Source organism: Sphingomonas sp. AAP5 (assembly GCF_004354345.1).
Taxonomy (GTDB): Bacteria; Pseudomonadota; Alphaproteobacteria; order Sphingomonadales; family Sphingomonadaceae; genus Sphingomonas; species Sphingomonas glacialis.
Genome location: NZ_CP037913.1, coordinates 3,400,269 through 3,455,997, shown reverse-complemented (window position 1 = coordinate 3,455,997; position 55,729 = coordinate 3,400,269). Strand labels below are relative to the sequence as shown.

Genomic DNA, 55,729 nt, shown 5'->3' with positions numbered 1-55,729 from the left:
GGCGGAACAGCCGGAAGCGTGCTCACGCCTTGCCGACCTCGCTCACCGTACCGGCGAACTCCTCGAAATCGCGCGCCTCGCGGAAATCCTTATACACGCTGGCGAAGCGGATATAGGCGACCGAATCGAGGCCCTTGAGCCCCTCCATCACCATCTCGCCGATTCGCCCCGAGCGCACTTCGCTTTCGCCCTGTGTCTCGAGCTGGCGCTGGATGCCCGAGACGAGCTTCTCGAGTCGCACCGCCTCGATCGGGCGCTTGCGCGCCGCGATCGAGACCGAACGCAGGAGTTTTTCGCGATCGAACGGCTCGCGCTTGTCCTCGCTCTTGAGCACCGTCAGCTCGCGCAGCTGGATCCGCTCGAACGTGGTGAAACGCGCTGCACACCCCTCGCACTGGCGCCGGCGGCGGATCGCACCGGCATCTTCGGTCGGGCGCGAATCCTTGACCTGGCTGTCTTCATGTCCGCAAAAGGGGCAGCGCATCTCTTATTTGTTCAACTTTCGATAAGCGGCATAGCCGGCGCCGAGCAAAGCGCCCGTCATCAGCGAAAACGGCAGCACGATCGCCGCCAGCGCACCGACGACGGCGCCGCCGACGATCCGGTTGCCTTCCTCGCCGCCGAGCAGCGTGCTAGTCTTGTCGACCGCGCTGTCGAGCACTTCGACGACATCCTCGCCAACGGCGCGGGCCATGTCTTCGAAGGTGGTCTTGGGTTTCTCGTCGCCAGCGGGATCGGTCATGTCAGCTCTCCGGGTAGATCGGGAACCGGTGACATAGTGCAATAACACGCTCTCGTACAGCGGCTTCTACCGCCGGGTCGCCGCCCTCGCCCTTCTGGCGCAGGCCGTCGAGCACGTCGGCGACCATGTTGCCGATCTCGCGGAACTCGGCGGGGCCAAAGCCGCGCGTCGTGCCCGCAGGCGTGCCGACGCGGATGCCGCTGGTCTTGGTCGGCGGGAGCGGGTCGTTCGGGATACCGTTCTTGTTGCAGGTGATGTTCGCACGCTCGAGCGCTTCGTCGGCATCCTTGCCGGTGACGCCGAGCGGGGTCAGGTCGATCAGCGCGAGATGCGTGTCGGTCCCGCCCGAGACGATCTCGGCGCCGCGCTCCTTGAGCGTCGCCGCGAGCACCTTGGCGTTCTCCATCACCGCGGCGATGTAGCTCTTGAAGCCGGGTTCGAGCGCTTCGCCGAACGCGACCGCCTTCGCGGCGATGACGTGCATCAGCGGACCGCCCTGCAGCCCCGGGAACACCGCCGAGTTGAACTTCTTGCCGAGCGCCTCGTCATTGCTGAGGATCATGCCGCCGCGCGGGCCGCGCAGCGTCTTGTGCGTCGTCGTCGTTACGACATGCGCGTGCGGCAGCGGCGAGGGATGCAGGCCGGCCGCGACCAGTCCCGAGAAATGCGCCATGTCGACCAGGAAATAGGCGCCGACCTCATCCGCGATCGCGCGGAACTTGGCGAAATCGATCTGCCGCGGATAGGCCGAGCCACCCGCGATGATCAGCTTGGGGCGATGCTCGCGCGCCAGGCTCGCGACTTCGTCGAAGTCGATCAGGTGGCTGACCGGATCGACGCCGTACTGCACCGCATTGAACCACTTGCCCGACATCGCCGCGCGCGCGCCGTGCGTCAGATGGCCACCGGCATCGAGGCTCATGCCGAGGATCGTCTCGCCGGGCTTCACCAAAGCGAGCATCACCGCCCCATTGGCCTGCGCGCCCGAATGCGGCTGGACGTTGACATAGGCGCAGTCGAACAGCTGCTTGGCACGGTCGATCGCCAGCTGCTCAACTTCGTCCGACGGGTGGCACCCCTGATAATAGCGCTTGCCGGGATAGCCTTCGGCATATTTGTTGGTGAACACCGAGCCCTGCGCCTGCAGCACCGCCTTCGACACGATGTTCTCGGAGGCGATCAGCTCGATCTGCGTCTGCTCGCGCGTCAGTTCGTGCTGGACGCCCGCGAACACCGCCGGATCGGCCTCGGCCAGGCCGCGCGTGAAGAAGCCGTCGGGCTGAACGTCTTGGAGCGTGGTGGGGTTGGTGCTCATGCCGGATCCTTTGCGGGAGCTGGGGCGCCGAGCTTGTCGACGCGGGTTTGATGGCGGCCACCGGCGAAATCGGTGGTCAGGAAAGCGGTAATGCAGGCCTTGGCCATGTCCTCGCCGATCAGCCGCGCGCCGAGCGCGATGACGTTGGCGTCGTTATGCTCGCGTGCAAGCGCGGCGGACAGCGGTTCCGAGACGAGCGCGCAGCGCACCGCCGGGTTGCGGTTGACCGCGATCGAAATGCCGATCCCCGACCCGCACAGCGCGATACCGCGCTCGGCCGATCCCGCCGCGATCGCTTCGGCCAGCTTGAACCCGAAATCGGGATAATCGACGCGCGCATCGCTGTCGGGACCGAGATCGACGACGTCATGCCCCTGCCCGGCGAGCCAGGCGGCAAGTATGCCCTTTAGCGCAAAGGCGGCGTGGTCGGAGGCAATGGCGATGCGCAAGGCGAAGGCGCTCCCAATTCGATTGAGCGGATCGGCAGCGCTTTAGCCAAGCATCCGCGCAATTGCCACACTCAAGCCGGCAGAATTGCCGTGCGGCGATTGCGATACCCGCAACAGCTGGCTAGGGTGTTGATCTGTGATAGATTCGACGCCTCGCGCTTCCGTCAACTCCGCCGCCGGGACACCCGAAGCGGCGCGTCTTCGGCTCGTCGAGACGCTGGTCCGTACCGGCGAGGAAGACCGCGCGGCCTTTCGCGATCTCTATTCGCTGACCTCGGCGAAGCTATTCGGCATCTGCTACCGTATCTGCGGCGAAAGGCAGGCTGCGGAAGACGTGTTGCACGACGTATATCTCACAATCTGGAAACGCGCCGGCGCCTACGAACCCGCGCGCGCAAGCCCGATCACCTGGCTCGCGACGATCGCGCGCAACCGCGCGATCGATTGGCAGCGTGCGCAGACCGTGCGCCGCGCATCGCCGATCGAAGATGCGCCCCCGATCCTCGATACCGCGCCACTTGCCAGCGACGTGCTGCTCGAGGCCGAATCGACGCACCAGCTGCACGCCTGTCTCGACAGCCTCGAGGAACGCCAGCGTGCCGCGATTCGCACGGCGTTTTTCGACGGCGTGACCTATGCCGAGCTCGCCGAGCGCGAGGCGGTGCCGCTTGGCACGATGAAGAGCTGGGTGCGGCGCGGCCTCGCGCGGCTCAAAGCGTGTCTCGAGGGATGAGCGACGTGCTGCCCCCCGACGTCCGCGACGACGATCTGCCCGACACGATGGCGGGCGAATTCGCGCTTGGCCTGCTCGACGGCGACGCGCGCGCCGCCGCGACCCGGCGTGTGCTCGCCGAGCCCGGCTTTGCGCGCGAGGTCGAGGCGTGGCGCACGCACCTCGCGCAATTGTTCGACCTGTGGCCCGAAATGCCCGCGCCCGATCTGTTCGCACGGATCGAGCGTTCGCTATATGGTGCCCCCGCGCCAAGCGTCGTCGCACTGCCGGCGCGCGCGCCGAGCAAATTCTGGCCGAGCTTGGCTGCGTTTTCGAGCGTTGCCGCCGCGGGTTTGCTCGTCGTGCTGTTCACCCGCCCGCTGCCCGTGCCGCAACCCCCGGTCGCGCCCCGCGTCGTGGTCGAGACCGGTCCGACGCTGGTCGCCTCGATCACCCCGACCGCCAAGGGCACCCCGGTCACCGTGGTGTACGACGCGCGCGCCGGATCGCTGCGGCTGACCGAGGCGAGCCTAGCCGACGCGAAGCGCACCGCCGAACTGTGGGTCATTCCAGCGGGCGGGACGCCGCATTCGCTCGGCTTGCTCCAGACGCATGGCGGCACGGCGTTGACGCTCGATGCGGCCAATCGCGCGCGGCTTGCCGCGGGCGCAACGCTTGCCGTTTCGCTCGAGCCGATCGGCGGATCGCCGACGGGACTGCCGACCGGGCCGGTGGTCGCGACGGGTGCGCTGTCGCGCGTCTAGGCGTCGGGTAAAGCGTCGGCACATTTCCAATAGGTCCGGTTGCATCCATACCCGGGTTTCGAGCGTATATCCGGCACGTCCGGACCACCGGACGATCCGTTGGAGAGAACGCACATGACTCGCACCTTCCGCACCTCGATCGTCGCTGCAGCGATTGCGCTCAGCGGTGCCTCGCTCGCTTATGCCCAGACCAATCCGATGGTCGGCGGCGCCGCCATGTACCCGACGAAGAACATCGTCGAGAACGCCGTCAATTCGAAGGACCACACCACGCTCGTCGCCGCAGTCAAGGCTGCCGGCTTGGTCGAGACGCTGAGCGGCCCTGGCCCCTTCACCGTCTTCGCGCCGACCAACGCGGCCTTCGCCAAGCTGCCCAAGGGCACGGTGACCACGCTGCTCAAGCCCGAGAACAAGGACACGCTGACCTCGGTCCTCACCTATCACGTCGTCCCCGGCACGATCACCGCGCAGGACATCGCCGCCAAGGCGAAGGCCAACATGGGCAAGGCGACCTATGCCACCGTCCAGGGCGGCACGCTGACCTTCATGAAGTCGGGCAACGGCTGGGGCATCATGGATGCCAAGGGCCACAAGGGTAAGGTCACGATCGCCAACGTGATGCAGTCGAACGGCGTGATCCACGTCATCGACACCGTGATGATGCCGTAAAAAATTGTCGAAGCGGGGTGCATCCAGCGATGCAACCCCCGCGTAGCTACCGTGTCGCTGCCCCAAGCAGCGGCGTGTAACACCGTCGTCGGATCCCCTCCTTTGCGACGAACGGTGGCGTAAACGGACCTGTCGGCCCCCCTTTAGCCGGCAGGTCCTTTTCATTTAGACGCTATCCCGTCATGGAAGCGTCACCGGATCGTCGTAGTGCGTGCGCGCCACCGCGCGCCGCATCCCTGGCGTGATCGTCCGGCGGGAGAGTTCATCATGGCCAATGCCCTCCGATCGCTCAAGGACCGCGTCGTCCACCGCCCCGGCACTCGCGCGGTCAAGAACCGCGCAGTGCGCAACGCGGTGCTCCAGCACAAGCATATGTCAAAGCAGGGTTTGCTCGAGCGCGCCTTCACTTTCGCGTTCCGCGGGCTCGTCTATGCGCAGATCTGGGAAGATCCCGCGGTCGACATGGAAGCGCTCGCGATCATGCCCGACAGCCATGTCGTCACGATCGCCTCGGGCGGGTGCAACATGATGTCGTACCTTACCGCCAACCCGCGCGCGATCACCGCGGTCGATCTCAACCCAGCGCATATCGCGCTCAACAAATTGAAGCTCGTCGCGGCACGGCATCTGCCCGATTACGACGCCTTCCACCGCTTCTTCGCGCAGGCCAACAGCCGCCAGAACGTGCTCGCCTATCGAACCTATATCCGCCCGCATCTCGACGCGACGACGCTCGCCTATTGGGAAGGCCGCGACATGGTCGGGCGCCGGCGGATCGGCGGGTTCGCCAAGAACGTCTACAAGCGCGGGCTGCTCGGCAATTTCATCGGCGTCGCGCATCTGCTGGCACGGCTCAACGGGGTGAACCCCAAGATCCTGCTCACCGCGAAATCGATCGAGGAACAGCGCGAGATCTTCGACCGCGAATTCGCGCCGTTCTTCGACAAGGGCTTCGTCAAGTGGATCACCGACCAGCCCGCATCGCTGTTCGGGCTCGGCATCCCGCCCGCGCAGTACGAGGCGCTCGCCGGTGACGAGAAGATGGCGGTGGTGCTGCGCGAGCGGCTCGAGAAGCTTGCTTGCGATTTCGACATCAAGGACAATTATTTCGCCTGGCAGGCGTTCGGCCGTGGCTATGGCAAGGATGCCGCCGCCCCGCTGCCACCCTATCTCCAGCGCGACCATTATGACGAGATCGTCGCGCGCGCGTCGCGGATCGAAGTCTGCCACGTCAATTTCGCCGAATATCTGCGCGAGCAAGGCGACGCCTCGCTCGATCGCTACATCCTGCTCGATGCGCAGGACTGGATGACCGACGCGCAGCTGAGCGACCTGTGGAGCGAGATCACGCGCACCGCCAAGCCCGGCGCGCGCGTGCTGTTCCGCACCGCGGGCGAGCCGACCATCCTGCCCGGCCGCGTGCCCGATGCGGTCCTCGGCAAATGGCAGTATCGCGCCGAGGATTCGCTCGATTACACCAAGCGCGACCGCTCCTCGATCTACGGCGGCGTCCACCTCTACGTGCTCGGATGAACGACGCGGCAGCGGTCGAGGCGGCATCGGGGCATGCCGGGCAGATGGATGCGATCTACCGCTCGCAGCGCCACATCTATGACCTGACGCGCAAATACTATCTGCTCGGGCGCGATGCGCTGATCGCCGGGATCGCCCCGCCCGCTGGCGGCAGCGTGCTCGAGATCGGCTGCGGCACCGGACGCAACCTGATCGCGGCCGCGCGGGCGTGGCCCGACGCGCGCTTCTTCGGCATCGATATTTCGGAAGCGATGCTCGAGACTGCGCGTGCGAAGGTCGCCGCGGCGGGCCTCTCGGATAAGATCGTGCTCGCGCAAGGCGATGCGACCGCGTTCGATTCGACGGCCCTGTTCGGTGTGAGCACGTTCGACCGGATCTTCCAGAGCTACACGCTCTCGATGATCCCCGACTGGCGCGGCGCGATCCGCGAGGGTGCCGACAAGCTCGCGCCGGCCGGCCGGCTCGATGTGGTCGATTTCGGTCAGCAGGAGCGCTTGCCGCGGGCTTTCCGCATCGCGCTGTTTGCGTGGCTCGACAAGTTCGACGTCTCGCCGCGCGCGACGCTCCAGCCTGCGCTGATCGAGGCCGCCAGCGAGACCGGTGGCACCGCGCGCTTCACCCCGCTGTATCGCGGCTATGCCTGGTCGGGCAGCATCCGGCGGCCGGCAGCATGAACCCGCCACAGCTTCCGCGCTGGCTCGGCCTTGCCGGCCTGCTACCGCAGATCGCGGCGGTAGCGGTGGTGTTGAGCGGCGACGGCGCGTTGCGCTTTTCCGCACTGTCGATGGGCTACGCCTATGCCGCGTTGATCCTCAGCTTCCTCGGCGGGCTGTGGTGGGGCGTCGCGGCGAGCCATGAGCGCCCGCCCGAATGGCTGTGGGTCGCCGCGATCGTGCCGTCGCTCTTTGCCTTGGCGAGCGCAGTCCCCTGGGCGGTCGGTGAACCGTGGCCGGGGCCGTCGCTGATCCTGCTGGGTGTCGCGCTGATCGCCGCGCTCGGCGTCGACCATTTGCTCGCCAGGCGCGGGCTCGTCCCGGCATGGTGGATGCGGTTGCGGATCCCGCTCTCGCTCGGCCTCGGGCTGCTGACGCTGCTGCTCGGGATCGCCTGACCGATCAGTGCCCGAAGAGCAGCCACAGCAGCAGGATGACGGGGATCGGCACGCCGATCAGCCACAAGATACACCCTTTGCCCATCGCGCAATCTCCTGATTTCAAGGGGAAACGGGCCGGGCGCTCGCTGGTTCCGTGGCGCTCGCGTGCGCGGCGCGGGCATGATATCCTTGCGGGCATGAACAAGCCGGTCCGCCTCGCCGTCGAGTCCGTCCCAGAGACGCTGTTCACCGCGCGCGAGTATCTGCGGATGCACGACGCTGGCGCCTTCACCGACATGAACGTCGAGCTCGTCCGGGGGGAATTGCGCAAGATGATGTCCGGGGGCTTCTCGCATGGTGCGCTGAACGCCAGGCTGATCGCGAAACTGATCACCGCCTATTCCGCAACCGACCGTTGCTTGGCAGTCGATCTGATGATCGGTATCGGTCCGCTAACGATCCGCGGTGCGGACATCGCGGTCGTGATGCCCGACGTACCGTCGAGTGGCCCAGTCCCTCCGGATCGCGTCGTGCAGATCGTCGAGGTCTCCGTGACCACACTCGGCACCGATCTCGGCGAAAAGCAGGCTGAATATGCGACCGTCGGCGTGCCGGACTATTGGGTCGCCGATGTCGATGCGCGCGTCATGCACGTGATGCGGTCGCCCGAAGGGGAACGCTACGCCGAACACTCCGTCGTCCCGTTCGACCAGCCGCTCGCGGTGCCGGGCACGGCCGAGACGATCGTCGTCGCCTAGGCCGCCTTGCGCAGCTCCAACCGGCCCCAGATCTCGACCAGGGCATCGGTCAGTTCGCGCATCATTGCCTCGTCATGCGCCGGGCCAGGCGTGAAGCGCAGCCGCTCGGTGCCGCGCGGCACCGTCGGGTAGTTGATCGGCTGGACGTAGACGCCGTATTCGGCGAGCAGGATGTCGCTGATCTTCTTCGCCTTGACCGGATCGCCGACCATCAGCGGAACGATATGCGTCGTCGAATCCATCACAGGGAGCCCGGCCCCGGCAAACAGCGTCTTGAGCATCGTGGCGGCAGCCTGTTGCCCGTCGCGCTCGACGCTCGACGCCTTGAGGTGGCGCACTGCGGCAAGCGCCCCCGCGACCAGCACCGGCGACAGCGAGGTCGTGAAGATGAACCCCGGCGCATACGAGCGGATCACGTCGATGATCGTCTGGTCGGCGCTGATATAGCCGCCCATCACACCGATCGCCTTGCCGAGCGTGCCTTCGATGATCGTCAGCCGATGCGCGACGCCGTCTCGCTCCGAAATGCCGCCGCCGCGCGCGCCGTACATGCCGACGGCATGGACTTCGTCGAGATAGGTCAGTGCATTGTAGCGGTCAGCCAGATCGCAAATCTCGGCGATCGGCGCGACATCGCCATCCATCGAATAGACGCTCTCGAACGCGATCAGCTTGGGCACGGTCGGATCGGCAGCGGCAAGCAGTTCCTCGAGATGCGCGACGTCGTTGTGGCGGAAGACGTGCTTCTCGCACCCCGAATTGCGGATCCCCGCGATCATCGAGGCGTGGTTTAGCTCGTCCGAGAAGATCACGCAGCCCGGCAGCACCTTGGCGAGCGTCGCGAGCGTCGCCTCGTTCGAGACATAGCCGCTGGTGAACAGCAGCGCGCCTTCCTTGCCGTGCAGATCGGCAAGCTCGCCCTCGAGATCGACATGGTAATGCGTGTTGCCGCCGATGTTGCGCGTTCCGCCCGAGCCCGCGCCGACGTCGTGGAGCGCATGTTCCATCGCCGCGATCACTTCCGGGTGCTGGCCCATCGCCAGATAATCGTTCGAGCACCACACCGTAATCGGCTTGGGGCCGTTATGCCCGGCAAAGCAGCGCGCGTTGGGGAACGCACCCTTGTTGCGCAGGATATCGATGAAGACGCGGTAGCGCCCCTCGACATGCAGGCGATCGATCGCTTGCGTGAAGATTCGGGAGTAATCGACTCCGCGAGGCGGTGTGTCCACGTCCATCGCCGCGATCTAGCCCTTCATCGCCCGGAATTCCAGCGCGTTTACGCGATCAGCGTGATCGAACGGGTGGTCATAATGTCTCACGTCGCGCGAGACCGAAGCGCGCGAGCGCCGGCGCCAGCGCATCGGTCGACGCATCGCTCGCAGTGAACACCGCGCGCCCGTCGCCCGGCGCATCGGGCCAAGCCTGTCCGCCGGTGAGGAACGCGATCCGGCGCGCGATCCCGGCGCTGCCATCGACGAAGGTCACCGGGTGCCGCGCGGCGGCGGCGAGCTCGTCGGCGACGAGCGGGAAATGCGTGCAGGCGTTGACGATCGTGTCGATCCGTTCGCCGCCCGGCTGGCCAAACAGGCCGTCGAGGATCGCGGCATAGCGCGCCGGGTCGGTCGCATGGCCGTGGAGCTTGGCCTCGGCGAGTTCGACGAGTTCGGCCGAGCCGTGGCGCAGCACCGTGCAGTCGCTCGCGAAGCGCGCCGCGAGATCGTCGACATAGGGCTGGCGGACCGTCGCATTGGTGCCGAGCACGCCGATCACGCGCGTTGTGCTGACCAAGGCGGCGGGCCTGATCGCCGGGACGGTTCCCACGACAGGCACGTCGAGCGCCTCGCGCACCGCCGCGAGCGCGATCGTCGACGCCGTATTGCACGCGATCACGATCAGCCGCGGACGATAGCGTTCGGCGAGTCGCCCCAGCAGCGCGGGGACGCGCGCGGCGATCTCGGCCTCGCTCTTGGTGCCGTACGGGAAGCCCGCCGAATCGGCGACATACACCACCGGCATCCGCGGCAGCAGCGCGCGCGCCGCGCCAAGCACCGACAGCCCGCCAATCCCAGAGTCGAAAAACAGTACGGGCCGTGCATCCATCGGGGCGCAATACCGTGTTGGCCGCATTTGACAAAGGACCGGGTAGCGCGAGAGTGTTCCCGCAGCACGCCCGGGCATGCTATGCTCGGTTCGCTTGGGGGCTGAAACCGTGTCGATGGAAACTTTCTGGATGGCACCTGCCGCCGCGCTGGTGCTTGGCTATCTGCTGGGCTCGATCCCGTTCGGCGTGGTGCTGACGCGGATGGCGGGCGCGGGCGATCTGCGCACGATCGGGTCGGGCAATATCGGCGCGACCAACGTCCTGCGCACTGGACGCAAGGGCCTCGCCGCGGCGACGCTGCTGCTCGATGCGTTCAAGGGTTTTGCGGCGGTGTGGATCGCCGAACGCTATCTCGGCGGCGCTGGCGTAATCGCCGCCGCCGCGGCGTTCCTCGGGCATTGCTACCCGGTCTGGCTCGGCTTCAAGGGCGGCAAGGGCGTCGCGACCTTGCTCGGCATCGTGCTCGCGCTGCATTGGCCGATCGGGCTGGTCTATGCGGTGGTGTGGATCGCCTTGCTCGCGATCTTCCGCATCTCGTCGCTCGCCGGCATGCTCGCCGCGATCAGCGCGCCGCTGAGCGCCGCCTCTTTCTCGCGGTTCGACCTCGTGCTGCTGCTGCTCGCGCTCGCGCTGATCGTGGTGTGGAAGCACCGTGCGAACATCGAACGGCTGGTCGGCGGGGTCGAGCCGCGCGTCGGCAGCAAACATGGCTGATACCGGGCGGGAGACCGACGCGATCGCCCGCCTCCGCCTGATTCGCACGCCGCAGATCGGCCCGGTCAGCTACGCGCAGTTGCTCGCACGCTACGGCACTGCCGCGGCAGCCCTCGACGCGCTCCCACACCTCGCCACCCGCGGCGGTGGCGCTCCGCCGCCGATCGCGCCGGTCGCGCTCGCCGAGCGTGAACTCGCGCACGCCGCGCGGCTCGGCGCGCGGCATCTGTTCCTCGGCGACCCCGACTATCCCGATCTGCTCGCCGAACTCGACGATGCGCCGCCCGTCGTCATGCTGCGCGGGCGAACCGAGTTGCTTGCCCGCACGACGGTTGCGATGGTCGGCGCGCGCAACGCGTCGGCGGCGGCGTGTCGCTTCGCGCGCCAGCTCGCCGCCGAACTCGGGCAGGACGACGTCACGATCGTCTCGGGCCTGGCGCGCGGCGTCGACACCGCGGCGCATATCGGTTCGATCGCGACGGGAACGATCGGCGTGATCGCGGGCGGGATCGACGTGGTCTATCCGCCCGAAAACGCCGCGCTGCAGGACCGCATCGCCAGCGAAGGCCTGCTCATCGCCGAGCAGCCGCCCGGCACCGAGCCGCGCGCGCGGCATTTCCCCTATCGCAATCGGATCATCGCCGGGCTCGCGCTCGGCACGGTGGTGGTCGAGGCCGCGCCCAAATCGGGGTCGCTGATCACCGCGCGGCTGGCGGGGGAGCTTGGCCGCGAGGTGATGGCGGTCCCCGGCAGCCCGCTCGACCCGCGCGCGCAAGGCTGTAACGGGCTGATCCGCGACGGCGCGACGCTCGTGCAGAACGCCGCCGATGTGCTCGAAAGCATACGCCCGATCGACCGCCGGATGGTCCGCACCACGCGCACGCCGTTCGCTGCGCCCCCGCCCGCCGATGCGACCGACGTCGAACGGCGCGATGTCGTCGGTCTGCTCGGCCCCGTCCCGGTCGCGATCGACGAACTCATCCGCCAGTCGGGGCATGGCCCGGCGATCGTCCAGACGGTGCTGCTCGAGCTCGAGCTCGCCGGGCGGCTCGAACGACACGCTGGCGGTCGAGTCGCGCTGCTCGATTTCTCCGGCTGAGCACGGTCGGGGCTGCGAATAGCGCCAAGATCTGACCGCTGGGCAGGGACGGGAGCCCACTCTGCACAGTCAAACGCTCCGACCACCGCGCATATCGGGCGCTCGAGAAACTTCGGCTTGCGCCGATCGTTACGCCGCCGCAGCAGACCTGCACTTACGCGGAGCCGATGCCTTGCCCTTTCTGCACAGTCCGACACGTTTCCTCATGCACTATGTCGCCGCGCGCCCGTGGATCTTCGTGACGCTCGGCCTGCTCGTCGCAGCCGCGTCGATCAGCGCGATCGGTGTGCAATATGCGATGAAGCTGTTGATCGACGCGATGACCGGCGGGGTGCGCGCGCGCGGCACGGTCTATGCCGCGCTTGCGGGCTTTCTCGGGCTCGTCATCCTCGAGAGTCTGTTGCAGCGCGCCTCGGCGCTGACGCTGGGCCAGGCGACGGTCAGCTCGGGCGTCGGCATCCGGCTCGACATGGTCAATTACCTCACCGGCCACCAGATGCCGTTCTTCCAGAACCAGCGCGCAGGCTCGCTCGGGCACCGCATTTCGGGGCTGGCGGGGATCTTCGGCGCGATCATGCACCGGCTGCTGCGCGAGGTGACGCCACCGCTGATCGCCTTTGCCGGCGCGATGCTGATCTTCGTCACGATCGACGCCGCGATGGCCGCGGTGCTCGGCGGCGTCTTCCTCGTCGTCACCGCGGTCCTGATCGTGCTCGGCTTGCGCGGCCACGTCCACCACACCGCCTTTGCGCAACATGCCGGGCGCGCGGGCGGCGAGCTGATCGACATGATCGGCAATATCTGGGTGGTGAAGGCATTCGCCGCGCGCGACCGCGAGCTCGACCGGCTCGAGGGGTTTCTCGACAAGGAAGCCGATGCGCAGCGGCGCGGCTGGTTCTTCGTCGAGCAGATGCGCGGGCTCCACGATCTCGCGCTCGCAGTAATGGTCGGGGGGACGCTCGTCTGGGCGATCGGGCGCTGGTCGACCGGCGCGATCTCGACCGGCGACGTCGTCATCATCAGCACGATGACCTTCCGCATCCTCAACGGCTCGCGCGATCTCGCGATGGCGGTGATCGATACCAGCCAGCAGTTCAGCTATCTGCGCGAAACGCTCGACATCATCGGCGTGCCGCAGACGCTCAGCGACGCGCCCGATGCGACGCGGCTGCGCGTCGGCGAGGGCACCGTCAAGCTCGCCAACGTCACCTTCGGCTACGATCCGCGCGATCCGATCATCCACGATCTGTCGCTCACCGTCCCTGCCGGGCAGAAGATCGGGATCGTCGGTTCATCGGGCGCGGGCAAATCCTCGCTGCTCCAGCTGATCCAGCGCTTCCACGATCCGCAGATCGGCAACCTGACGATCGACGGCCAGCGGATCGACCATGTCACGCAGGAGTCGCTGCGCGATGCGATCGCGGTCGTGCCGCAGGAAGTGTTGCTGTTCCACCGCTCGGTGATCGACAATATCCGCATCGCGCGTCCCGATGCGAGCGACGAGGACGTCCACGCCGCTGCCGAGGCCGCCGGCTGCGACGATTTCATCCGCCGCCTGTCGCACGGCTACGACACCGTCGTCGGCGAGCGCGGCGCCAATCTGTCGGGCGGACAACGCCAGCGAATCGGCATCGCGCGCGCCTTCCTCAAGAACGCGCGGGTCGTGCTGCTCGACGAAGCGACCAGCGCGCTCGATTCGGAAAGCGAGCTCGAGGTGCAGGCCGGGCTCGACGCGCTGGTCCGCAACCGCACGGTGATCGCGGTGGCGCATCGGCTGTCGACGATCGTCGGGTTCGACCGCGTGATCGTCGTCGACAAGGGCCGGATCATCGAAGACGGGCCGCCGCAGCAGCTGTTGCGCCAGAAGGGCGGAGCGTTCCGGCAATTGTGGCTGATGCAGGTCGAGGGGCTCGACCGTCAGCCGAGTCGTTCGCGCGATCTCGCCGCGGCTGGCGGACGGCTGCGCGACGTTTCGGTCGAGCGCGGGCGCAAATTGGGGGGCGCGATGCTGACCGCGTGGAGCAACCTGGCCGAGCGCGAGCGCGGATAACGGGTTTGGCGCGGCGCGACAAATCGCTGTCCCCGGGCGCAGCGCTTGTGGCATGAGGCGCCGCGATGCGCTTTCCCCTCCCCCTCGAAGAGGCGCGCGTCGCAGCTCCCAAGCGCTTCGCGTGCTCGACCTGGCGCTCGGCCCATGGCTTGACGCCGCCGCCCTCGTCTCTCCATCCTCGCGCGTACACGTAAGGACGCTTTGAACCACCATGCAGCTTGTCATCGTAGAATCGCCCGCCAAGGCGAAGACCATCGAGAAATATCTCGGTTCTGACTATCGCGTGCTCGCAAGCTACGGCCATGTCCGCGATCTGCCGCCCAAGGACGGATCGGTGAACCCCGATGAGGGCTTCGCGATGGAATGGGAGAATTACGCCGACAAGACCAAGCAGCTGAAAGCGATCACCGATCTCGCCAAGACCGCCGACCGCCTGATTCTCGCGACCGATCCCGATCGCGAAGGCGAGGCGATTTCGTGGCACGTCCAGGAAGTGCTGCGCAATCGCAAGGCACTGCCCAAGGACGTCCAGCGCGTCACCTTCAACGCGATCACCAAGGCGACGGTGACCGAGGCGATGAAGCATCCGCGCGAGCTCGATACCGATCTGATCGACGCGTATCGCGCGCGCCGGGCGCTCGATTATCTCGTCGGCTTCACGCTTTCGCCGGTGCTGTGGCGCAAGCTGCCCGGCGCCAAGTCGGCCGGCCGTGTGCAATCGGTCGCACTGCGCCTGATCGTCAGCCGCGAGCGCGAGATCGAAGCCTTCCGCGCGCAGGAATATTGGTCGGTCGTGGCCGACATGGAGCAGGACGGCACCCCGTTCCAGGCGCGGCTCGTCCAGTTCGAGGGCAAGAAGCTCGACCGCCTGTCGATCGGCGAAGAGGGCACCGCGATGCGCGCCAAGGCCGCGGTCGAATCCGGTAAGTTCACCGTGCAGACGGTCGAAGTGAAGCCCGCGACGCGCAACCCGCCGCCCCCCTTCACCACCTCGACGCTCCAGCAGGAAGCCTCGCGCAAGCTCGGCTTCTCGGCCGATCACACGATGCGGATCGCGCAAGGGCTCTACGAGGACGGCGCGATCACCTATATGCGCACCGACGGCGTGCAGATGGATTCGAGCGCGATCTCCGCAGCGCGTCTCGCCGTCGCCAACCGCTATGATGCGAGCTACGTCCCAGACAAGCCGCGCGTCTACCAGACCAAGGCGAAGAACGCGCAGGAAGCGCACGAGGCGATCCGCCCGACCGACTTCGGCAAGGACAAGGCGGGTGGTGGCGATCACGCCCGGCTCTACGACCTGATCTTCAAGCGCGCGCTCGCCAGCCAGATGGCGTCGGCGCGGATGGAGCGCACCACGGTCGAGATGCTCGACGGCACCGGCCAGACGGGCCTGCGCGCGACCGGCCAGGTCGTGCTCTTCCCCGGCTATCTCGCGCTTTACGAAGAGGGCTCCGACGACACGCAGGACGAGGACGCGCGCCGCCTTCCGCGGCTGCGCGAGGGCGACGCCCCCGCCAAGAAGGGCGTCAGCGCCGAGCAGCACTTCACCCAGCCACCACCGCGCTTCTCCGAAGCGTCGCTGGTCAAGCGCCTCGAAGAGCTCGGCATCGGCCGCCCATCGACCTATGCCTCGATCATCAAGACGCTGAAGGACCGCGAATACGTCCGCGTCGAGAAGAACCGCTTCTTCGCCGAGGAATCGGGGCGCCTCGTGACGGCGTTCCTCGAACGCTTCTTCGAGAAATATGTGAGCTACGATTTCACCTCGGGCCTCGAGGACGAGCTCGACGAAGTCTCGGGTGGCCGCGCCGAATGGCAGGCGGTGCTCGAGGCGTTCTGGCGCGATTTCAAGCCGCGCACGACCGAGGTGATGGAGCAGAAGCCGTCCGAAGTGACCGCCGAGCTCGACAAGTTCCTCGAGCCCTATCTCTTCCCGGCGCAGGCCGATGGCAGCGATCCGCGGCTGTGCCCGCATTGCGGCCAGGGACATCTTGCTTTGCGCGGCGGCAAGTTCGGCGCGTTCGTGGCGTGCTCGAACTATCCCGACTGCAAATATACCCGCCGCTTCGGACAGCCGGGTGCGGCCGGCGAGGATGCCGGACCCGAAACGCTCGGCGAGGATCCCGAGACCGGCCTGCCGGTCGAGCGCAAATCGGGGCGGTTCGGGCCGTATATCCAGATCGGCGAGGGCGAGACGCGCAAGATGGCGTCGATCCCGAAGGATATTGGCGAGCTCGATCTCGAATGGGCGCTGAAGCTGCTGTCGCTGCCCCGCACCGTCGGCACGCATCCCGAGACCGGCGAGCCGATCACCGCGGCGATCGGCCGTTATGGTCCGTATCTGAAGCATGCCGGCAAATATGCGCGGCTGACATCGACCGAGGACGTGTTCGAAACGGGCATGAACGCCGCGGTCGTCAAGCTGGCCGAAGCTGCAGCGGGTGGTGGGCGGCAACAGCGCGGCGCGCAGGCCCCGCTGAAAGTGCTCGGGCTGCATCCGCGCAGCGAGGCCGAGATCAAGCTGATGGAGGGGCGCTACGGCGCCTACGTCACCGACGGCACGACCAACGCGACGCTGCCCAAGTCGATCGAGAAGGATGCTCTGACGCTCGAGGAAGCGGCGCAGCTGATCGACGCACGCGCGGCGGCGGCACCGCCAGCCAAGGGCAAGAAGAAGCCAGCAGCGAAGAAGGCGCCTGCCAAGAAAGCGGCAGCCAAGAAGCCTGCGGCCGAAACAGCCGCGGCAGGCGAGCCCGCCGTCAAGAAGGCACCCGCGAAGAAGCCGGCGGCGAAAAAGCCCGCGGCGAAGAAAGCCCCTGCCAAGAAAGTCGCGGCAGCGGCGGAGTGAGGATCAGGCGGCGCGGCGCTGCCGGCTGACGAGCACGGCACGCGCCGCGGCCTGCGCGGCGGCGATCTCGCGCGCGGTCATGTCCTCGGCGATGTCGCGGCGGCAATCCTTGGCGATCTCGCTGCCGGCGACGGCGGCGAGGTTGAACCATTTATGCGCTTCGATCAGGTCGATCCCGACGCCCGCGGCGCCGCTCGAATAGACCATGCCGAGTTCGTAACAGGCGTCGGCATCCCCGAGCGCCGCGTCGGCAACGCGACTGTCGGTCAGGAATTGTGCGTGCTTCAGGCTCGTGCCCATGTCGTAAACCCCCGTTAACCATCTCTGTGAGCACGACCATGCCGCAGGGAGATCAACAAAAGGTTAACGACAATTAGGCATGATCGCGCGGCGGCACGGCGAGGTTGTCGATCAGCCGCGTCGCGCCGATTTTCGCTGCGGCAACGAGCCGCCGCGCCCGCTCGGGATCGGTGCCCGGGGTCAGCGTCAGCGCGTCCACCAGTTCGAGATAATCGACCACGAACCCCGCCGCGATCAACGCCTCGCGCGCACTCGCCAGTGCATCGTCGGCAGCGTCGCCGCGCGCGATCGCCTTGGCAGCAACGCCAAGCGCACGTGGCAAGGCGACCGCCGCCGCACGCTGCGCATCGTCGAGATAGATGTTGCGTGACGACAGCGCGAGCCCGTCATCGTCGCGCTGCGTCGGCACGCCCTGGATCTCGATCCCGAAATCGAGATCGGCGACCATCTGGCGGATCACCGCGAGTTGCTGGAAATCCTTCTCGCCGAACAAGGCGATATCGGGCCGGACCTGGTTGAACAATTTGGCGACGACGGTCGCGACGCCGTCGAAATGCCCGGGCCGCGACACGCCGTCGAGCCCCTCGCTCACCCCCGACACCGAAATCTTGGTGGCGAAGCCCGTGGGGTACATCACTTCGACCGGCGGCAGCCAGAGCAGGTCGCAGCCCGCGTCGGCCAGCATCCGGGCGTCCGCGCTCTCGCGGCGCGGATAGCGCGAAAGATCCTCGTTCGGCCCGAACTGCGTCGGATTGACGAAGATCGACGCGACGACCTTGCGCCCCGGCCGCTTCGCCGCCTCGATCAAGGCGAGGTGCCCGGCGTGGAGCGCCCCCATCGTCGGCACGAGCGCGATGCTCGCGCCGCCGTCGCGCAAGGCGGCAATCCCGGAACGGAGCGCTTCGAGGGTACGGATGGTTTGCACGGGTCGGTGCCCTTCGGTAAAGACGCTTGGATTGGGCGCGCCTTCTATGAGGCTCGCCCCCACCGAACAAGACGGGAAGCAACCACGTTGGCGACTGCTGCGCGAAAGCCACATATCATTGTCTTTGCCAACGAAAAAGGCGGCACGGGCAAATCGACCACCGCGGTCCATGTCGCGATCGCGCTGCAGGCGCGCGGCGCGCAAGTCGCCGCGTTCGACCTCGATCATCGCCAGCGCACGATGGGCCGCTATTTCGACAATCGTGCCGCAACGGTACAGCGCACCGGCCGCGAACTGCCGATTCCGCGCCACGCCACGCATGACGGCGAAAGCGAGGACCGCTTCAACGACGTGTTCGCCGCGCTGGCGGAAGATGCTGACTTCCTCGTGATCGACACCCCCGGCCGCGACGATCCGTTCGCGCGGATCGCAGCGAGCCGCGCCGACACGCTCGTCACGCCGATGAACGACAGTTTCGTCGATTTCGATTTGATCGGCCAAGTCCATCCCGAGACCTACAAGGTCACGCGGCCGAGCTTCTATGCCGAGCTCATCTGGGACGCGCGGAAGATCCGCGCAAAGGCCGATGGCTCGACGATCGACTGGGTGGTGCTGCGCAACCGCGTCCAGCACATCGAGGCGCGCAACATGCGCCGCGTATCCGAAGCGCTCGACCAACTCGCCAAGCGCGTCGGTTTCCGCATCGTACCTGGGCTCGGCGAGCGCGTGATCTATCGCGAGCTGTTTCCGGCCGGCCTGACGATGCTCGATTCGGGCGAATTCGGGTCGATGGGGCTGGCGCACGTCGCCGCGCGCCAGGAGCTGCGCGAGATGATGGGCGCGCTTGCCTTGCCCGAGACCGTCGTCCCGCTCGTCGCCTGATGGGCAAGCTGCTCCTCATCGCCGCAATCCTGATCGGCGGATGGCTGTTGCTGCGTCCGCGGCCCAAGCCGGCGCCGCGGGTCGGCGAGGCCGAGGCGCGCGCAGTGCTCGGTGTCGGCGCGGGTGCCGACGAAGCAACCATCCGGGCGGCGCATCGGCGCTTGGTGTCCGCCGTCCATCCCGATAGAGGCGGCTCGGCCGATCTGACGCGCCGGATCAACGCCGCGCGCGACGTCCTGCTGCGGCGCTAATCTTCGGAAATCTTGAACCTTTTAGTCGCTCGCGGCTTGGGTCAGAGCCAGTATTGCAGGAGCCCGCATGACGCATCGTTTCGACCCTAGTTCGCTGCGCGAGTATGACATTCGCGGGATTGTCGGGAAAACGCTGGGCGAGGCCGATGCCGACGCGATCGGCCGCGGCTTCGGCACGCGCGTGCGCCGCGCCGGTGGCCGCCGCGTCGCGGTCGGCTATGATGGCCGCCTGTCCTCGCCGATGCTCGAAGCCGCGCTGGTCGAAGGTCTCGTCGCGGTCGGGATCGACGTGGTGCGGATTGGCCGTGGTCCGACGCCGATGCTCTATTACGCCGAGGCGACGCTAGAGGTGGATGGCGGCATCGAGATAACCGGCAGCCATAACCCCGCCGACTATAACGGCTTCAAGCTGGTGCTGCAGCACGCGCCGTTTTTCGGCGCCGACATTCAAGCGCTCGGTCAAATGGCCGCGGACGGCGATTGGGACACGGTCGACGCCGAGGATCGCGGCGTGGTTTCGACGTTCGACATCGAGGACGATTATGTCGGCCGCCTCGTCGCTGGCTATGCCGGCGGCAGCTACAAGATCGGCTGGGACACCGGCAACGGTGTTTCGGGCCCGATCATCGAGAAGCTCGTCAAGCTCCTGCCGGGTGAGCATCATCTGCTGTTCACCGATGTCGACGGCAAATTTCCCAACCATCATCCCGATCCCACCGAAGAAGCGAACCTCGCCGATCTCAAGCGCCTCGTCGCCGAGAAGCAGCTCGATTTCGGACTGGCCTTCGACGGCGACGGTGACCGGATCGGCGCGATCGACGGGCAGGGCCGGGTGATCTGGGGCGACCAGATTCTCTCCATTCTGGCCGAACCTGTGCTCAACGAACTCCCCGGCGCGACGATCATCGCCGATGTGAAGGCGTCGCAAATGCTGTTCGACCGAGTTGCGGCGCTCGGCGGCACGCCGTTGATGTGGAAGACCGGCCACAGCCTGATGAAGACCAAGATGAAGGAAACCGGCAGCCCGCTCGCGGGCGAAATGAGCGGGCACATCTTTTTCGCACACGAATTCTACGGTTTCGACGACGCGCATTACGCCGCCGTCCGGCTGATCCGTGCGGCGCACCTGAGCGGCCGCTCGATGACCGCGTTGCGCAGCGCGATGCCCGAGCTCGTCAACACCCCCGAGCTGCGCTTCCAGATCGAGGAAAGCCGCAAGTTCGCGGTCGTCGAAGAAGTGCTCGCACGACTCGAAGCCGAAGGCGCCAAGGTCGATTCGACCGACGGCGCGCGCGTCACCACCCCGGACGGTTGGTGGCTGCTCCGCGCCTCGAACACGCAGGACGTCCTCGTCGCGCGCGCCGAAGCGCGGGATCAGGCTGCGCTAGACCGCCTGTTGGCGATGATCGATGATCAACTCGGCAAGAGCGGCGTCGTGCGCGGGGTGCAGGCGGCGCATTAAGAAGGTTTGTTCGCGCAGAGGCGCGGAGGCGCGGAGGTGTTGCGCGCGTGTGAGCCTTTTCGCGTCCCCCCAGGGCTTTTTTACGTCGGCGGAGTGCCCTGGCACACCTGGCGCATTGGCCGCGATACCGCGAACCCCGCACAACACCTCCGCGCCTCCGCGCCTCCGCGCCTCTGCGCGAACAAACCTTCTTCTTCGCTCGCAATCCAGCCGAGAACACGCCACCTAGGCGCGATGCCTCCCCCGCCCCCCCAGATCATCCGCGTCATCGACCTCGAGACCACAGGTGAAGCCCCACCGCTCCACGGCGTATGCGAAATCGGCTGGCAGGACGTCGCGCTCGGCAAGGACGGCCGCTGGGAGATCCAGGGCGAGGGCGGATCGCGGCTGGTCAATCCCGGCCGACCGATCCCGCCGCTGACGCAGGCGATCCACCATATCCTCGACGAGCAGGTCGCCGACGCGCCGTTCTGGCACGATGTCGCGCGCGGCGTGCTCGATCCCTATCCGCGGCGCATCGCGCTCGCCGCGCACCGCTCGGCGGCGGAGGAGAAATTCTGCACGCCGGCGCTAACCCGCGACGCGCCGTGGATCTGCACGTGGAAATGTGCGCTGCGGCTGTGGCCCGACACGCCGAGCTTTTCCAACCAGATGCTGCGCTACTGGCGCAAGCCCGAGGGTCTCGAGCATGAGCGCGGCTTGCCCGCGCATCGCGCCTTTCCCGATGCCTATGTCACCGCCTTCCATTTGCGCGACATGCTCAACACGGTCGGGCCCGAGCAGTTGATCGCCTGGTCGAGCGTCCCCGGGCTGTTACCGCGCGTCATTCGTCCAGGCCCCGATCGCGGGAAGGACTGGGCCGAGCTCAGCGACGATTCGCTCGCGATCATGCTGGGCGACCGCGACGAGGATGTGCGGTTCACCGCCGAGACCGAACTGGCCCGGCGCAGCGGCAACGGTTCGCGCGACTGACGCGCGCAAACTTGATTTCAGTCAATTCAGCCAGACTGGTCATTGTTGTTGTCGCTGCGTAAGGACGTGTCGATGTTCAAGCGTTCGTTCCTCGGTTTCGGCGTTAGCGAGGGACGCATGGGGCGCTTCCTCGTGGCCTGCATGGCGCTGGGCTTTGCCGCGCTGGTCGCCGCTGGCGTCGCCGCCGGCTGGTCGACCGCGCAAAACGAGCGCCACACGCGCGACGTCAACCACACCTACGAGGTCGAGCTGGCGATCGGGCGTGCGCGCGTCCTGACCGAGCAGAGCGAGACCGCACGCCGCGGCTATGTGCTGACGGCGAAGCCGGTCTATCTCGCGACCTATCGCGCGGCGATGCGCGCGCTCCCCGCCACGCTCGACCGCTTGGCTGCGCAGACGCGGGACAATCCGCGCCAGCAGCGCAATCTCGCGATGCTCCGCCAATCGATCGACGATCTTTCGCGGCAGCGCGAAGTGACGATCGCGTTGACGGGCAATGGCGAAAGCGCACGCGCGGTCACGGTGTTCCAGGGGGAAAGCAACGCGCGCCGAATGCTCGTGCTGCGCGCGCGCGCCGACGCGATGGTGGCCGAAGAACAGCGGCTGCTGGCCCAGCGCGACGCCGCGCAGCAATCGAGCGTCCGCATCTTCTATGTCACACTGGCGATCGCGGGGCTGCTCGTCATCCTCGTCGCGATCGCATCGCTGCTGACGGTGCGGCGCTATACGCGCGATCTCGCGACGTCGCGCGATGCGTTGCGGGACTTCGCCGACACGCTCGAAGAGCAAGTCGAGGAACGCACCGCCGATCTGACGCGCGCGAACGAGGAAATCCAGCGCTTCGCCTATATCGTCAGCCACGATCTGCGCAGCCCGCTCGTCAACGTGATGGGCTTCACCGCCGAGCTCGAAAGCGCGACGACCGAGATCGGCGCGCTGATCGACCGCGCCGAAGCGACCTCGCCCGAGATCGTCACCGAAGATGCCCGGCTTGCCGCGCGCGAGGATCTGCCCGAGGCGATCCGCTTCATCCGCACCTCGACGCAGAAGATGGACCGGCTGATCAACGCGATCCTCAAACTGTCGCGCGAAGGCCGCCGCGTCATCGCGCCGCAGCGGCTCGACGTCACCGCGATGGTCGAGACGATCGCGGCGAGTCTCCAGACGCAGATCGAGCAACGCGGCGCGACGTTCGTGATCGACGCCCCGCTTCCCGGGCTCGTCAGCGATCGGCTCGCGATCGAGCAGATCTTCTCGAACCTGATCGAGAATGCGGTCAAATATCTCAGCCCCGATCGCCCCGGCCATATCGTCGTTCGCGGCAAGACGCATGGCAAGCGCGTGACGTTCGAGTTCGAGGATAACGGCCGCGGCATCGCGCCGAACGATCACCAGCGCGTGTTCGACCTGTTCCGGCGCGCCGGCAACCAGGACCAGCCCGGCGAGGGGATCGGCCTCGCGCATGTCCGCGCCTTGGCGTATCGTCTCGGCGGCGTTATCGATGTGACGTCGGAGCTTGGGCGGGGGACAACCTTCCGCTTGAATTTGCCCAAAATTTTCGTCGACCCCACTACAGCAGCCACGCGGGAACCCCAGCAATGACCGATCATAAGAGCGTCAGCATCGTGATGATCGAGGATGATGAGGGGCATGCGCGCCTGATCGAGAAGAACATTCGTCGTGCCGGGATCCTAAACGCGATCACGCACTTTACCGACGGCACGACCGCGCTCGACTATCTGTTCAACAGCGCGGACGGCCCGCAGCGCAACGGCCCCGCGCTCGTGCTGCTCGATCTCAATTTGCCCGACATGAGCGGGACCGACATTCTCGCCAAGATCAAGTCGGCCGACGGCCCGCTGCGTCGCACCCCCGTCGTCGTGCTGACCACGACCGACGACAAGGTCGAAATCCAGCGCTGCTACGATCTCGGCTGCAACGTCTACATCACCAAGCCGGTCAACTATGAGAGCTTCGCGACCGCGATCCGCCAGCTCGGCCTGTTCCTGTCGGTGATCCAGGTGCCAGACATCGAGCCTCAGGGGTGAACCAAGCCGCCGGCGCCGCGATCCTCTATATCGACGACGATGCGGGCTTGCGCCGCCTCGCCGTCCGCACGCTCGCGCGCTACGGCTATACGCTCTCGGTCGCCGAGGGCGGCGCCGAGGGCATCGCGCTCGCCCAGGCGGCGGTCGCCGAGGGCCGACCCTTCGATCTCATCGCCGTCGATCATTACATGCCGGGGATGGACGGGCTCGAGACGCTCGAGCGGCTGCGGATCCTGCCGGGAATGCCGCCGGTGGTCTATGTCACCGGCTCAGAGGAGGGCCGGATCGCGGTCGCCGCGCTCAAAGCCGGCGCCGCCGATTACGTCGTGAAGACCGTCGGCACCGATTTCTTCGATCTGCTCGCCAGCGCGTTCGGACAAGTGCTCGAACGCGCCGCGCTCGAACGCGACAAGGCCGCCGCCGAGGATCAGTTGCGCGCGAGCAACGCCCGGCTCGAGGCGCTGCTGCGCGAGGTCAACCACCGCGTCGCCAATTCGCTCCAGATCGTCTCGGCGATGGTGCGGATGCAATCGACCGCGCTCGCCGACGAAAATGCGCGGCTCGCGCTCGAGGATACGCAACGCCGCATCGCCGCGATCGCGCAAGTCCACCGCCGGCTTTACACGAGCAACGATGTCGAGCAGGTCGACATGCGCGAATATCTCGGCGCGCTGGTCGACGAATTGGGCGAGACCTGGTCGACCCCGGCCGCACCGCGCGTGCTGTCGCTGGCAGCCGAGCCGATCCGCCTGTCGACCGACCGCGCGGTGTCGCTCGGCGTGATCGTCACAGAACTCGTCAGCAACGCGTGCAAATACGCCTATCCGACGAGCGGCGGCGAGGTGCGCGTGTCGCTCACCGGCGATGGCGACGGGCATTTCCGGCTCGCAGTCGAGGATGACGGGATCGGCATGGTCGCCGACGCCGCGCCGCGCGGCACGGGGGTCGGCACCAAGCTCATTCGCGCGATGGCGCAGAGCCTGCAGACGATCGTCGAATACGACACCGCGAACCGCACCGGCGTGCGCGCGACGCTGCGCGCGGCGCTCGGTTAAGCCAGCAGATCCGTTACCCCGGCCGTCTGCCGGGGTCCACCGAGGTCGCGACCAATGCCTTCGATATCTGCGGCTCGGTGGATGCCGGGGCGAGCCCGGCATGACGGCGATGGGATACCGGCTTGCCGCTCAGCGCGGCTTGCGGAACTTGAAGACGAATTGGTCGGTCTTGCCGCGGATCGCCGGGTCGAACACCTTGGCGCTGTGATCGTCGGCGGGATTGCGCAGCACGTCGCTCTCGCCGACGAACTGGAAGCCGGCCTTGGCGACCTCGGTCTTGACCACGGCCGGATCGATCCGGTGCTTGGTGTCGGTGCCCGTCAGGCCAGTCCCCGCCGCATCGGCATGGTCGATCACGAGATAGGTGCCGCCGGGCTTGAGCGCCTTGAACGCCTCGGCGTTCATCTGGTCGATCCCGGCTTCGCCCGCGCCATTGTTGGCGAGATCGTGATAGTTCTGCACGGTCCAGATCAGATCGACCGGCTCTGATGCCGCGACGATGCCCGATCCGAGCACCTTGACCGTCACGTTCGACAGATGGCGATCCTCGAGCGCGGTCGCGGACTTGGCGGCATATTTCGCCATCGCCGCAGGCCACACGGCATAGACATGCCCCGAAGCCCCGACGATCCCGGAGAAAGCGCGCGTCCAATAGCCAGAGCCCGGGAGGAAATCGAGCACCTCGTCGCCCGGGCCGACGCCCGAGAAGGCGAGCACTTCGGCCGCCTTGCGCCGCGCGTCATCGCTCGCCTGGTCGGCACGCGCCGGGCTTGCAAGCGCGGTCGCGACCGCCTTCTGCGTCTGCTTCGCGCTGTGGACCGAAGCCGGAACCCCGGCTGCGCTTGCCACCGTGGCGATCAACGCCGTTGCTGCCACGCCCGTCAGAAATGCTCGCATCAACCCACTCCCCCTTGTGTTGTTGGTGGTACGCTAGACGTCGAGATTGGCGACGTTCAGCGCATTCTCCTGGATGAACTCGCGGCGCGGCTCAACCACGTCGCCCATCAGCCGCGTGAAGATCTCGTCGGCGACATCGGCCTGTTCGATCTCGACGCGGAGCATCGAGCGGACCTGCGGATCGAGCGTCGTCTCCCACAATTGCTCGGCGTTCATCTCGCCGAGACCCTTGTAGCGCTGGATCGCCAGACCCTTGCGGCCGGCGGCGAGGATCGCGTCGAGCAGTTGCGACGGCCGTGCGACCATCGTCGAGCCCTTGGCAGCGGTCGCCACCGGCGCCTGCGCCGGCGCCTCGGTTGCGGCCGTTGCATCCTCGGCCGCATCGGCTTCGGCCTGCGCGGCAGCGGCCGCCTTGGACGAGACGATCCGTGCGGTCTGCTCGTACGCTTCCTGCTGCTCGACCGCGAGGCCGTGCAGTTTCCGCGCCTCGGCCGAGCCGAGGAATGCGCCTTCGATGATGTGGTGATCGGTCACGCCGCGCCACACGCGCTCGACATGGAAGCCGCCATCCTCGGCGAGCCTGGCCGACCAGCGCGCCTCGGGATCGCCGGCATCGAGCCCGCGCACGACTTGCACGACGACTTCGCGCCGCGCTTCGAGATCGAGCGCCGGATCGAGCGCGCCACCCATCGCCAGCGCCTCGACGATCGTCGGATCGTAGCGCCGCGGGATATAGCGCATCAGCGTGCGCATCCGCCGCGCGTGATCGACCAGCATCCGCAGATCCTGCCCCGAACGCGAACCGCCCTGCACGCCTTCGAGCACGGTGCCGGCGACACCCGCTTCGACGAGATATTCGTCGAGCGCGCTATCGTCCTTGAGATACACTTCCGAACGCCCGCGCGTCGCTTTGTAGAGCGGCGGCTGCGCGATGTAGAGGTGCCCCCCGGTGATGATCTCGGGCATCTGGCGGTAGAAGAAGGTCAGCAGCAGCGTGCGGATATGCGCGCCGTCGACGTCTGCGTCGGTCATGATGACGATCTTGTGGTAGCGCAGCTTCTCGACGTTGAAATCGTCGCGGCCGATGCCGGTGCCCATCGCCTGGATCAGCGTGCCGATCTCCTTCGACGACAGCATCCGGTCGAAACGCGCACGCTCGACGTTGAGGATCTTGCCGCGCAACGGCAGGATCGCCTGGAAGTGGCGGTCGCGGCCCTGCTTGGCCGAACCGCCGGCCGAATCACCCTCGACCAGGAACAGTTCGGACTTGGCGGGGTCGCGCTCCTGGCAGTCGGCGAGCTTGCCCGGCAGCGACGCGATGTCCATCACGCCCTTGCGCCTGGTCAGCTCGCGCGCCTTCTTCGCGGCTTCGCGGGCGGCGGCAGCGTCGATGATCTTGGCGACGATCGCCTTGCCGTGCGCAGGGTTTTCCTCGAGCCATTCGGCGAGCTTGTCGGCCATCAGGCTTTCGAGCGGCTGGCGGACTTCGGACGAGACGAGCTTGTCCTTGGTCTGCGACGAGAACTTCGGGTCGGGCAGCTTGACCGAGACGATCGCGGTGAGCCCCTCGCGCATGTCGTCGCCGGTCAGCGTGACCTTCTCCTTCTTGAGGAGCCCCGACTTCTCGGCATAATTGTTGAGCGTGCGCGTCATCGCCGCGCGGAACGCCGCCATGTGCGTGCCGCCGTCGCGCTGCGGGATGTTGTTGGTGAAGGCGAGGACGTTCTCGTAATAGGAGTCGTTCCACTCGAGCGCGACGTCGATCGTCACGTCGTCGCGCGTTCCCGAGATCGCCACCGGCTCGGGCATGAGCGGCACCTTGTTGCGATCGAGATACTTCACGAACGCGGCGATCCCGCCCTCGTAATAGAGCTCGACTGTCTTGAGGTCGGCATGGCGCGCATCGTTGAGATACAGCCGCACGCCCGAATTGAGAAAGGCGAGCTCGCGGTAGCGGTGCTCGAGCTTGTCGAAATCGAATTCGGTGATCTTGAAGGTGGCGGGCGACGGGAAGAAGGTGACGCGCGTCCCCTTCTTGCCGGGCGCGGGGCCGACGATCTTGAGCGGGGCCACGGCATCGCCGAACGCGAAGCGCATGTAATGCTCTTGCTCGTCGCGGAAAATTGTCAGGTCGAGCCATTCGCTGAGCGCGTTGACCACCGAGACGCCGACGCCGTGCAGGCCGCCCGAGACCTTGTAGGCGTTGTCGTCCGAGGTATTCTCGAACTTACCGCCGGCGTGGAGCTGGGTCATAATGACTTCGGCGGCGGACACGCCTTCCTCGGTGTGGATGCCGGTCGGGATGCCGCGGCCGTTATCCTCGACCGAGACCGAGCCATCGGCGTTCAGCGTGATGTCGATCCGGTCGCAATGCCCGGCGAGCGCTTCGTCGATCGCGTTGTCTGACACCTCGAACACCATGTGGTGGAGGCCGGAACCGTCGTCGGTATCGCCGATGTACATGCCGGGACGCTTGCGGACCGCGTCTAGGCCTTTGAGCACCTTGATCGAGTCTGCGCCGTAATCATTCGTATTGGGGTCTTCTGCCATGCCGAGCATATAGGGATTCACGGCACGAAACGGAAGCGAAATGGCACTTCCCGGCCCGGGACGCAGGCGTCCCGGGCCGGATGCGCTCACTTGCCCATGATGAAGGGCAATTGCCCGCCGCCCGCGCTGTAGGTCGGCAGCTTGCCGTCCCATTTCTCGATCGCGCGCTGTCGCAGGATCTCGGGATTGGCGCGCAGCGCGTCGCCCTCGATCTGCGATGACTTCGCCTTGCCCTCGGCGTCGGCGATCCGCGCATCGGCATTGGCCTTGACCGTCGCGACATTGGCCTGCGCGGCGAGCGCGGCCTGCTCATTGGCGATCTTGGTGTTGATCTGGTTGAGCACTTGATCGGGCACGCGGATGTTCGACGCCCAATAGAGTTGCTCGACATGCAGCCCGACGGGTTCGAAATAGCGATCGACATCGCGTTGCACCGCCGACAGCAGCGCCGCCTTCTTGGGGCCATAGATCTCCTCGACGCCGAGCCCCGCGGCTTCCTCGTTGAGCGCGCTGCGCACCGCGTTGCGCAACGGCCCCGCGACAATCCCCGCCATGTCGATCCGGTATTTCTGGAACAGGATCGGCGCCTTCACCGGATCGACGCGATACGCCACCGATACGTCGGCCGAGAGGTTCAGGCCGTTGCGATCCTGGAAAGGAAATTCCTCGTCGACGCCGGTCTGTTCGGTGGTCGATTTGGTCCAGGCATAGGTCGAGGTGTAGATCGGATATTCGAAGATGTTGGTGCCGAACGGCGTGAAATACCAGCCGACGCCAAGCGCATGGTCGGCGACGCCCGCCGAACTGCCGAAATTGCTCACCTTGATCCCGACATGCCCCGGCTCGACGCGGCTGCACGAACTCATCGGCAGGATCGCGATGAGGGGAATCAATAGCAGCGGTGCGAAACGAACGAGTTTATTCATGGTCCTTGTCCAGCAGGAGGAGAGTGAATTCGCGCGTCAGCACGGTGACCGACAGGAAGCCGGCGACGAGTGCTGCGAGCGCGATCAGCGCGGCGGCGACATTGGCCGCGTCGCTATGCAGGTTGAACAGCGTGGGGATGACGAAGCCGAAACAGGCCAGCTCGCAGACGAGCAAACCCGCGCAGCGCAAGCCAAAGCCGACGAGCCACAGATCCAGCGATTTCATGGGAAGAGCGAGCCTTCGGAACGCCCCCGATAGGATGCCGGGGCCGCAGTGCATCGACGGATGCGCGAGGCGGAATATCTGCTTGTTACGGGTGCGCTACAACGGGAATCGGCATCCGCGGAGCGCAATCATGCATGCGTCGGCTGCATGATGAAAAACGGCCCCGGCGAGGATCGCCGGGGCCGTGAGTGGGATTAGAAGCGGTCGGCGCGCTGGCCGAGCAGGGTGACTTCGACACGACGATTCTGGCGCATCCCCTGCGGCGTCGTGTTGGGAGTAACCGGGCTCGCCTCGCCATGCCCGACGACCGAGAAGCGCGCACGCGTCACACCCATCTGGTCGAACGCGGTGCGGACCGCATCGGCGCGGCGCTCGGACAGTACCTGGTTGTGCGCGTCGGTCCCCCGCGAGTCGGTGTAGCCGTCGATCGCGACGCGCACGCCCGATTCCGATCGCAGGTAATTGGCGAGGCCGCGCAAATTGTCGATCGCACCGGGGCGCAGCACCGCGCTGTCGGTGGCGAACAGCACATCCTCGTCGAGCCGCATCATCGCGCCGCGCGACGTCTGGCGGAAGCCATAGCCGCGCATCGCCCCGCGATCCCAGCCGCCGCCCTGCGGGCCGCGCTGCTCGACGACGACGACCCGATCACGCGACTCCCAATCGAACCGGTCGCGGCGTGGGCCGGCGACCCGGGCGAAGGCGCGGTTGGCGGCGTCGGCCTCGCGCGGCTGGACACGGCCGTCGCGGTTATAGTCGAAATTGCGCATCACGAACGCGCGGCCGCGGTTGGTCTGACGCAGTTCGGGGTAGAGGATCGGCACGCCGGCGCCGATCAGGCGGTATTCGCGGTCGCCGTTGCGGCCACCACCCCAATCCCAGCGGTCCTGCGCCGATGCCGGGGCAACGCCCGCGCCAAGCGCGATCGCGGCGGCGGTTGCGGCGAGAATGGTCTTGCGAAATGTCGTCATCGGATAGACTCCATGGCCCCCGCCATACAGCGGCAGATGCACCCGACCGCTTGAACGCCGCGTGAGTTCCGCCGACAGCTTGCGTTCAGCCGCCGAGCGTGAGGCGCACCGCGTCGCGCCCGAGATCGGTGAAGAGCGCATCCTCGGTCCCGGTCATCCACACCTGGCCCGTGCCCGCGAGCCGGTCGAACAACGCCGCGCGCCGCACCGGATCGAGATGCGCCGCCACTTCGTCGAGCAGCAACACCGGCGCGCTGCCGGTCCGCTCGGCGACGAGCTCGGCATGCGCGAGGATCACGCCGAGCAGCAGCGCCTTCTGCTCGCCGGTCGAGCAGAGACCCGCCGCCTGGTTCTTGCCGAGATGCGTCACCGCCAGATCGGCGCGATGCGGCCCGATCAGCGTGCGCCCCGCAGCGGCATCGCGCGCGCGGCTCTGCGCGAGATCGACGGCGAGCGTCGCACCACCGCCGGTCCACCCCTCGAGCGCAAGCCCGGCGCGCGCGAACGGCCCGTCGGCCTGCCCCGCCAGGCGATCGGCAAGCGCCGTTACCGTGTCGCGTCGCGCGGCGTCGATCGCCGCGCCGTGCTCGGCCATCTGCGCTTCGAGCGCCGACAGCCAGTCGCGATCGGGCGGCACGTCATCGGCGAGCAGCCGATTGCGTGCGCGCATCGCCGCCTCGTAGCGATTGGCGTGGACCGCGTGCCCCGGCGCGAGCGCGAGCGTCAGCCGGTCGAGGAAGCGGCGTCGCTCGCCCGCGGGTTCGACGAACAGGCGGTCCATCGCCGGGGTCAGCCACAGCACCGTCAGCCATTCGCCGAGCGCGGTCGCGGCGACGGGCGATCCCTGGACGCGAACGATCCGCCGCTCGGGCGCCGCGGCTTGCGTGCCCGTCGCGATCGCCACATCGCCGAGCAGGTCGGCTGCGACACCGAAGCCGCCTGCCCCGCCTTGCCGTGCCATTTCGCCGAGCCCCGCGCGGCGCAAGCCCCGCCCGGGCGCGAGCAGCGATACCGCCTCGAGCACGTTGGTCTTGCCCGCGCCATTCTCGCCGGTCAGCACGACAAAGCCTGGGCCTGCGGCGATCGTCAGGTCGGCATGGTTGCGAAAATCGGTCAGGACGAGGCGCGTCAGCATCGCTGCGTGCCTTAGCCGGTTTTCACGTTGTGCCACCCGCCTTTTGCATCGCCGCCCGGCAACGCCGTGGCAAACCGATCAGGCCGGCCGGGTGGTCGCCTCAGGCGGCAAGCCGTTCGGGTACCGCAACCGCGTCGCCGCGCGTGCTGAGATAGGAAGCGAGCTCCGGCCCAAGCTCGCGCTGCGCCTTGAGATAGGCGTGCGGCGTCGCGATGCCGAGCCGCGCCCGCGCTGCGTCGAGCGGTTCGGCGAGCAGACGCTCGTAATCCTCGCCCGAAATCCACCGCGCGCGCCGCCCGAGGCGATAGCCCTCCCACACCGCTTTTGCGAACAGCGTGCCATGCGTCACCTTGAGACTCTTCAACGCCGCCGCGCCACCGATGAACGCCCAGCCCAGCCCTCCGACCTGCGCGTAGGAGAATGCGACGAGGCATGCCTCGCCCAGACTCTCATCGGCCTTGTAGCCCGTCAGCACATGCCAGATGTCGTGCGTGTCGCGGACGCGGCGGCCGAACCAGGCATAGGGATGCTGGACTTGATCCTCGCTGACGATCTGGCTGACCTCGACCAGACCATCGGCGGAATAGCCCGTCGTCGCGAGAAAATCGCGATAGGCGCCACCGACCGTGCCGGGCGCAAAGCCAGCGACGAACGTCGGATCGCCCAGACGCACGGCCAATTCGACCTGCTCGCTCGCGAGCCGCCCGCCGTCGCTCGTGGCGATCAGGCGCGCATAGTTACGCGGCGCGTTGCCGACGTTGAGCGCGCGCATGATACGGAAGACTTGTGTCGTGTCGTCGCCATTGGCAAGCAATTTGCGAATCGCGTCGAAAGCGGTGCGCCAATCGCGCCGTCCAGTCGTGCCGGGGAACGGGGGAAGCTTCGCCATGCGGGAATCCTCTACTGACAGGGTTGTCAGTAAGCACTGACACGCAAAGTGTCAATATCGGCGATGCTTCGAGGCCATCAGTTGCCATAGAGCGGGCGGCGCGGAGAGGGCGATCGGCCGGTCGATCAAAACGAACGTCGCCCTGCCGCTGGCGAGGGAAGCACTAGCGCTAAAATAGTGCGGGCCGCACGTGCCGACCCCGCAAGAACGGCCCAACGGCCACGTCTCGCGGTGTGGCTCGAGCGGCCTGCGAGCTCAGACGCGCATCGGCATGAGCACGTACAGCGCCGACGATTTGTCGTTTTCGCGGATCAGCGTCGGGGCGGCGGCATCGGCGAGATGGACTTCGATCGTGTCGCCCTCGAGCTGGCCGAGGATGTCGAGCAGATAGCGGCTGTTGAAGCCGATCTCGAAGCCGAGCGCGACATATTCGCCGGGCACTTCTTCGGCCGCCGTGCCGTTTTCAGGCGAGGTCACCGACAGAATGATCTTGTCGCGGTCGAGCGCCATCTTGACCGCGCGCGTCTTCTCGGTCGCGATCGTCGAGACGCGATCGACGCCCTCCTCGAAGCTGCGCGGGTCGATCTTGAGGATCTTGTCGTTGCCGGTCGGAATGACGCGACTGTAATCGGGGAAGGTGCCGTCGATCAGCTTGGACGTGAGCAACGCCTGCCCCAGGTCGAAGCGGATCTTGGTCGGCGACAGCGACACGCCGACCGACCCGTCGACTTCGTCGAGCAGCTTGCGCAGCTCGGCGATGCACTTGCGCGGGATGATCACGTCGGGCATCGACTCGGCGCCCTCGGGACGCGGCATCGTCACGCGCGCGAGGCGGTGGCCGTCGGTCGCGGCAGCCTTGAGCACGGGCCCCGCCCCACCTGCACCGCCGTCATCGGAGACATGCCAGAAGATGCCGTTGAGGTAGTAGCGCGTTTCCTCGGTCGAGATCGCGAAGCGCGTCTTGTCGATGATCTGCTTGAGCGTCTCGGCGGGGAGCTCGAACGAGACGGGCAGTTCGCCCTCGGCGATCACCGGGAAATCGTCGCGCGGCAACGTGCCGAGCTGGAACTTCGCACGGCCGGCCATGATCGTCATCTTGCCGTCGGCCGCCGCGAGGCTGACCTGGCTGCCCTCGGGAAGCTTGCGGCAGATGTCGAAGAAAGTGTGCGCGGACACCGTGGTCGCGCCGGGCTGGTCGACCGCGGCGGCGATCGTCTCGTTGATCTGCAGGTCAAGATCGGTCGCCATCAGCTTGAGGCCGCCCTCAGGCGTAGCCTCGATCAGCACGTTCGACAGGATCGGGATGGTATTGCGCCGTTCGACCACGCTTTGCACGTGGCTGAGGCCCTTCAACAGGGTCGCGCGTTCGATCGTCGCCTTCATGTCGTTCCCCCGGGCAAAGATCGCCCAAACATCCCACCGAATCTGCGCGCTTTTCGGCACATCGGGGGGCAATACGCCGTGTCCCTTTCCTTAAACATAAAAGGGGCCGGAGCAAGCGCTCCGACCCCCTTCTTGTCGCGGCAAAAGCTTGCCGGTCTGGTTCAGAAACGGACACCAACGCCAGCGACGACCTGGTGACGGTCGGTGTTGACGCTGAAATTGTTGGTGTTGCCGCCATTGGCATATTCGAGCCGCGCATCGCCATAGTTCGAATAGCGATATTCGACCTTGGCGTAGGTGGTGCGACCGATCTTCTGCTCGACACCGGCACCGACGCGGTAGCCGTCGAGGTTGTAATGGTTGCCGGTGGTGACGGTGCCGTTGTTCGCGGTCAGATCGAGCCGGGCGTTCGTATAGCCGCCCTTGGCGTAGATCATCGTCTTGGGGGCGACGACATAGCCGAGGCGCCCGCCGACATACAGATCGCGGCCGGTCTTGACGCGGCCATAGCCGAGCGCGCCGGCGCTGGTGGGGGCGTTGCTGACGTCGGCGGTCGACCCCGTCACTTCGCCCTCGACGCCGAGCACGACGCCGTGGAACGCGGCGTCATAGCCGATATCGCCACCATAGGTCAGGCCGTCGGCCTTGCGGTTGCTGCCGATGTCCGAATTCGGGCCGCGGCCGGGCTGCAGCTTGTCATAGCCGAGGATCACGCCGGCACGGGCACCGGTGAAGGTTGCGTCGTCACGCGGCGGCGGGGGGCCGTCCTGGGCGAAGGCCGGAGCGGCCAGGCCGAGCGTGAGCGCTGCGGTTGCAGCGGTGAGAGCGAACTTGCGCATTGGGGTAACTCCATTGGTACACATCCACCGATCCCTGGTGGGACTGCTCAAATAGGTGACGGCGCAGCCCGTTGCATGAACCTCAGACAACGGGATAAAGCGTTGCTTTTGCGCCACACGGGGTTGAAAGCGACGCCATGGATTCCAACGCCCACAAGCCGCCACGAAGCGGCCCCAAAAGAACGGGGAGGGATTTCATCGCGCGGCATGGCGAGACGGTGTTCAACGCCGCCGGGCGGCTGCAGGGCGACCATCCACACACCCCGCTGACGCGCGCCGGCTTTGCCCAGGCCGACGAGATGGGGCGGGCACTGCGCGCGCATCTGGGAGCGAAACCGGCACTGACGTTATGGTCTTCGCCAACCGGGCGCGCCTTGCAGACGCTGGCGATCATTGCCGAGCATCTCGAGCTCGACTGGCACGCTGCGCGGACCGACGCGCGGCTGGTCGAGATCGGCACGGGGAGCTGGGGCGGGGCCTATTATGCCGACTTGGCCGATGCCGGCGTCACGGTGGTCGACCGCGCGCACGGGCTGCTGTTCCCGGCAGAAGATGGCGAAACCTATCCCGAGATTGTGGCGCGTGTGTCAGCATGGCTGACCGATACCGAGGGCGATCACGGCGACCGGCTCGTCATCATGCACGGAATTTCGAGCCGGGTTTTGCGCGGTGTGATGACCGGAATGGCCGATCTGCCCGGATATGGCGCGCCCGCGGCGCCGGGATTACCGCAAGGATCGGTCGTCGCGATCGAGCACGGCATCGAGTCGCTGGTGCATCGCGGCATGGGCCACGCCCCGGCATGAAGCGCGTGGCGCTGCTCGCGCTGATGGTCGCGACGCCCGCGGCGGCGCGCGATTCGCTCGGCGTGTTCGATCGCTGGGGCGCGTTCACCGATGCCGCGCCGCTCAGCTGCTATGCGATCGCGCAGCCGGTCGAGGCGGGCGGCGCATCGCGCTGGCGCCCGTTCGCGAGCATCGCGAGCTGGCCCGGTCGCGGCATCCGCAACCAGCTCCACATCCGGCTGAGCCGCGAACGCAATCCGCAATCGCGCGTGACACTGTCGATCGGCGAGCGGCGCTTCGAACTCGTCGCGGGCAATGCCGACGCCTGGGCACCCGACCGGCGCACCGACGCCGCGATCATCGCCGCGCTTCGCTCAAGCCGCAGCATGAGCGTCGAGACGCTTGCCAAAAGCGGCGCACCGTTCGCCGATGTCTATGCCTTGCGTGGCGCGGCGACCGCAATCGACGCGGCGTCGCTCGGGTGTGTGGGGCGCTAGCGGCCGACCTACTTCCTCCGTCTTCCCCGCAAAAGCGGGGATCCCGCTACTTTGTCGGAGTCATAAGACGAAGCGGGACCCTCGCTTTCGCGAGGGTGAGGGGGTGTTGGTCCATACGCTGATCGGCGAAACGCACCCCGGTAGAAAAACCCGCCGAAACACGCTATGTGCCCGCGCATGCCCAACTCCGCGACCACCCTCATGGCCATTCCCGGCCATATCGACCCCGTGCCCGTGCCCCGCGCCTTCGTGCCGCGCGCCGATGGCCGTATCGACTTGCTCGGCCTGTCGAAGGCCGATCTGCGGCTCGCGCTCGAGACCTCGCAGCTCGACCCCAAGCAAGCGAAGCTACGCGCGAAGCAGCTGTGGCACTGGATCTACAATCGCGGCGTGCGGGACTTCGCGCTGATGACCGACATCGCCAAGACGATGCAGCCGTGGCTCGAGCAGCGCTTCGTCATCTCGCGCCCGCAAGTCGTCGAGGCGCAGGTGTCGAACGACGGCACGCGCAAATGGCTGCTGCGGTCGGACGACGGCAACGATTACGAGATGGTGTTCATCCCCGACGCCGACCGCGGAACCTTGTGCGTGTCGAGCCAGGTCGGCTGCACGCTCAACTGCCGCTTCTGCCATACGGGCACGATGCGGCTCGTCCGCAACCTGACCGCGGGCGAGATCGTCGGCCAGGTGATGCTCGCGCGCGACGCGCTCGGCGAATGGCCGAGCCAGCCCGAGGGGCGGATGCTCACCAACATCGTGATGATGGGCATGGGCGAGCCGCTCTACAATTTCGACAATGTCCGCGATGGCTTAAAGATCGTGATGGACGGCGACGGGCTCGGCCTGTCGCGCCGCCGCATCACGCTCTCGACCTCGGGCGTCGTGCCCTTGATGGCGCGCGCGGGCGAGGAGATTTCGGTCAACCTCGCCATCTCGCTCCACGCGGTAACCAAGGAAGTCCGCGACGAGCTGGTGCCGATCAACAAGAAATACGGCATCGAGGAACTGCTCCAGGCGTGCGCCGACTATCCCGGCACCAACAATGCGCGGCGCATCACCTTCGAATACGTCATGCTCAAGGACAAGAACGACAGCGACGCCGATGCGCGCGAGCTCGTCCGGCTGCTCAAGCATTACGACTTGCCCGCGAAGGTCAACCTGATCCCGTTCAACCCATGGCCGGGCGCGCCGTACGAATGCTCGACGCCTGAGCGGATCAAGTCCTTCTCGAACATCGTGTTCGACGCAGGCATCAGCGCGCCGGTGCGCACCCCGCGCGGGCGCGACATCGATGCGGCGTGCGGCCAGTTGAAGACCGCGAGCGAGAAGATGAGCCGGGCGGAGCTCGATCGTCAGGCCGAGGCGAAACTCGCGGCACTCGGCTGACCCTCACCGTCACCCCGGGCTTGTCCCGGGGCGCACCGTGCAGCAAGAGCGGCGCGGGCAGGATGTGCGGCGCGGTGGACGCCGGGACAAGCCCGGCATGACGAGGTACGGGTGACTCTGCCTACCATAGCGCTGGCCGCTGGCGCCGGCATCCTCGGCGGTGCGATGAACGCGCTTGCGGGCGGCGGCAGCTTCGCGACCTTGCCTGCGCTCATCGCGCTCGGTCTGCCCGCCAACACCGCCAACGCGACTTCGAACGTCGCGCTGCTGCCCGGCGCGGCGACGAGTGCCTGGGCATTCCGCACCGAGCTCGGCCCGATCGGCGGCGTGGGCCTGCGCACGCTCGTCGCCATCACCTTCGTCGGTGGCCTGGCGGGCAGCGCGCTGCTCGCGCTCACGCCGAGCCATGTGTTCGATCTCGTCATTCCCTGGCTGTTGCTGTTCGCCTTTCTGGTGATCGCCTTCGGCAAGACGGCCGCCGATGCGCTACGGCGTCGCGTCGCGATCGGGCGGCGCACGCTGATCGTCGCGCAAGGCCTGCTTGGCCTGTACGGCGGCTATTTCGGCGGCGGCGTCGGACTGATGACCACCGCGATCTATGGCCTGCTTGCGGGCGTCTCCCCGCGCGCGCTGTTCGCGCCGCGCACGCTGATGCTCGCGGTCGCCAATGCCGCCGCCGCCATCGTGTTCATCGCGGTCGGGCTGGTCGCGTGGAGCGCATGCCTGCCGATGCTGGCGGGCGGGATGCTCGGCGGCTGGGGCGGCGCGCATCTCGGCAAGCGGCTGCCCGCCGGCGTGGTGCGCGCGTGGACGCTGCTCGTCACCGCGGTGACGACGGGCGTCTTCTTCTGGCGCGCCTACGGCTGAACCGCGCTCAGCGCGCGGTGCCATCCTGCAGCGCGACCAGCGCCGCGACGAGCTTGGGATCGTCGGCCTCGGCGATCGACGCCTTGTAGGCGGTGCGCATCTTGGCGACTTCGGTCGCCCATTGCTCGGGCTTGAGCCGAGGTTGCGTCAGGATCTGTTCGGCCGAATGGCACGCGGTGCAATTGGTGCTGACGATCTCGGCGCTCGCAGGCAAGGTGACGCTTTCGGTCGGCAGCGTGATGCTTTGCGAGCTCAGCGCAATCGCGCGCGCGCCGCCGCCGCTCGTGCGCGTCTCGCCTGGCGTGGCATAACGCTGGCAGCCACCGAGCAGGAGCAGCAGCGCAACAAGGGGGAACGCGCGGCTCATACGGTAACCTTCGCGGTTTCGATCACATTGCGCATATAGCCGCCGGGATTCCAGATCGGGTCGGCGACTTGCGCGACGCCGCGCACATTGGTCGCGCGCACCGCGACCGTGTGGCTGCCGCGCGGGAGGGCCGCGGCCCAGCGGCGGAAGCCGTACGGCCCGTGATCGCGTCCAAGCTGTGCCGCATGCCAGCTTTTGCCGGCATCGATCGACCATTCGACCTTCGCGACGCCGGCATCGCCGCCCATCGCGATCCCGCGCACGGCTTGCGCATCGGCCTTGGTGAAGAACGCGCGCGGCAGCATCCGCCCGATCGGCGCAGTCGGGAAATCCTTCGCGCCGGGGACGACGCTCGCGCGCGGCGCGGTCGGGATGCGGTACGCCTTCTCCATCCAATAGCCCGTGTCGGGGCCGGGCAGCAGGTCGATCGAATCGAGCGCTTTGACCCAATAGGTCGAATAATAGCCCGGAACGATCAGCCGCAGCGGGAAGCCGTTGAGCAGCGGGAGCTGCACGCCGTTCATGCCGTATGCGACGATCACGTCGCGGCTGCGCGCCTCGGCAAGCGTCAGCGTCTTGGCGAACCACGGCGCATCACCCGGCGGCTGATCGAGCCCGGCGAATTTGACATGACTGCCCTTCGCGCCCGCGCGGTCGAGCAGGTCGGCAAGCCGCACGCCGGTCCATACCGCATGCCCCATCGCGCCATTGCCCCATTGCGCACCGGGCACGCGCGGGCCGAACAGCCCGCGCGAATTGCCCGAACATTGGTTGACCGCGGCGATCTCGACCGCGGGCATGCTCTGGATCGCATCGAGCGACAGCGACAGCGCGCGGTTGACCGCGCCCTTGATCCGTAACCGGAAAGCGGCGGCATCGACCGACAGCGGAATGTCGGCATAGTGCCAGCGGACGAAGAAGCGGTCGTTGGGCGTCGCCGGATCGTCCGACAGCGCGCCGTCGAACGCCGCCATCGGCGTCTCGAGCAACGGCCCGCGCGTGCGCTGGAGGATCATCCCCGTCTTGCCGGGAAAGGCATCGGTCAGCGGGCGTCGGCCATCGTTCTCGGAAAAGCCGAGATCGACGAGCGACTGCGCCCAGAGCGGGCTGCTCGCCAGCGCGCCTGCACCGAGCGCGAGCGCGCCGCGTCGGCCGATCTGCTGGCGCAACGCGTCATCCATGCTGGATCGCCAGCGGGGCAAAGCGCGCGACTTGCTGGCCGACCATGCGCAGCTGGTCGAGCACCGCTTGGTCGTTCGCGCCGCCTTCGTCATCGAACTTGGTGACTTGCGAATTGACCGCGGCGGCAAACGGCGTCGGCCAGCCGCGCAGCGCGTGGACGATCGAGCGCAGCGCCGCGATCGTGCTCCCCGTCGCCTGCCAGCCATACGCCGTCGCGATCAGCCCGACCGGCATGTCGGCGAGGTACGGCCGGTGCGGATCGCGCGCGGTTTCCTCGAGCAGATCGAGCGCATTCTTGACGACGCCCGAGATGCTGCCGTGATAGCCCGGCGAGGCGATGATCAACGCCGAGGCCTGGCGGATGGTATCGACGAAATCGCGCTCTTCCGCGGTGCGCGACGTCGCCTTGGGGTCATAGAGCGGCAGCCGCCCCATCTCGGCACCGCCGAACAGCCGCGTGCGGAAGCCCTCCTGCCCGGCCGCCTCGAGCGCGATCGCGAGCGCACGCTCGGTCGACGAGATGCCGCCGATCGTCCCGCCGATCCCCACCACCAGGGGCTGGCCGGCGACAGGCGAAGCAGAGAGAGCGTCGGACATGAACAAGGCTTTCGGCAGAGGGGCGCGACCGCCCGACGCTATTCTGATAGCGTTGTCAGGGGCCCACCTCAAGGTGGAAGTCGCCGGCGACCCTACGCTGCGCCGCCCGGATTCGGCAAGCGATCGCCGTGCGCCGCGCGGGGAACGGCTCGCTTGGCCGCCAGTCGGCTGCTACAGGCCTGGCAATGTCGCCTCCCTGCTTGCCCCGCCTGTTCTACATGACTAATACACACACTCGTCGTTGCGGGATCTAGTCATGCGTTTCTTCTCCTCCGATCGCGACGCGGACTCGCGCCAGGCCGATGATGCGCTCGAACTGACGCACGGCATGCCGCCGCCCGAGCGGCGTACCGATCCCGGCTATCCACCGCAGCCGCCGTTCGATTACGAGCGCTACGCAGCACGGCTTCCCACCGCCCGGCGCCGCACGGTCACGCGCTGGATCATGCGCGGCGTTGCAGGGCTGATCGTGCTGTTCGTCTTCGCGGTCGGCTGGCTCGCGGTGACCGCGCCCTTGTCGAAATCGCTCCAGCCGCCGACGCCGCCAAGCATCACCTTGCTGTCCGACGACGGACGGCCGTTCGCGCGGCGCGGTGCGGTGATCGACGCGCCGGTCGACGCGGCCAAGCTCCCCAAGAATGTCACCAACGCCTTTCTCGCGATCGAGGACCGGCGCTTCCGCTCGCATTGGGGGATCGACCCGCGCGGCATCGCACGCGCCTTCTTCCACAATGTGACGTCGAAGGGACGCGACCAGGGCGGCAGCACGATCACGCAGCAGCTCGCCAAGAACGCGTTCCTCGATTCGGACCGCACCGCCGCGCGGAAAATCCGCGAAGTGATGATCGCTTTCTGGCTCGAGGCGTGGCTGACCAAGGACCAGATTCTCTCGCGCTATCTGTCGAACGTCTATTTCGGCGACAACGTCTATGGCCTGCGCGCCGCCGCGCGACACTATTTCGCAAGGAAGCCAGAGAATCTGTCGATCGGCCAGGCGGCGATGCTCGCCGGGCTGGTCAAGGCGCCCTCCAAGCTCGCGCCGACGACCAACCTGCAGGGCGCACGCGATCGCGCGCGGCTCGTCGTCGCGGCGATGGTCGACGCCAAGCTGCTCGACAAGGACGAAGCCGCGGGCGTCCGCCCCGCGCGCGTCGTTCCCGAAGCGAAGGCCCCGCTCCCCAACGGCACCTATTTCGCCGACTGGGTGCTTCCCGCCGCGCGCGACCATGCCGGCGAGATCGCCACCGAATCGACCGTCCGCACGACGCTCGACCGCCGCCTCCAGGCCGCCGCCGAGCGCGCGGTGAAGCGCGCTGGCCTCAAACAGGCGCAGATCGCGCTCGTCGCGATGCGCCCCGATGGACGCGTCGTCGCGATGGTCGGCGGGCGCTCCTATGCCGCAAGCCCGTTCAACCGCGCGACGCAGGCGCAGCGCCAGCCGGGATCGGCGTTCAAGCTGTTCGTCTATCTCGCCGCGATGCGCAGCGGGATGACGCCCGATTCGGTGATCGACGACAAACCGATCACGATCGCCAATTGGTCGCCGAAGAACGCCGATGGCCGCTATCTCGGCCCGATTACGCTGCGCCAGGCGTTCGCACGCTCGTCGAACGTCGCGGCGGCGCGGATCACGCAGCAGGTCGGTGTCGCCAAGGTCATCCAGGCAGCGCGCGATCTCGGCGTTTCGACCCCGATCCCGAGCGAAGCGACGATCGCGCTCGGCACGTCGAGCATGTCGCTGCTCGAACTGACGGCGGCCTATGCCGCGGTCGCCGCCGAGCAATATCCGGTGCGCCCGCGCGGGCTCGAGGATCCGCCCGAGCGCGGCGTGCTCGCGACGCTGACCGATCGCAGCCACGCGCTCGACGGCACGCTGCATGATGAGATGCTCGATTTGCTCTCCGCCTCGGCCGAGACCGGCACCGGCCGCGCCGCCGCGCTCTCGGTCAAGACCTATGGCAAGACCGGCACGACGCAGGACAGTCGCGACGCGCTGTTCGTCGGCTTCGCCAACGGGCTAGTCGTCGGCGTGTGGGTCGGCAACGACGACAATACCCCCAACGCCGGCCTGTCGGGCGGCGGCGTGCCGGCCCGCGTCTGGCGTGATTTCATGCAGCAGGCGCTGGGAGTCGGTGCCGCGCAAATCGCCGCGCCCGCCGAAGACGAGATGGTCGACCCCGACGCCGCCAACGGCATTGGCGAGACGCTCGAGAATTTCCTCGATCCGTCGAACATTCCGCCGGTCGAGGGCGAAATCCCCGGGATCGGCCGTGTGCGCTTGCGCAACGGCGAGCTCGACTTCCAGTCGAACCGGCCCGACGAGCGCGATCGTCGGCGGAGTGACCCCGAAGAGCGCGCCCCGCCCCGCGATTTCGGGCGCGAGTCTGACCGTGGTGGACGCGACTATCGGGATTATCAGGACGATCGCTGATCGGACGAGTTGACGCCGCGCACGCCCGTCCGCAAGACCGCAGCATGCGCTTCTTCTCCGACAATGCCGCCCCGGTCCACCCGGCGATCTTCACCGCGATGGCCGACGCCAACGTGCTCGACACCGCTTATGATGGCGATCGCTGGAGCAAGGCGCTCGACGCGCGCTTTTCCGAGCTGTTCGAAACCGAGGTGCGCGCGCTGTGGGTGCCGTCGGGCACGGCGGCGAACTGCCTCGCGCTCGCGGCGATGTGCCCGCCGCACGGCAGCATCGTGTGCCACCGCGACGCGCATATCCAGAATGACGAATGCGGCGCGCCCGAATTCTACACGCACGGCGCCAAGCTGTTCCTCGCCGATGGTGAAGGCGCGAAGCTGACGCCGGAAACGATCAGCGCGGTGCTCGATGCGACGCGCTACGACGTCCACCAGACGCAGCCGCATGCGATCTCGATCACCAACGCGACCGAATATGGCCGCGTCTATTCGCCCGCCGAGGTCGCTGCGATCGGCGATCTCGCCAAGGCGCGCAAGCTCGGGCTGCACATGGACGGCGCGCGCTTCGCCAATGCGGTCGCCTCGCTTGAGTGCGCGCCCGCCGACGTGACGTGGCGCGCGGGCGTCACCGCGCTGAGCTTCGGCTTCATCAAGAATGGCGGGATGAACGCCGAAGCGCTGATCTTCTTCGATACCGCGCTCGCCGATGCGACGCTCTACCGCCGCAAGCGCGCGGGAATGCTGCTGTGCAAGGGGCGCTACCTTGCGGTGCAATTGCTCGCGATGACCGAGGGCGATCTGTGGCTCGATCTCGCACGCAACGCCAACACCGGGGCAGCGTTGCTCGCCGCCGCGGCGGGCGACCGGCTGGTGCATCCGGTCGAGGCGAACGAGGTGTTCATCCGCGTCTCGGCCGCCGAAGCTGCGAGCCTGCGCGCGCTCGGCTTCGATTTCTACGATTGGGGCCCGGGCGAAGCGCGGCTCGTCATCTCGTGGAACCAGGATCCCGCCGACATCCGGCCGCTCGCCGACGCGATCGCCGCGCTTTGAGCGCTGGGGCAGCGCCCAGTTCGAGCAAGCTCGCGATCCTGATTCCGTTCGGGATCGTCACGCTGATCTGGGGCTCGACCTGGCTCGTCATTCGCGGGCAGCTCGGCGTGGTGCCGGCGAGCTGGTCGGTGACGTATCGCTTCCTCGTCGCTGGCGTGGTGATGTGCAGCTATGCGCTGATCCGGCGTGAATCGCTGCGGCTCGATGCGCGTGGGCTGTGCTTCGCGGCGGTGCTCGGGCTCGCGCAATTCTGCCTCAACTTCAACTTCGTTTATCGCGCGGAAATGCACATTACGTCGGGGCTGGTCGCGGTGGTGTTTGCGCTGATGCTGCTGCCCAATGCGGTGTTCGGGCGGATCTTCCTGGGGCAGCAGCTCGGGCGGCAGCTGATTATCGGCATGGCGGTGGCGATGGCGGGGGTCACGCTGCTGTTCGTGCGCGAGATCCGGATCGATCCGCACGGGCCGATCGAGGCGCTGACCGGGATTGGCTTCACGCTGCTGGCGATCTTCTCGGCCTCCTCGGCGAACGTGATGCAGGGCACGCAGACCGCGCGCGCCTATCCGATGATCCCGATGCTCGGGGTCGCGATGCTGCTTGGCGCCACGTTCGACGGGGCGTTTGCGTGGGTGACGACGGGTCCGCCGGTGATCGAGCTCACCTTCGCCTATCTTGCCGCGACGCTGTATCTCGGCGTGTTCGCCTCGGCGATCGCCTTCCCGCTCTATTTCGGCGTGCTACGCGTGATCGGCCCGGCCAAGGCGGCCTATTCAGGCGTGCTCGTTCCCGTCATCGCGATGTGCCTGTCGACGCTATTCGAGGGCTATCGCTGGTCGCTGCTGGCGGGCGCCGGTGCCGCGCTGGTGATCGGCGGGCTGGTCATCGCTTTGAGGGCGCGCAGGCCCGCGCGATAGTCGCGATACGCCGGGCGCCAGCCGAGCACGCGCTTTGCTTTGGCGTTGGCGATGCGGCGATTCTCGGCATAGAAACCGCGCGCCATCGGCGAGAGCGAGTCGAGCGGCACGAACGGGGGGGGATCGCGCCCGAGCAGGGCGGCGGCAAAGGCGATGACGTCGTTCTGGCTCGCCGGCACATCATCGGCGAGGTTGTACGCTCCCGCCGGAGCATCGAACCCCGCAATCACGCCCGACACGATATCGTCGACATGGGCGCGGCTGAACACCTGGCCGGGCGATTCGACGCGGTGCGCAGCGCCGCTCGCGACGCGGTCTAGCGGCGAGCGGCCGGGGCCGTAGATCCCCGGCAAGCGGAATACGCGCGCACCGAGCGCCAGCCAGTCGCGATCCGCCTCGGCGCGTGCGCTGCGGCGGCCGGTGCCGATCGGCGCGGTTTCGTCGACCCACGCGCCCGCCGCATCGCCGTAAACGCCGGTCGAGGAGAGATAGCCGAGCCACGCCCCGCTCCGCACGTGCGCTGCGCCGTAGCTGACAAGTACCGGATCGATCTCGCCCGACGGCGGGACCGACGAGAGCACATGCGTCGCGACCGCGATCTCGCGCGCGATCGCGGCGCTATCCTCGAAGCGGAGCGTGTCGCCGCGGCCATCGCGCGTCGTGCCGACGACTTGCCAGCCCGCCGCGCGCACCCGCGCGGCCAGCACTTGCGCGGTGTAGCCGAGCCCAAAGATCAGGAGACGAATGTCATGCCCTTAGCAGTTCCCCGGCGCAGGCCGGGGCCCAGCAGCGCAGGCTGCTGCAAAGCCCGTTGCGCTCGCCCATTCCGTCCGTCCGCCTGGGCCCCGGCCTTTGCCGGGGAACCGAAATTATCTCGCGCCATAGCCATGATAGAGCAACCCGAAGAAGTCGCCCTTGTTCCAGCGCGGCCGCGCATCGCCATCGGCGATCGCGCGGGCGATCGCGTAATTGGCGTCGACGAAGCGAATCCCCTGCCGCCAGTCGATCGGTTGCGCCAGATCGTCCGACGGCTGGTGATAGCGATGCGCGAAGAAATCGGCGGTCGCCGCCTTGCCCGGCCCCTTCTGCCCCGGCCACAGGAAGACCGCGGGCACGCCTTGCTGGACGAAGCGATAATGGTCCGAGCGCACGAAGATCCCCTGCGCCGGATCGGGATCGGGCGACATCGTGACGCCGAGCGTCCCCACCGCCTGCGCGACGATCGGCCCGAGCGTCGAGCGGTCGGCGCCGAACACCGTCATGTCCTCGAACGCGTAGGACAGGATCGGCATGTCGAGGTTCACATCGGCGACGATCGACTGGATCGGGAGCGTCGGGTGCTTGGCGAAATAATCCGAACCGACCAGCCCCTTCTCCTCGGCGGTGACCGCGAGGAACAGGATCGAGCGCCGCGGGAGCTTGCCCGACGCCTTGAAGCGCCGCGCTTCCTCGATCAGCGCGGCGATGCCGACGGCATTGTCTTCGGCGCCGTTGTAGATGGCGTCACCCTTCGCATCGGGCGTGCCGACACCGAGATGGTCGAGATGCGCCGACAGCACGACCACTTCCTTGCCGAGCTTGGGGTCGCTGCCGGGGATCAGCCCCGCGACATTGCCGCTCATCGCAGGCTCGAAGCGCGTCTTGAGCGCGACCGTCGCCCCGATGTTGAGCGGCATCGCGCGAAAGGTCGCATTGCTGTCGGCAACGCGCGCCGTGATCGCGGACCACGGCGTCTTGGACTGCGCGAACAATTTGGCCGCGCCCGTCCCACTCAGCGTCGCGAGAATCGGCACGCCGGGCGAATCGCCCGTCCCATCGGCGCGCGCCCAGGTCGTGCGCGGCCGGTCGAAGCTCGCGCCGCCCTGCGGCAGCGCCGCGCGCGTGAGCACGATCGCGCCGACCGCGCCGTGCGCCGCGGCGATCACCGCCTTGGTCGCGGGGCTCGAGAAATGCGCGCGCTCCTCGCTCTGGAAGCTGAGCGGCGCGCCGCCGAAAAACGCGACGATCTTGCCGCGCACATCGACGCCGGCATAATCGTCGCGCTTGTAATCGGGCGCGACCAGCCCGTAGCCGACGAACACCACCGGCGCATCGAGCGCGGTCTGCGCCGCGCCCGCCACCACGCCTGGCATATAGTCCTCGCCGAATACCAGCCCGAGCGGCGCCGCACCGGGCCGCGTCAGCACGACGTCGCCCTTGTCCGCCGCGCGATAGCTGACGAGCGGCACCTTCTGGATATAGCTGCCGCCGTCGCCTGCGGGCTTCAACCCCGCGGCATAGAATTGCGCCGCGACATATTCGGCGGCGATCCGGTATTCGGGGCTCCCGGCCTCGCGCCCGCGTAACGCGTCGGAAGCGAGGAACAGCACATGCGCCTTCATCGCGGCCTGATCGTCGGGCAGCGGCGCGTCCTGCGCGCTCGCCGCCGGCGTCATCGCGATCGCCGCCAGCGCAAGGAACCGGATCTTCATGTCTGCCCTCATCATCTGTACGAGCGCGGTAGCACAGCGCCGCGCACGCACAAACGGCGCGATTTCGGTAGCGAGCGGCAAACAGCCACCCTACATCTTGGTCAATGCTCGATCTCCAGACCAGCCTCGCCCAGCCCCATGTCACGCGCCGTGCGGAATATACGCCGCCCGACTGGCAAGTGCCCGAAATCGCGCTCGACTTTGCGCTCGATGCCGCGGCAACGCGCGTCAAGGCGACGCTGCACGTCCAGCGCGGCGATCTGCATCAGCGTCCGCTGCGGCTCGATGGCGCCGGCCAGACCCTGCTGTCGGTCAAGGTCGACGGCGTCGCGGTCAATCACTGGACGCTCGACGGCGAGACGCTGGTCCTGTCACTGAGCGGCTCGGCGCATGTCATCGAGACCGAGGTCGAGATCGCCCCCGAACGCAACACGCAACTGATGGGGCTCTACGCCTCGGGCGGCATTCTGTGCACGCAGTGCGAGGCCGAAGGCTTCCGCCGCATCACCTATTTCCCCGACCGGCCCGACGTGCTCAGCCGCTATCACGTCCGCATGAGCGCCGACAAGGCGCGCTATCCGGTGCTGCTCGCCAATGGCGATCCGATCGCGTCGGGCGACCTCGAAGGCGGACGGCATTGGGCCGAGTGGCGCGACCCCTTCCCCAAGCCGTGCTACCTCTTCGCGCTCGTCGCGGGCGATCTCGCGGTCAATCGCGGCAGCTTCGTCACGATGTCGGGGCGTGAGGTCGCGCTCGGCATCTGGGTCCGCGCCGCGGATATCGACCGTACGCATCATGCGCTCGACGCGCTCAAGACGTCGATGGCATGGGACGAGCGCGTCTATGGCCGCGAATATGATCTCGACGTGTTCAACATCGTCGCGGTCGACGATTTCAACTTCGGTGCGATGGAGAATAAAGGCCTCAACGTCTTCAACTCGCGCTACATCCTCGCCGATCCCGACACTGCGACCGATTACGATTACGACGCGATCGCCGCGGTCGTCGCGCACGAATATTTCCACAATTGGTCGGGCAACCGCGTCACCTGCCGCGACTGGTTCCAGCTGTCGCTAAAGGAAGGCTTCACGGTCTATCGCGACCAGGCGTTCTCGGCCGACCAGGGCTCGGCCGCGGTCAAGCGGATCGAGGACGTGCGGGGCTTGCGCGCGTCGCAATTCCCCGAGGATGCCGGCCCGCTCGCGCATCCGATCCGCCCCGACGAATATCAGGAAATCTCGAACTTCTACACCGCCACGATCTACAACAAGGGCGCCGAGATCATCGGCATGCTTGCGACGATCCTCGGCCGCGAGAAATTCCGCGCCGGGACCGATCTCTATTTCGACCGCTTCGATGGCACCGCCGCGACCTGCGAGGATTTCGTCGCGAGCCTCGAGGACGCGAGCGGCATCGACTTGACGCAATTCCGCCGCTGGTACGGCCAGGCAGGCACGCCGCGCGTCACCGCGTCGTTGCACCACACCGAAGGCTCGGGCCGCGCCGAACTCGTGCTCGCACAGCGCACGCCGCCCACGCCGGGGCAGGAGCACAAGCTGCCGCTCGTCCTCCCGCTGCGCATCAAGCTGTTCGGGGCCGAGACCGCGCAGACCGTCGCGCCCGAACAGACGATCCTGCTGACCGATGACGAGGAGCGCATTGTGTTCGAAGGCATCACCGAACGCCCGGTGCTGTCGATCAACCGTGGCTTTTCCGCTCCCGCGATCCTCGAGACCGACCGCACCGCTGCCGACCTCGCCTTTCTCGGCGCGCATGACGATGATCCGTTCGCGCGCTACGAGGCGTTGCAGCAATTGATGCTCGATACGCTGGTCGCCGCTGCGGGCAACAATCGCGCCGACACCGCTGCGGTCGTCACCGCGGTTGCGGGGACGCTTGCCGATGCAACGCTCGATCCGGCTTTCATCGCCGAGGCGGTACTGCTGCCGTCGGAAAGCTTCATCGGTGACCAGATGGCGGTCGTCGACCCGGAGGCGATCTTCCGCGCGCGCGAGGCCTTGCGGCGCGAGATCGGGCGGACGCTCGAGGCTGACTGGCGCGCCGCGTACGACGAATCACAGGCGACGGGTTCGGGCTATGTCTACTCCCCCGAAGCGAAGGGCCTACGCCGGCTCAAATCGGTCGCGCTCGGCTACATCGCCGCTTCGGGGGCGAGCGATGCCGCCGCGCTCGCCTTCGCGCAGTTCGAGGCCGCCGACAACATGACCGACCGGCAGAGCGCACTGACCACGCTGGTCGCCGGCGACTCGGCCGAGCGCATTGCGGCGCTCGACATCTTCTACAATCGCTACAGCGACAATGCGCTGGTGCTCGACAAATGGTTCTCGGTGCAGGCGATGGCACCGCGTGACGATACCGGCGCGATGGTCGCCGAATTGCTGCGGCATCGCGCTTTCACGCTCACCAACCCCAATCGCGCGCGCGCGCTGATCGGGGCGTTCGGGGTGAACCAGCGCGCGTTCAATGCGGTCGATGGGTCGGGGTATCGCTTGCTTGCGGACCAGCTGATCGCACTCGACCGGATCAATCCGCAGACTGCCGCCAAGCTGATCGCGCCGCTTGGACGCTGGCAGCGCTACGATGCAGCGCGCGGGGGCATGATGCGGGCGGAACTGGCGCGGATCGTCAAAACGCCGGGTCTGTCGAAGGATATGTTCGAGCAAGCGTCGAAAAGTCTCGACGCCTGAAGGTCGTTTAGCGTGCGGCGGCGACGTGGCTCGCCGTCGCGGCGCGCGCCGGTTCCATCGGATGCAGCGTCACGAGCGCCAGCGCACCCAGCGCGAACCCACCGACGAACTTCCACAGGAAATCGGACTTCAAGACGCTACGCATTGCTTCTGACCTTTCGCGCCCGGCCCCGTGCCGAATCGCTGCGGTGCAGCAAATCGGCTTCTCGGGATCGTTTCGCAAGCGGCTTATTGGCAACCCAGCGTTAACGGAAACTGACCGTTAGCGCAGCGCAGCGCACGCCGTCTGGATCCGCTCGCACGCTTGCGTCAGCAACGCATCCGACGTCGCGTACGAAATCCGCATCGCCGGCGACAGGCCGAACGCCGCGCCCTGCACTGCCGCGACCTTGGCATCGTCGAGCAGATAGCCGACGAACGCTTCGTCGGTATCGATCAGCTTGCCCGCCGGCGTCGACTTGCCGATCACGCCCGACAGATCGGGGTAGACGTAGAACGCGCCCTGCGGCCGCGGGCAGGTGATGCCGTCGGCCTGGTTGAGCATCGACACCACCAGATCGCGCCGCCCCTGGAACACGCGCGCCCAATCCTTGAGGAAGCTCTGGTCGCCGTTGAGCGCGCCCGTCGCCGCGGCCTGCGCGATCGAGCAGGGGTTGCTGGTCGATTGCGACTGGAGCTTGGCCATCGCCTTGATCAGCCACGAGGCACCGCCGGCATAGCCGATCCGCCAGCCGGTCATCGCATAGGCCTTCGAACAGCCGTTCGCGGTCAGCGTGCGCTCGTAGAGCGAGGGGCAGACCTGCGCGATCGTCGCGAATTCGAAGCCGTCGTACAGGATGTGCTCGTACATATCGTCGGCGAAGATCCACACGTGCGGGTGCCGCTCGAGCACGTCACCCAGCGCCTTCAGCTCGGCGGCGGTATAGGCGGCGCCGGTCGGGTTCGACGGCGAGTTGAGGATGACCCACTTGGTGCGCGGGGTGATCGCCGCCTCGAGCTGCTCGGGGAGCAGCTTGTAGCCCTGCGACGCGCCCGCCGCGACGAACACCGGCGTGCCGCCCGCGAACAGCACGACGTCGGGATAGCTCACCCAATAGGGTGCCGGGATGACGACTTCGTCACCCGCGTCGAGCGTCGCGACCATCGCGTTGAACAAGGTGTGCTTGCCACCGACGTTCACCGTGATCTGGTCGGGCGTATAGTGCAGGCCGTTGTCGCGCGCGAATTTGGCGACGATCGCGGCCTTCAGCTCGGGCGTGCCATCGACATTGGTGTATTTGGTCTTGCCGTCATGGATCGCCTGGATCGCGGCGTCCTTGATGAAATCGGGCGTGTCGAAATCGGGTTCGCCCGCACCAAGACCGATCACATCGACGCCGGCGCGTTTCAGCTCCTGCACGCGCGTCGTGATCGCAAGCGTTGGCGAGGGCTTGATGCGGACGAGCGCGGCGGATGGCTGCATGTGAAGGACCTTGCGGAAATGCCGCGGTGCGGCGGGTTCGCGCGAGCGCTTATCGTGCCGAAGCGTTTGTCGCAACCACGCGCCGCGCACGAATCAGTCCGCGCAGGGCGTTTCCGACGAAAAAATCCTGCGTCAGATCGGCCTCGGTGAGGTCCCCCTCGATCGCTTGGCCCTGCGCGATGAGATCGGCGCGCAGCACGCCGGGCAGCAGTCCGTCGGCGAGCGGCGGCGTCACCAGCGTGTCGCCGCGCGGCACGAACAGCGTCGTGAAGCTCCCTTCGGTCAGCCGCCCGTCAGGACGCACGAACACGACTTCGTCGCAGCCAGCCGCGCGCCGCGCGTCATCGTAGAAGCCACGATCGCTGGTCTTGTGGCGCAAGCGGATATCCGCTGGCGTGACGGGCAACGGCACCACCGCGACCGATAGCGGCGCATCGCGCACCGCGGGCAGCGGCGCGACCTCGATCGCCACCGCGCCGCTGCGCGCGAGCAGCAGCCGGACTTTGCGCCCCGCGCGCAGCCGGAAGGTCGCCGCCTGCAATTCATTGCGCGCGCTGTGCCGATCGAACGCGAAACCGAACGCGCGCGCACTCGCGGTCAGCCGCTCGAGATGGCGGTCGAGCCGCAAGATGCCGTGTTCGGGATCGAACGCCATCGTCTCGATCAGGTCGAACGGCCGCGGATCGCGCGTCATGAAGGCGGTCTTCGCCCTGGCCTCGTCCCATTCGGCGGCGGCGCGCGAGTCGGCAACGATCCCGCCCCCTGCCCCGTAGCGCGCGTGGCTCGCGCCATGCGGCAGCGTCAGCGTGCGGATCGCGACGTTGAACATCGCATCGCCGTCAGCATCGAAGCGACCGATCGCCCCGGTATAAAGCCCGCGCGGCCCCTGCTCGATCTCGGCGATCGCCTGCATCGCCGCGATCTTCGGCGCGCCGGTGATCGATCCGCACGGGAACAACGCGGCGAGCACGTCGATCGCATCGGTCTCGGGCGCGATCTGCGCGGTGACGGTCGAGACGAGCTGGTGGACGGTCGGATAGCGCTCGACCTCGAACAGGTGCGGCACCGCGACCGAACCCGCGCGTGCCACCCGCGCAAGATCGTTGCGCATCAGATCGACGATCATCAGATTTTCGGCGCGCTGCTTGGGATCGTCGGCGAGCGCGCGCGCAGCCGCGGCATCCTCGGCCGGGGTCGCCCCGCGCAGTGCCGTCCCCTTCATCGGACGACACGTCAGCGTCTCCCCCTCGAGCGCGAAGAACAGTTCGGGCGAAAGCGAGAGCACCGCCATGGCGCCAGTGTCGATCAGCGCGCCGAACCCCGCGCGTGCACTCTCGCGCAACCGCGCATAGGCCGAGCGCGGATCCCCGAGCACCGCAATCTGGCCGAGATGCGTGAGATTGGCCTGATACAGATCCCCGGCGGCGATCAGCGCCTGCACCGCTGCGAACTGCGTGTCGTAATGGCGCTTGTCGATCGTCGATTCGGGCGCGCCGATCCAGGCACCCGCGGGATCGGGCAACAGGCCGGGAACATCGCCGGGCGCGGTCTCGGCAAAGTCGGTGAACAGCCCGAACCACAGCAACGGCATGTCCGATTCCGCCGGCTCGGCGAGCGCTGGCTCGAACGCCGCCCCCGCTTCGTACGACAGGAACCCCGCCGCATGGAGCCCGTCGCGCCGGGCGGCGCGCAGTTCGGCCAGCGCGGGCGCGATCTGCGCGAGAGTCCACGCCGCGACGATCCGCACCGGATCGCGATAGAGCCGCGCCGGTGCGCCGCCGTCACGGGCATCGTCGAGCAGGACGAAAGGCGGGGAAAGACGCGTCACCATATGTCGTTTCGCAGATGCCCCGGCTTTGCTGCCCGGGGCAACCCTTGGTTTTCGCGGTGGTCCGCCGTATCTCGGACGCATGAGCACCCAAGCCCCCCTGCCGCCGCTCCGCGCCGCGATCATTCCCGTCACACCGCTCCAGCAGAATTGCACGCTGCTGTGGTGCACCGCGACGATGCGCGGCGCGTTTGTCGATCCCGGCGGCGACCTCCCCAAGCTGCTCGCCGCGGCGCAGGAACACGGCGTCACGGTCGAGAAAATCATCCTGACGCACGGCCATATCGACCATTGCGGCGAGGCCAAGCCCCTCGCCGACCAGCTCGGCGTGCCGATCGAGGGTCCGCACGAGGAAGATCGCTTCCTCACCTGCTCGCTCTCCGAGAGCGGCGCGCAATACGGCATCGCCGGCATCAATTTCGAACCCGACCGCTGGCTGGTCGAGGGCGACACCGTCAGCGTCGGCGATCTCGTGCTCGACGTGTACGAGACACCGGGCCACACGCCGGGCCATGTCATCTTCCATCACGTGGCGTCGAAGCTGGCGATCGTCGGCGACGTGCTGTTCGCGGGCTCGATCGGCCGGACCGATTTCCCGCGCGGCAACCATCCGCAATTGCTCGAATCGATCGTGACCAAGCTGTGGCCGCTCGGCGACGACACGACCTTCCTTCCCGGCCACGGCCAGCCAAGCACCTTCGCGCACGAGCGGCGCACCAACATGTTCGTCAGCGACGCGGCAATGGCGGCCTGAGACGATGAAACCGGGCGATATCCGCGTCGGCATCGGCGGCTGGACCTACGAGCCGTGGCGCGGCAGCTTCTTCCCCGAGAAATGGCCGCACAAGCGCGAGCTCGATTATGCCGCGAGCAAGCTCACCGCGATCGAAGTCAACGGCACCTATTATTCCTCACAAAAGCCAGCGACCTTCGCATCCTGGGCGAAGGCGGTGCCCGACGGCTTTGTCTTCGCGCTCAAGGCGTCGCGCTATTGCACCAATCGCAAGGTGCTCGCCGAAGCGGGTGAGTCGATCGCGCGCTTTACGGGGCAGGGGATCGTCGAGCTCGGAGACCGGCTCGGGCCGATCCTGTGGCAGTTCATGGCGACCAAGAAATTCGACCCGGAGGATTTCGGCGCGTTCCTCAAATTGTTGCCCGCCGAGCAGGACGGCATCGCGCTGCGCCACGCGGTGCAAGTCCGGCACGAAAGCTTCCAGACACCCGAATTCGTCGCGCTCGCGCGTACCGCCGGGGTGGCGATCGTCTATGCCGATTCGACCGACTATCCCGCGATCGCCGATGTGTCGGGCGACTTGGTCTATGCCCGGCTCGAGGCCGCGGTCGAGGACGAGCCAGCGGGCTATTCGCCCGCCGCGCTCGATCGCTGGGCCAGCGCGGCCCGAAGCTGGGCCGAGGGTGGTGCCGCCGTCGACTTGCCCTATCTCGCCGCCCCCGCGCCGAAGACACCGCGCGAGACCTTCGTCTTCTTCATCAACGGCGCGAAAGTCCGCGCACCGCATGGTGCGATGGCCTTGATCGAGCGCGTCGGCGCTTAAGGCGTTGCCTCAGCCGGGGTAGCGGGCGCTTGGGCCGGCGCGGCTTGCGGCTGCGGGGCGACGGTATCGACGCCCGGCGCGAGGATCGCCGCGCTCTCGATCGTGTCCAGCGCGCGGCGGACATCGACATAGCGCCGTGCAGCGCTCGTCCAGCGACCGGCCGACGCGACACCGGGCGTCCGCGACACCTCGGCGAGCGCCGCCTCGACCTGCCCCGCCTCGAGCAACCGCCGCGCACGCGCGACGCGATCGACCGGGAGCGGCGAGGGCGTGCCCGCGCGACGCAACACGATCAGATGGCCGAATTCATCGCGCAGGCTCTGCCACCAGCCGTTGCTCGCGGCACCCGTGAGCAGCTCGGGCGTGACGCCATCGAGCCCGGCGCGCAGATCCTCGAGCGTCACCGGCGCGCGTGCCGCCTGGATGATCGTCGCGACCGCAGCAGGCTGCAGCGCGGCGAAGCGCGAGCGCAACTGCCCCTCGAGGAAGCCGAGATTGAGTCCGCGGTCGATCGCGCGGCGCGCGGCAAAGGCGATCATCAGCGCCTGGCTGCGCGTCGCATAGGTCGAGGCACGCTGCGACTCGCGGTCGATCGTCCCGGCGCGCGCTTCGAGTGCGTCGATCTCGGCAGCGAGCGCGGCCTCGCGCGTCGTCAGCGCGGCGAGTTCGAGCGCGGGCGCCGCAACGGCTGCCTTGTTGGGGACGATGACGAGCGGCGCCTGGCCATTAGCACCGACCGGGACCGTAACCGTGGCGATCGGCTTGGCGTCGGTCTTGACGTATTTGACCACGAGCAGCGCGGCGAGCCCCGCGCCGACCAGAAAGGCGATCAGCGCAAGCGCGATCCCCGCGCGCCAGCCGGGTCCGCGCGCGGCGCGCGGCGGGGGTGGGGGTGGGGGCGGCGCGGAAAGCGGCGGCAGCAAGCGCGGTGCGGGTCGGTCGGAGAAGGCCGAATCACGGCTGGGCGATCCGGGCAAAGCGGGATCGGGGACGGGGAGGGCGGGTTCGTCCATCATCGCCTTATCGGGGCGTCGGCGCGGGCGGTCAATCGCCCGTCGCCCTCGGCAA

At 67.4% G+C, this 55,729-nt stretch carries 56 protein-coding genes (2 of these 56 only partly in view); 28 read left to right on the top strand and 28 right to left on the bottom strand.

The features are described 5' to 3' along the window. The 5 genes in view from E2E30_RS16000 to rpiB are tightly spaced (at most 3 nt apart) and all read right to left on the bottom strand, a layout consistent with a single transcriptional unit that may run on beyond the window. On the bottom strand, positions 1–26 hold the beginning of the coding sequence (locus tag E2E30_RS16000) for an RNA methyltransferase (RefSeq protein WP_133191384.1). The gene continues 712 nt to the left of window position 1, outside the view; 26 of the gene's 738 nt are visible here — the first part of the coding sequence; its start codon is at positions 24–26; its stop codon lies beyond the left edge, outside the window. Continuing rightward, the gene (gene nrdR / locus E2E30_RS15995) at positions 23–484 is read right to left on the bottom strand and encodes a transcriptional regulator NrdR (RefSeq protein ID WP_133191383.1); all 462 of its coding nucleotides are present in this window, start codon (positions 482–484) and stop codon (positions 23–25) included. Before nrdR ends, E2E30_RS16000 begins: the two co-directional genes overlap by 4 nt. A 3-nt stretch (positions 485–487) precedes the next feature. Next, positions 488–742: a hypothetical protein gene (locus tag E2E30_RS15990; protein ID WP_133191382.1), complete on the bottom strand. Its 255-nt coding sequence runs from the start codon at positions 740–742 to the stop codon at positions 488–490. A 1-nt stretch (position 743) separates the two neighbouring features. Continuing rightward, positions 744–2,057 (bottom strand): serine hydroxymethyltransferase, encoded by a 1,314-nt coding sequence (gene glyA / locus E2E30_RS15985; RefSeq protein ID WP_133191381.1) that lies wholly within the window; start codon positions 2,055–2,057, stop codon positions 744–746. Then, positions 2,054–2,506, bottom strand: coding sequence for a ribose 5-phosphate isomerase B (gene rpiB, locus E2E30_RS15980; RefSeq protein WP_133191380.1), 453 nt, complete (start codon positions 2,504–2,506; stop codon positions 2,054–2,056). Before rpiB ends, glyA begins: the two co-directional genes overlap by 4 nt. A 136-nt stretch (positions 2,507–2,642) precedes the next feature. Here rpiB and E2E30_RS15975 point away from each other — a divergent pair, with 136 nt between their 5' ends. The 7 genes from E2E30_RS15975 (at position 2,643) to E2E30_RS15945 (ending at position 8,035) form a co-directional block, all read left to right on the top strand. Next, on the top strand, positions 2,643–3,239 hold the full coding sequence (locus E2E30_RS15975; protein WP_229839383.1) for a sigma-70 family RNA polymerase sigma factor: 597 nt from the start codon (positions 2,643–2,645) through the stop codon (positions 3,237–3,239). After that, positions 3,236–3,982 carry an anti-sigma factor gene (locus E2E30_RS15970; RefSeq protein WP_133191379.1) on the top strand — a complete coding sequence of 249 codons (747 nt, stop codon included), beginning with the start codon at positions 3,236–3,238 and terminating at the stop codon, positions 3,980–3,982. The genes E2E30_RS15975 and E2E30_RS15970 overlap by 4 nt, the downstream gene beginning before the upstream one ends. A gap of 114 nt (positions 3,983–4,096) precedes the next feature. Continuing rightward, a complete protein-coding gene (locus E2E30_RS15965) occupies positions 4,097–4,651 on the top strand; it encodes a fasciclin domain-containing protein (RefSeq protein WP_133191378.1) in 555 nt (184 codons plus the stop codon). Positions 4,652–4,918: 267 nt separating this feature from the next. Further along, positions 4,919–6,184, top strand: coding sequence for a DUF3419 family protein (locus tag E2E30_RS15960; RefSeq protein WP_206365595.1), 1,266 nt, complete (start codon positions 4,919–4,921; stop codon positions 6,182–6,184). Further along, complete coding sequence (locus E2E30_RS15955) at positions 6,181–6,858, top strand: class I SAM-dependent methyltransferase (protein ID WP_133191377.1); 678 nt, start codon at positions 6,181–6,183, stop codon at positions 6,856–6,858. The genes E2E30_RS15960 and E2E30_RS15955 overlap by 4 nt, the downstream gene beginning before the upstream one ends. Next, positions 6,855–7,295, top strand: coding sequence for a DUF3429 domain-containing protein (locus E2E30_RS15950; RefSeq protein WP_133191376.1), 441 nt, complete (start codon positions 6,855–6,857; stop codon positions 7,293–7,295). Before E2E30_RS15955 ends, E2E30_RS15950 begins: the two co-directional genes overlap by 4 nt. Before the next feature lie 179 nt (positions 7,296–7,474). Further along, positions 7,475–8,035: a Uma2 family endonuclease gene (locus E2E30_RS15945; RefSeq protein ID WP_165954548.1), complete on the top strand. Its 561-nt coding sequence runs from the start codon at positions 7,475–7,477 to the stop codon at positions 8,033–8,035. Here the strand turns inward: E2E30_RS15945 and hemA are convergent. After that, on the bottom strand, positions 8,032–9,273 hold the full coding sequence (hemA, locus tag E2E30_RS15940; protein ID WP_133191374.1) for a 5-aminolevulinate synthase: 1,242 nt from the start codon (positions 9,271–9,273) through the stop codon (positions 8,032–8,034). The two genes, E2E30_RS15945 and hemA, sit on opposite strands and share 4 nt — an antisense overlap. A 70-nt stretch (positions 9,274–9,343) precedes the next feature. Further along, on the bottom strand, positions 9,344–10,138 hold the full coding sequence (gene murI / locus E2E30_RS15935) for a glutamate racemase (protein ID WP_133191373.1): 795 nt from the start codon (positions 10,136–10,138) through the stop codon (positions 9,344–9,346). A gap of 130 nt (positions 10,139–10,268) precedes the next feature. Here murI and plsY point away from each other — a divergent pair, with 130 nt between their 5' ends. From plsY to topA, 4 genes are all read left to right on the top strand, one after another. Beyond that, positions 10,269–10,853, top strand: coding sequence for a glycerol-3-phosphate 1-O-acyltransferase PlsY (gene plsY / locus E2E30_RS15930; RefSeq protein WP_133192143.1), 585 nt, complete (start codon positions 10,269–10,271; stop codon positions 10,851–10,853). Next, positions 10,846–11,952: a DNA-processing protein DprA gene (gene dprA, locus E2E30_RS15925; protein WP_133191372.1), complete on the top strand. Its 1,107-nt coding sequence runs from the start codon at positions 10,846–10,848 to the stop codon at positions 11,950–11,952. The genes plsY and dprA overlap by 8 nt, the downstream gene beginning before the upstream one ends. Before the next feature lie 172 nt (positions 11,953–12,124). Beyond that, positions 12,125–14,002 carry an ABC transporter ATP-binding protein gene (locus tag E2E30_RS15920; RefSeq protein WP_133191371.1) on the top strand — a complete coding sequence of 626 codons (1,878 nt, stop codon included), beginning with the start codon at positions 12,125–12,127 and terminating at the stop codon, positions 14,000–14,002. A gap of 211 nt (positions 14,003–14,213) precedes the next feature. Then, the gene (topA, locus tag E2E30_RS15915; RefSeq protein ID WP_133191370.1) at positions 14,214–16,853 is read left to right on the top strand and encodes a type I DNA topoisomerase; all 2,640 of its coding nucleotides are present in this window, start codon (positions 14,214–14,216) and stop codon (positions 16,851–16,853) included. Between the two features lie 3 nt (positions 16,854–16,856). Here the strand turns inward: topA and E2E30_RS15910 are convergent, their stop codons facing one another. Together E2E30_RS15910 and panC are read right to left on the bottom strand one after the other, a co-directional pair. Next, the gene (locus E2E30_RS15910; RefSeq protein ID WP_133191369.1) at positions 16,857–17,153 is read right to left on the bottom strand and encodes an SEL1-like repeat protein; all 297 of its coding nucleotides are present in this window, start codon (positions 17,151–17,153) and stop codon (positions 16,857–16,859) included. A 73-nt stretch (positions 17,154–17,226) separates the two neighbouring features. Next, complete coding sequence (panC, locus tag E2E30_RS15905; RefSeq protein ID WP_133191368.1) at positions 17,227–18,078, bottom strand: pantoate--beta-alanine ligase; 852 nt, start codon at positions 18,076–18,078, stop codon at positions 17,227–17,229. An 87-nt stretch (positions 18,079–18,165) separates the two neighbouring features. Here panC and E2E30_RS15900 point away from each other — a divergent pair, with 87 nt between their 5' ends. The 7 genes from E2E30_RS15900 to E2E30_RS15870 all read left to right on the top strand — a co-directional run bounded on the left by E2E30_RS15900 (position 18,166) and on the right by E2E30_RS15870 (position 24,748). Further along, positions 18,166–18,960: a division plane positioning ATPase MipZ gene (locus E2E30_RS15900; protein WP_133191367.1), complete on the top strand. Its 795-nt coding sequence runs from the start codon at positions 18,166–18,168 to the stop codon at positions 18,958–18,960. Continuing rightward, the gene (locus E2E30_RS15895) at positions 18,960–19,211 is read left to right on the top strand and encodes a J domain-containing protein (protein ID WP_133191366.1); all 252 of its coding nucleotides are present in this window, start codon (positions 18,960–18,962) and stop codon (positions 19,209–19,211) included. Before E2E30_RS15900 ends, E2E30_RS15895 begins: the two co-directional genes overlap by 1 nt. A 67-nt stretch (positions 19,212–19,278) precedes the next feature. Beyond that, complete coding sequence (gene pgmG / locus E2E30_RS15890; protein ID WP_133191365.1) at positions 19,279–20,673, top strand: phosphoglucomutase/phosphomannomutase PgmG; 1,395 nt, start codon at positions 19,279–19,281, stop codon at positions 20,671–20,673. A 234-nt stretch (positions 20,674–20,907) separates the two neighbouring features. Beyond that, the gene (locus E2E30_RS15885; protein WP_133191364.1) at positions 20,908–21,645 is read left to right on the top strand and encodes an exonuclease domain-containing protein; all 738 of its coding nucleotides are present in this window, start codon (positions 20,908–20,910) and stop codon (positions 21,643–21,645) included. 72 nt (positions 21,646–21,717) lie between these two features. Beyond that, entirely contained in the window at positions 21,718–23,247 is a 1,530-nt protein-coding gene (locus tag E2E30_RS15880) for a sensor histidine kinase (RefSeq protein ID WP_133191363.1), read from the top strand. Next, entirely contained in the window at positions 23,244–23,693 is a 450-nt protein-coding gene (locus tag E2E30_RS15875) for a response regulator (RefSeq protein WP_133191362.1), read from the top strand. Before E2E30_RS15880 ends, E2E30_RS15875 begins: the two co-directional genes overlap by 4 nt. Next, positions 23,690–24,748, top strand: coding sequence for a sensor histidine kinase (locus E2E30_RS15870; RefSeq protein WP_133191361.1), 1,059 nt, complete (start codon positions 23,690–23,692; stop codon positions 24,746–24,748). The genes E2E30_RS15875 and E2E30_RS15870 overlap by 4 nt, the downstream gene beginning before the upstream one ends. A gap of 129 nt (positions 24,749–24,877) precedes the next feature. On the opposite strand, the gene E2E30_RS15865 is transcribed toward E2E30_RS15870, so the two are convergent. From E2E30_RS15865 to E2E30_RS15825, 9 genes are all read right to left on the bottom strand, one after another. Further along, a complete protein-coding gene (locus E2E30_RS15865; RefSeq protein WP_133191360.1) occupies positions 24,878–25,645 on the bottom strand; it encodes a class I SAM-dependent methyltransferase in 768 nt (255 codons plus the stop codon). 33 nt (positions 25,646–25,678) lie between these two features. Then, complete coding sequence (gyrB, locus tag E2E30_RS15860) at positions 25,679–28,195, bottom strand: DNA topoisomerase (ATP-hydrolyzing) subunit B (protein ID WP_133191359.1); 2,517 nt, start codon at positions 28,193–28,195, stop codon at positions 25,679–25,681. An 86-nt stretch (positions 28,196–28,281) separates the two neighbouring features. Next, on the bottom strand, positions 28,282–29,121 hold the full coding sequence (locus E2E30_RS15855) for an SPFH domain-containing protein (RefSeq protein WP_133191358.1): 840 nt from the start codon (positions 29,119–29,121) through the stop codon (positions 28,282–28,284). Further along, a complete protein-coding gene (locus E2E30_RS15850; protein ID WP_133191357.1) occupies positions 29,114–29,347 on the bottom strand; it encodes a hypothetical protein in 234 nt (77 codons plus the stop codon). Before E2E30_RS15850 ends, E2E30_RS15855 begins: the two co-directional genes overlap by 8 nt. 194 nt (positions 29,348–29,541) lie before the next feature. After that, positions 29,542–30,318 (bottom strand): OmpA family protein, encoded by a 777-nt coding sequence (locus E2E30_RS15845; RefSeq protein ID WP_133191356.1) that lies wholly within the window; start codon positions 30,316–30,318, stop codon positions 29,542–29,544. An 85-nt stretch (positions 30,319–30,403) separates the two neighbouring features. Continuing rightward, complete coding sequence (gene recF, locus E2E30_RS15840; protein WP_133191355.1) at positions 30,404–31,453, bottom strand: DNA replication/repair protein RecF; 1,050 nt, start codon at positions 31,451–31,453, stop codon at positions 30,404–30,406. A gap of 100 nt (positions 31,454–31,553) precedes the next feature. Then, positions 31,554–32,342, bottom strand: a complete 789-nt coding sequence (locus tag E2E30_RS15835; RefSeq protein WP_133191354.1) for a Coq4 family protein — start codon at positions 32,340–32,342, stop codon at positions 31,554–31,556. Between the two features lie 255 nt (positions 32,343–32,597). Further along, positions 32,598–33,725, bottom strand: a complete 1,128-nt coding sequence (gene dnaN, locus E2E30_RS15830) for a DNA polymerase III subunit beta (protein ID WP_133191353.1) — start codon at positions 33,723–33,725, stop codon at positions 32,598–32,600. 161 nt (positions 33,726–33,886) lie between these two features. Then, positions 33,887–34,564 (bottom strand): outer membrane protein, encoded by a 678-nt coding sequence (locus E2E30_RS15825; RefSeq protein ID WP_133191352.1) that lies wholly within the window; start codon positions 34,562–34,564, stop codon positions 33,887–33,889. Positions 34,565–34,701: 137 nt separating this feature from the next. Here E2E30_RS15825 and E2E30_RS15820 point away from each other — a divergent pair, with 137 nt between their 5' ends. The 4 genes from E2E30_RS15820 to E2E30_RS15805 all read left to right on the top strand — a co-directional run bounded on the left by E2E30_RS15820 (position 34,702) and on the right by E2E30_RS15805 (position 38,099). Continuing rightward, positions 34,702–35,370 (top strand): histidine phosphatase family protein, encoded by a 669-nt coding sequence (locus tag E2E30_RS15820; protein WP_133191351.1) that lies wholly within the window; start codon positions 34,702–34,704, stop codon positions 35,368–35,370. After that, positions 35,367–35,846, top strand: a complete 480-nt coding sequence (locus E2E30_RS15815) for a hypothetical protein (RefSeq protein WP_133191350.1) — start codon at positions 35,367–35,369, stop codon at positions 35,844–35,846. The genes E2E30_RS15820 and E2E30_RS15815 overlap by 4 nt, the downstream gene beginning before the upstream one ends. Before the next feature lie 177 nt (positions 35,847–36,023). Beyond that, positions 36,024–37,232 (top strand): 23S rRNA (adenine(2503)-C(2))-methyltransferase RlmN, encoded by a 1,209-nt coding sequence (gene rlmN / locus E2E30_RS15810; protein WP_229839384.1) that lies wholly within the window; start codon positions 36,024–36,026, stop codon positions 37,230–37,232. A gap of 111 nt (positions 37,233–37,343) precedes the next feature. Continuing rightward, positions 37,344–38,099, top strand: a complete 756-nt coding sequence (locus E2E30_RS15805) for a sulfite exporter TauE/SafE family protein (protein WP_133191348.1) — start codon at positions 37,344–37,346, stop codon at positions 38,097–38,099. A 7-nt stretch (positions 38,100–38,106) separates the two neighbouring features. Here the strand turns inward: E2E30_RS15805 and E2E30_RS15800 are convergent, their stop codons facing one another. Genes E2E30_RS15800 through E2E30_RS15790 form a run of 3 tightly spaced genes read right to left on the bottom strand, consistent with a single transcriptional unit; the run spans position 38,107 to position 40,245 of the window. Next, on the bottom strand, positions 38,107–38,466 hold the full coding sequence (locus E2E30_RS15800) for a cytochrome C nitrite reductase (RefSeq protein ID WP_133191347.1): 360 nt from the start codon (positions 38,464–38,466) through the stop codon (positions 38,107–38,109). Further along, on the bottom strand, positions 38,463–39,647 hold the full coding sequence (locus E2E30_RS15795) for a molybdopterin-dependent oxidoreductase (protein WP_133191346.1): 1,185 nt from the start codon (positions 39,645–39,647) through the stop codon (positions 38,463–38,465). The genes E2E30_RS15800 and E2E30_RS15795 overlap by 4 nt, the downstream gene beginning before the upstream one ends. Continuing rightward, entirely contained in the window at positions 39,640–40,245 is a 606-nt protein-coding gene (locus E2E30_RS15790; protein WP_133191345.1) for an NADPH-dependent FMN reductase, read from the bottom strand. The genes E2E30_RS15795 and E2E30_RS15790 overlap by 8 nt, the downstream gene beginning before the upstream one ends. A 256-nt stretch (positions 40,246–40,501) precedes the next feature. On the opposite strand from E2E30_RS15790, the gene E2E30_RS15785 reads away from it, so the two are divergent. From E2E30_RS15785 to E2E30_RS15775, 3 genes are read left to right on the top strand one after another with little or no spacing between them, the layout of a single operon-like run. After that, the gene (locus E2E30_RS15785; protein ID WP_133191344.1) at positions 40,502–42,676 is read left to right on the top strand and encodes a transglycosylase domain-containing protein; all 2,175 of its coding nucleotides are present in this window, start codon (positions 40,502–40,504) and stop codon (positions 42,674–42,676) included. A 44-nt stretch (positions 42,677–42,720) separates the two neighbouring features. After that, complete coding sequence (locus E2E30_RS15780) at positions 42,721–43,722, top strand: threonine aldolase family protein (protein WP_133191343.1); 1,002 nt, start codon at positions 42,721–42,723, stop codon at positions 43,720–43,722. Continuing rightward, the gene (locus tag E2E30_RS15775; RefSeq protein WP_133191342.1) at positions 43,719–44,636 is read left to right on the top strand and encodes a DMT family transporter; all 918 of its coding nucleotides are present in this window, start codon (positions 43,719–43,721) and stop codon (positions 44,634–44,636) included. Before E2E30_RS15780 ends, E2E30_RS15775 begins: the two co-directional genes overlap by 4 nt. On the opposite strand, the gene E2E30_RS15770 is transcribed toward E2E30_RS15775, so the two are convergent. Then, entirely contained in the window at positions 44,546–45,382 is an 837-nt protein-coding gene (locus tag E2E30_RS15770) for an NAD(P)-dependent oxidoreductase (RefSeq protein ID WP_133191341.1), read from the bottom strand. The two genes, E2E30_RS15775 and E2E30_RS15770, sit on opposite strands and share 91 nt — an antisense overlap. 123 nt (positions 45,383–45,505) lie before the next feature. Then, the gene (locus E2E30_RS15765; RefSeq protein ID WP_133191340.1) at positions 45,506–47,107 is read right to left on the bottom strand and encodes a M28 family metallopeptidase; all 1,602 of its coding nucleotides are present in this window, start codon (positions 47,105–47,107) and stop codon (positions 45,506–45,508) included. A 104-nt stretch (positions 47,108–47,211) separates the two neighbouring features. Here E2E30_RS15765 and pepN point away from each other — a divergent pair, with 104 nt between their 5' ends. Continuing rightward, positions 47,212–49,815, top strand: coding sequence for an aminopeptidase N (gene pepN / locus E2E30_RS15760; RefSeq protein WP_133191339.1), 2,604 nt, complete (start codon positions 47,212–47,214; stop codon positions 49,813–49,815). A gap of 7 nt (positions 49,816–49,822) precedes the next feature. Here the strand turns inward: pepN and E2E30_RS20830 are convergent, their stop codons facing one another. The 3 genes from E2E30_RS20830 to pabB all read right to left on the bottom strand — a co-directional run bounded on the left by E2E30_RS20830 (position 49,823) and on the right by pabB (position 53,108). Then, on the bottom strand, positions 49,823–49,960 hold the full coding sequence (locus tag E2E30_RS20830) for a hypothetical protein (RefSeq protein WP_165954547.1): 138 nt from the start codon (positions 49,958–49,960) through the stop codon (positions 49,823–49,825). A gap of 117 nt (positions 49,961–50,077) precedes the next feature. After that, positions 50,078–51,277, bottom strand: coding sequence for a pyridoxal phosphate-dependent aminotransferase (locus E2E30_RS15755; RefSeq protein WP_133191338.1), 1,200 nt, complete (start codon positions 51,275–51,277; stop codon positions 50,078–50,080). A gap of 49 nt (positions 51,278–51,326) precedes the next feature. Continuing rightward, on the bottom strand, positions 51,327–53,108 hold the full coding sequence (pabB, locus tag E2E30_RS15750; RefSeq protein WP_133191337.1) for an aminodeoxychorismate synthase component I: 1,782 nt from the start codon (positions 53,106–53,108) through the stop codon (positions 51,327–51,329). 79 nt (positions 53,109–53,187) lie between these two features. Here pabB and E2E30_RS15745 point away from each other — a divergent pair, with 79 nt between their 5' ends. Both E2E30_RS15745 and E2E30_RS15740 read left to right on the top strand, forming a co-directional pair. Continuing rightward, positions 53,188–53,859, top strand: a complete 672-nt coding sequence (locus E2E30_RS15745; protein WP_133191336.1) for an MBL fold metallo-hydrolase — start codon at positions 53,188–53,190, stop codon at positions 53,857–53,859. A gap of 4 nt (positions 53,860–53,863) precedes the next feature. Beyond that, positions 53,864–54,661, top strand: a complete 798-nt coding sequence (locus tag E2E30_RS15740) for a DUF72 domain-containing protein (protein ID WP_133191335.1) — start codon at positions 53,864–53,866, stop codon at positions 54,659–54,661. Here the strand turns inward: E2E30_RS15740 and E2E30_RS15735 are convergent. Continuing rightward, the gene (locus E2E30_RS15735; RefSeq protein WP_240698959.1) at positions 54,658–55,674 is read right to left on the bottom strand and encodes a hypothetical protein; all 1,017 of its coding nucleotides are present in this window, start codon (positions 55,672–55,674) and stop codon (positions 54,658–54,660) included. The genes E2E30_RS15740 and E2E30_RS15735 overlap by 4 nt on opposite strands. A 31-nt stretch (positions 55,675–55,705) precedes the next feature. Next, positions 55,706–55,729, bottom strand: the end of a protein-coding gene (locus E2E30_RS15730; RefSeq protein ID WP_133191334.1) for a uroporphyrinogen-III synthase. Its footprint extends 663 nt past the window's final position; only the last 24 of its 687 coding nucleotides appear in the window; the start codon falls outside the window, past its right edge; its stop codon occupies positions 55,706–55,708.

Excerpts from the sequence above, each read along its gene's own strand:
- E2E30_RS15780 (WP_133191343.1), top strand. The coding sequence starts at position 42,721 with ATGCGCTTCTTCTCCGACAATGCCGCCCCGGTCCACCCGGCGATCTTC.
- E2E30_RS15875 (WP_133191362.1), top strand. The coding sequence starts at position 23,244 with ATGACCGATCATAAGAGCGTCAGCATCGTGATGATCGAGGATGATGAG.
- gyrB (WP_133191359.1), bottom strand. The coding sequence starts at position 28,195 with ATGGCAGAAGACCCCAATACGAATGATTACGGCGCAGACTCGATCAAG.
- E2E30_RS15880 (WP_133191363.1), top strand. The coding sequence starts at position 21,718 with ATGTTCAAGCGTTCGTTCCTCGGTTTCGGCGTTAGCGAGGGACGCATG.
- E2E30_RS15865 (WP_133191360.1), bottom strand. The coding sequence starts at position 25,645 with ATGCGAGCATTTCTGACGGGCGTGGCAGCAACGGCGTTGATCGCCACG.
- E2E30_RS15960 (WP_206365595.1), top strand. The coding sequence starts at position 4,919 with ATGGCCAATGCCCTCCGATCGCTCAAGGACCGCGTCGTCCACCGCCCC.
- E2E30_RS15820 (WP_133191351.1), top strand. The coding sequence starts at position 34,702 with ATGGATTCCAACGCCCACAAGCCGCCACGAAGCGGCCCCAAAAGAACG.
- E2E30_RS15885 (WP_133191364.1), top strand. The coding sequence starts at position 20,908 with ATGCCTCCCCCGCCCCCCCAGATCATCCGCGTCATCGACCTCGAGACC.
- dprA (WP_133191372.1), top strand. The coding sequence starts at position 10,846 with ATGGCTGATACCGGGCGGGAGACCGACGCGATCGCCCGCCTCCGCCTG.
- E2E30_RS15910 (WP_133191369.1), bottom strand. The coding sequence starts at position 17,153 with ATGGGCACGAGCCTGAAGCACGCACAATTCCTGACCGACAGTCGCGTT.
- E2E30_RS15855 (WP_133191358.1), bottom strand. The coding sequence starts at position 29,121 with ATGAATAAACTCGTTCGTTTCGCACCGCTGCTATTGATTCCCCTCATC.
- hemA (WP_133191374.1), bottom strand. The coding sequence starts at position 9,273 with ATGGACGTGGACACACCGCCTCGCGGAGTCGATTACTCCCGAATCTTC.
- E2E30_RS15785 (WP_133191344.1), top strand. The coding sequence starts at position 40,502 with ATGCGTTTCTTCTCCTCCGATCGCGACGCGGACTCGCGCCAGGCCGAT.
- E2E30_RS15815 (WP_133191350.1), top strand. The coding sequence starts at position 35,367 with ATGAAGCGCGTGGCGCTGCTCGCGCTGATGGTCGCGACGCCCGCGGCG.
- E2E30_RS15970 (WP_133191379.1), top strand. The coding sequence starts at position 3,236 with ATGAGCGACGTGCTGCCCCCCGACGTCCGCGACGACGATCTGCCCGAC.
- E2E30_RS15800 (WP_133191347.1), bottom strand. The coding sequence starts at position 38,466 with ATGAGCCGCGCGTTCCCCCTTGTTGCGCTGCTGCTCCTGCTCGGTGGC.
- nrdR (WP_133191383.1), bottom strand. The coding sequence starts at position 484 with ATGCGCTGCCCCTTTTGCGGACATGAAGACAGCCAGGTCAAGGATTCG.
- E2E30_RS15850 (WP_133191357.1), bottom strand. The coding sequence starts at position 29,347 with ATGAAATCGCTGGATCTGTGGCTCGTCGGCTTTGGCTTGCGCTGCGCG.
- E2E30_RS15835 (WP_133191354.1), bottom strand. The coding sequence starts at position 32,342 with ATGGCGAAGCTTCCCCCGTTCCCCGGCACGACTGGACGGCGCGATTGG.
- E2E30_RS15745 (WP_133191336.1), top strand. The coding sequence starts at position 53,188 with ATGAGCACCCAAGCCCCCCTGCCGCCGCTCCGCGCCGCGATCATTCCC.
- pabB (WP_133191337.1), bottom strand. The coding sequence starts at position 53,108 with ATGGTGACGCGTCTTTCCCCGCCTTTCGTCCTGCTCGACGATGCCCGT.
- E2E30_RS15845 (WP_133191356.1), bottom strand. The coding sequence starts at position 30,318 with ATGACGACATTTCGCAAGACCATTCTCGCCGCAACCGCCGCCGCGATC.
- E2E30_RS15740 (WP_133191335.1), top strand. The coding sequence starts at position 53,864 with ATGAAACCGGGCGATATCCGCGTCGGCATCGGCGGCTGGACCTACGAG.
- E2E30_RS20830 (WP_165954547.1), bottom strand. The coding sequence starts at position 49,960 with ATGCGTAGCGTCTTGAAGTCCGATTTCCTGTGGAAGTTCGTCGGTGGG.
- E2E30_RS15965 (WP_133191378.1), top strand. The coding sequence starts at position 4,097 with ATGACTCGCACCTTCCGCACCTCGATCGTCGCTGCAGCGATTGCGCTC.
- E2E30_RS15825 (WP_133191352.1), bottom strand. The coding sequence starts at position 34,564 with ATGCGCAAGTTCGCTCTCACCGCTGCAACCGCAGCGCTCACGCTCGGC.
- E2E30_RS15950 (WP_133191376.1), top strand. The coding sequence starts at position 6,855 with ATGAACCCGCCACAGCTTCCGCGCTGGCTCGGCCTTGCCGGCCTGCTA.
- rlmN (WP_229839384.1), top strand. The coding sequence starts at position 36,024 with ATGCCCAACTCCGCGACCACCCTCATGGCCATTCCCGGCCATATCGAC.
- recF (WP_133191355.1), bottom strand. The coding sequence starts at position 31,453 with ATGCTGACGCGCCTCGTCCTGACCGATTTTCGCAACCATGCCGACCTG.
- E2E30_RS15790 (WP_133191345.1), bottom strand. The coding sequence starts at position 40,245 with ATGTCCGACGCTCTCTCTGCTTCGCCTGTCGCCGGCCAGCCCCTGGTG.
- murI (WP_133191373.1), bottom strand. The coding sequence starts at position 10,138 with ATGGATGCACGGCCCGTACTGTTTTTCGACTCTGGGATTGGCGGGCTG.
- E2E30_RS15735 (WP_240698959.1), bottom strand. The coding sequence starts at position 55,674 with ATGGACGAACCCGCCCTCCCCGTCCCCGATCCCGCTTTGCCCGGATCG.
- E2E30_RS15945 (WP_165954548.1), top strand. The coding sequence starts at position 7,475 with ATGAACAAGCCGGTCCGCCTCGCCGTCGAGTCCGTCCCAGAGACGCTG.
- E2E30_RS15895 (WP_133191366.1), top strand. The coding sequence starts at position 18,960 with ATGGGCAAGCTGCTCCTCATCGCCGCAATCCTGATCGGCGGATGGCTG.
- plsY (WP_133192143.1), top strand. The coding sequence starts at position 10,269 with ATGGCACCTGCCGCCGCGCTGGTGCTTGGCTATCTGCTGGGCTCGATC.
- topA (WP_133191370.1), top strand. The coding sequence starts at position 14,214 with ATGCAGCTTGTCATCGTAGAATCGCCCGCCAAGGCGAAGACCATCGAG.
- E2E30_RS15755 (WP_133191338.1), bottom strand. The coding sequence starts at position 51,277 with ATGCAGCCATCCGCCGCGCTCGTCCGCATCAAGCCCTCGCCAACGCTT.
- E2E30_RS15765 (WP_133191340.1), bottom strand. The coding sequence starts at position 47,107 with ATGAAGATCCGGTTCCTTGCGCTGGCGGCGATCGCGATGACGCCGGCG.
- E2E30_RS15955 (WP_133191377.1), top strand. The coding sequence starts at position 6,181 with ATGAACGACGCGGCAGCGGTCGAGGCGGCATCGGGGCATGCCGGGCAG.
- pepN (WP_133191339.1), top strand. The coding sequence starts at position 47,212 with ATGCTCGATCTCCAGACCAGCCTCGCCCAGCCCCATGTCACGCGCCGT.
- glyA (WP_133191381.1), bottom strand. The coding sequence starts at position 2,057 with ATGAGCACCAACCCCACCACGCTCCAAGACGTTCAGCCCGACGGCTTC.
- dnaN (WP_133191353.1), bottom strand. The coding sequence starts at position 33,725 with ATGAAGGCGACGATCGAACGCGCGACCCTGTTGAAGGGCCTCAGCCAC.
- pgmG (WP_133191365.1), top strand. The coding sequence starts at position 19,279 with ATGACGCATCGTTTCGACCCTAGTTCGCTGCGCGAGTATGACATTCGC.
- E2E30_RS15795 (WP_133191346.1), bottom strand. The coding sequence starts at position 39,647 with ATGGATGACGCGTTGCGCCAGCAGATCGGCCGACGCGGCGCGCTCGCG.
- E2E30_RS15990 (WP_133191382.1), bottom strand. The coding sequence starts at position 742 with ATGACCGATCCCGCTGGCGACGAGAAACCCAAGACCACCTTCGAAGAC.